Source organism: Streptomyces sp. WG5 (assembly GCF_049974565.1).
Taxonomy (GTDB): Bacteria; Actinomycetota; Actinomycetes; order Streptomycetales; family Streptomycetaceae; genus Streptomyces.
Window position 1 is genome coordinate 1 of sequence record NZ_JBNGGC010000049.1, and the last position, 40539, is coordinate 40539.

General features: G+C 69.0%; 39 protein-coding genes, 1 tRNA gene and 2 pseudogenes. 17 read left to right on the plus strand and 25 right to left on the minus strand.

The features are described 5' to 3' along the window. Nucleotides 1–136: 136 nt before the first annotated feature. From ACP4IX_RS33565 to ACP4IX_RS33580, 4 genes are all read right to left on the minus strand, one after another. Nucleotides 137–2287, minus strand: a complete 2151-nt coding sequence (locus ACP4IX_RS33565; protein ID WP_426558272.1) for a PTS fructose transporter subunit IIABC — start codon at nucleotides 2285–2287, stop codon at nucleotides 137–139. A gap of 250 nt (nucleotides 2288–2537) precedes the next feature. Further along, nucleotides 2538–3485, minus strand: a complete 948-nt coding sequence (gene pfkB, locus ACP4IX_RS33570; protein WP_426525756.1) for a 1-phosphofructokinase — start codon at nucleotides 3483–3485, stop codon at nucleotides 2538–2540. Next, complete coding sequence (locus tag ACP4IX_RS33575) at nucleotides 3482–4243, minus strand: DeoR/GlpR family DNA-binding transcription regulator (RefSeq protein ID WP_426558274.1); 762 nt, start codon at nucleotides 4241–4243, stop codon at nucleotides 3482–3484. Before ACP4IX_RS33575 ends, pfkB begins: the two co-directional genes overlap by 4 nt. A 348-nt stretch (nucleotides 4244–4591) precedes the next feature. Next, a complete protein-coding gene (locus ACP4IX_RS33580) occupies nucleotides 4592–6118 on the minus strand; it encodes an MFS transporter (protein ID WP_426558276.1) in 1527 nt (508 codons plus the stop codon). 62 nt (nucleotides 6119–6180) lie between these two features. On the opposite strand from ACP4IX_RS33580, the gene ACP4IX_RS33585 reads away from it, so the two are divergent. After that, nucleotides 6181–7149 (plus strand): helix-turn-helix transcriptional regulator, encoded by a 969-nt coding sequence (locus tag ACP4IX_RS33585; protein ID WP_426558278.1) that lies wholly within the window; start codon nucleotides 6181–6183, stop codon nucleotides 7147–7149. 232 nt (nucleotides 7150–7381) lie between these two features. Here ACP4IX_RS33585 and ACP4IX_RS33590 read toward each other — a convergent pair whose 3' ends face one another. Both ACP4IX_RS33590 and ACP4IX_RS33595 read right to left on the minus strand, forming a co-directional pair. Then, nucleotides 7382–8062, minus strand: coding sequence for a TetR/AcrR family transcriptional regulator (locus ACP4IX_RS33590; RefSeq protein ID WP_426558280.1), 681 nt, complete (start codon nucleotides 8060–8062; stop codon nucleotides 7382–7384). A gap of 502 nt (nucleotides 8063–8564) precedes the next feature. Further along, nucleotides 8565–9563 (minus strand): sigma-70 family RNA polymerase sigma factor, encoded by a 999-nt coding sequence (locus ACP4IX_RS33595; protein ID WP_426525766.1) that lies wholly within the window; start codon nucleotides 9561–9563, stop codon nucleotides 8565–8567. 235 nt (nucleotides 9564–9798) lie between these two features. Between ACP4IX_RS33595 and ACP4IX_RS33600 the strand changes: the two genes are divergently transcribed. After that, nucleotides 9799–10317: an N-acetyltransferase family protein gene (locus ACP4IX_RS33600; RefSeq protein ID WP_426525768.1), complete on the plus strand. Its 519-nt coding sequence runs from the start codon at nucleotides 9799–9801 to the stop codon at nucleotides 10315–10317. Nucleotides 10318–10393: 76 nt separating this feature from the next. Here ACP4IX_RS33600 and ACP4IX_RS33605 read toward each other — a convergent pair whose 3' ends face one another. Beyond that, entirely contained in the window at nucleotides 10394–11179 is a 786-nt protein-coding gene (locus ACP4IX_RS33605; RefSeq protein WP_426525770.1) for a dioxygenase, read from the minus strand. A gap of 98 nt (nucleotides 11180–11277) precedes the next feature. Between ACP4IX_RS33605 and ACP4IX_RS33610 the strand changes: the two genes are divergently transcribed. Beyond that, nucleotides 11278–11793 (plus strand): MarR family winged helix-turn-helix transcriptional regulator, encoded by a 516-nt coding sequence (locus tag ACP4IX_RS33610; RefSeq protein ID WP_426558282.1) that lies wholly within the window; start codon nucleotides 11278–11280, stop codon nucleotides 11791–11793. A gap of 265 nt (nucleotides 11794–12058) precedes the next feature. On the opposite strand, the gene ACP4IX_RS33615 is transcribed toward ACP4IX_RS33610, so the two are convergent. Next, nucleotides 12059–13609 (minus strand): MFS transporter, encoded by a 1551-nt coding sequence (locus ACP4IX_RS33615; RefSeq protein ID WP_426525774.1) that lies wholly within the window; start codon nucleotides 13607–13609, stop codon nucleotides 12059–12061. Nucleotides 13610–13885: 276 nt separating this feature from the next. Further along, on the minus strand, nucleotides 13886–14539 hold the full coding sequence (locus ACP4IX_RS33620; protein WP_426525776.1) for a TetR/AcrR family transcriptional regulator: 654 nt from the start codon (nucleotides 14537–14539) through the stop codon (nucleotides 13886–13888). Nucleotides 14540–15054: 515 nt separating this feature from the next. Here ACP4IX_RS33620 and ACP4IX_RS33625 point away from each other — a divergent pair. From ACP4IX_RS33625 to ACP4IX_RS33635, 3 genes are all read left to right on the plus strand, one after another. After that, the gene (locus tag ACP4IX_RS33625; RefSeq protein ID WP_426525778.1) at nucleotides 15055–16347 is read left to right on the plus strand and encodes a M6 family metalloprotease domain-containing protein; all 1293 of its coding nucleotides are present in this window, start codon (nucleotides 15055–15057) and stop codon (nucleotides 16345–16347) included. Between the two features lie 60 nt (nucleotides 16348–16407). Further along, nucleotides 16408–18093 (plus strand): IclR family transcriptional regulator domain-containing protein, encoded by a 1686-nt coding sequence (locus ACP4IX_RS33630; protein WP_426558284.1) that lies wholly within the window; start codon nucleotides 16408–16410, stop codon nucleotides 18091–18093. Between the two features lie 63 nt (nucleotides 18094–18156). Beyond that, nucleotides 18157–18229 (plus strand) — tRNA-Arg (locus tag ACP4IX_RS33635). Between the two features lie 106 nt (nucleotides 18230–18335). Here the strand turns inward: ACP4IX_RS33635 and ACP4IX_RS33640 are convergent. The 14 genes from ACP4IX_RS33640 to ACP4IX_RS33705 form a co-directional block, all read right to left on the minus strand. Then, the gene (locus ACP4IX_RS33640; protein WP_426558286.1) at nucleotides 18336–19466 is read right to left on the minus strand and encodes a tyrosine-type recombinase/integrase; all 1131 of its coding nucleotides are present in this window, start codon (nucleotides 19464–19466) and stop codon (nucleotides 18336–18338) included. Next, nucleotides 19466–19678, minus strand: coding sequence for an excisionase family DNA-binding protein (locus ACP4IX_RS33645; RefSeq protein ID WP_426558288.1), 213 nt, complete (start codon nucleotides 19676–19678; stop codon nucleotides 19466–19468). Before ACP4IX_RS33645 ends, ACP4IX_RS33640 begins: the two co-directional genes overlap by 1 nt. After that, on the minus strand, nucleotides 19671–20969 hold the full coding sequence (locus ACP4IX_RS33650) for a replication initiator (protein WP_426558321.1): 1299 nt from the start codon (nucleotides 20967–20969) through the stop codon (nucleotides 19671–19673). The genes ACP4IX_RS33645 and ACP4IX_RS33650 overlap by 8 nt, the downstream gene beginning before the upstream one ends. Nucleotides 20970–21121: 152 nt before the next feature. After that, a complete protein-coding gene (locus ACP4IX_RS33655; RefSeq protein WP_426558290.1) occupies nucleotides 21122–21361 on the minus strand; it encodes a SpdD protein in 240 nt (79 codons plus the stop codon). A gap of 14 nt (nucleotides 21362–21375) precedes the next feature. After that, the gene (locus ACP4IX_RS33660; protein WP_164250345.1) at nucleotides 21376–21570 is read right to left on the minus strand and encodes a hypothetical protein; all 195 of its coding nucleotides are present in this window, start codon (nucleotides 21568–21570) and stop codon (nucleotides 21376–21378) included. A gap of 10 nt (nucleotides 21571–21580) precedes the next feature. Next, a complete protein-coding gene (locus ACP4IX_RS33665) occupies nucleotides 21581–21772 on the minus strand; it encodes a mobile element transfer protein (RefSeq protein ID WP_426558292.1) in 192 nt (63 codons plus the stop codon). After that, entirely contained in the window at nucleotides 21772–21972 is a 201-nt protein-coding gene (locus ACP4IX_RS33670) for a hypothetical protein (protein WP_426558294.1), read from the minus strand. Before ACP4IX_RS33670 ends, ACP4IX_RS33665 begins: the two co-directional genes overlap by 1 nt. Before the next feature lie 28 nt (nucleotides 21973–22000). Then, nucleotides 22001–22651: a DUF2637 domain-containing protein gene (locus ACP4IX_RS33675; protein WP_426558296.1), complete on the minus strand. Its 651-nt coding sequence runs from the start codon at nucleotides 22649–22651 to the stop codon at nucleotides 22001–22003. After that, entirely contained in the window at nucleotides 22651–22821 is a 171-nt protein-coding gene (locus ACP4IX_RS33680) for a hypothetical protein (protein ID WP_426558298.1), read from the minus strand. The genes ACP4IX_RS33675 and ACP4IX_RS33680 overlap by 1 nt, the downstream gene beginning before the upstream one ends. Nucleotides 22822–22905: 84 nt before the next feature. Next, the gene (locus ACP4IX_RS33685; RefSeq protein WP_426558300.1) at nucleotides 22906–24276 is read right to left on the minus strand and encodes an FtsK/SpoIIIE domain-containing protein; all 1371 of its coding nucleotides are present in this window, start codon (nucleotides 24274–24276) and stop codon (nucleotides 22906–22908) included. Nucleotides 24277–24281: 5 nt separating this feature from the next. Next, complete coding sequence (locus ACP4IX_RS33690; protein ID WP_426558302.1) at nucleotides 24282–24632, minus strand: hypothetical protein; 351 nt, start codon at nucleotides 24630–24632, stop codon at nucleotides 24282–24284. Nucleotides 24633–24752: 120 nt separating this feature from the next. Continuing rightward, on the minus strand, nucleotides 24753–25481 hold the full coding sequence (locus ACP4IX_RS33695; RefSeq protein ID WP_383523242.1) for a GntR family transcriptional regulator: 729 nt from the start codon (nucleotides 25479–25481) through the stop codon (nucleotides 24753–24755). Nucleotides 25482–25570: 89 nt separating this feature from the next. Then, a complete protein-coding gene (locus tag ACP4IX_RS33700; RefSeq protein WP_383523244.1) occupies nucleotides 25571–26008 on the minus strand; it encodes an ATP-binding protein in 438 nt (145 codons plus the stop codon). A gap of 280 nt (nucleotides 26009–26288) precedes the next feature. Next, nucleotides 26289–27029, minus strand: coding sequence for a GntR family transcriptional regulator (locus tag ACP4IX_RS33705; RefSeq protein ID WP_426558304.1), 741 nt, complete (start codon nucleotides 27027–27029; stop codon nucleotides 26289–26291). A gap of 135 nt (nucleotides 27030–27164) precedes the next feature. Between ACP4IX_RS33705 and ACP4IX_RS33710 the strand changes: the two genes are divergently transcribed. From ACP4IX_RS33710 to ACP4IX_RS33740, 7 genes are all read left to right on the plus strand, one after another. Beyond that, entirely contained in the window at nucleotides 27165–28205 is a 1041-nt protein-coding gene (locus ACP4IX_RS33710; protein WP_426558323.1) for a DUF1152 domain-containing protein, read from the plus strand. Between the two features lie 411 nt (nucleotides 28206–28616). Then, the gene (locus ACP4IX_RS33715; RefSeq protein ID WP_426558306.1) at nucleotides 28617–29714 is read left to right on the plus strand and encodes a DUF262 domain-containing protein; all 1098 of its coding nucleotides are present in this window, start codon (nucleotides 28617–28619) and stop codon (nucleotides 29712–29714) included. 2 nt (nucleotides 29715–29716) lie between these two features. After that, nucleotides 29717–30475, plus strand: coding sequence for a HEPN domain-containing protein (locus ACP4IX_RS33720; RefSeq protein ID WP_426558308.1), 759 nt, complete (start codon nucleotides 29717–29719; stop codon nucleotides 30473–30475). A 604-nt stretch (nucleotides 30476–31079) separates the two neighbouring features. After that, nucleotides 31080–32204 (plus strand): ATP-binding protein, encoded by a 1125-nt coding sequence (locus ACP4IX_RS33725; protein WP_426558310.1) that lies wholly within the window; start codon nucleotides 31080–31082, stop codon nucleotides 32202–32204. Nucleotides 32205–32652: 448 nt separating this feature from the next. Continuing rightward, complete coding sequence (locus ACP4IX_RS33730) at nucleotides 32653–34254, plus strand: restriction endonuclease (protein WP_426558312.1); 1602 nt, start codon at nucleotides 32653–32655, stop codon at nucleotides 34252–34254. A 621-nt stretch (nucleotides 34255–34875) separates the two neighbouring features. After that, on the plus strand, nucleotides 34876–35631 hold the full coding sequence (locus tag ACP4IX_RS33735; protein ID WP_426558314.1) for a sigma-70 family RNA polymerase sigma factor: 756 nt from the start codon (nucleotides 34876–34878) through the stop codon (nucleotides 35629–35631). Beyond that, nucleotides 35628–35897, plus strand: a complete 270-nt coding sequence (locus ACP4IX_RS33740) for a hypothetical protein (protein WP_426558316.1) — start codon at nucleotides 35628–35630, stop codon at nucleotides 35895–35897. Before ACP4IX_RS33735 ends, ACP4IX_RS33740 begins: the two co-directional genes overlap by 4 nt. 1087 nt (nucleotides 35898–36984) lie before the next feature. On the opposite strand, the gene ACP4IX_RS33745 is transcribed toward ACP4IX_RS33740, so the two are convergent. Continuing rightward, on the minus strand, nucleotides 36985–37395 hold the full coding sequence (locus ACP4IX_RS33745) for a hypothetical protein (RefSeq protein WP_426558317.1): 411 nt from the start codon (nucleotides 37393–37395) through the stop codon (nucleotides 36985–36987). A gap of 262 nt (nucleotides 37396–37657) precedes the next feature. Here ACP4IX_RS33745 and ACP4IX_RS33750 point away from each other — a divergent pair. Next, a pseudogene (locus ACP4IX_RS33750) lies at nucleotides 37658–37927 on the plus strand (transposase); the annotation flags it as partial. A gap of 341 nt (nucleotides 37928–38268) precedes the next feature. Here ACP4IX_RS33750 and ACP4IX_RS33755 read toward each other — a convergent pair. Further along, nucleotides 38269–38997, minus strand: coding sequence for an SDR family oxidoreductase (locus tag ACP4IX_RS33755; protein WP_426520343.1), 729 nt, complete (start codon nucleotides 38995–38997; stop codon nucleotides 38269–38271). Between the two features lie 74 nt (nucleotides 38998–39071). Here ACP4IX_RS33755 and ACP4IX_RS33760 point away from each other — a divergent pair, with 74 nt between their 5' ends. From ACP4IX_RS33760 to ACP4IX_RS33770, 3 genes and pseudogenes are all read left to right on the plus strand, one after another. Beyond that, entirely contained in the window at nucleotides 39072–39449 is a 378-nt protein-coding gene (locus ACP4IX_RS33760; protein ID WP_426520345.1) for a MerR family transcriptional regulator, read from the plus strand. 39 nt (nucleotides 39450–39488) lie between these two features. Further along, nucleotides 39489–39749: pseudogene (locus ACP4IX_RS33765) on the plus strand (UTRA domain-containing protein); the annotation flags it as partial. A gap of 27 nt (nucleotides 39750–39776) precedes the next feature. Then, nucleotides 39777–40037 carry a cold shock domain-containing protein gene (locus tag ACP4IX_RS33770; RefSeq protein WP_426558319.1) on the plus strand — a complete coding sequence of 87 codons (261 nt, stop codon included), beginning with the start codon at nucleotides 39777–39779 and terminating at the stop codon, nucleotides 40035–40037. The last annotated feature ends 502 nt before the right edge of the window (nucleotides 40038–40539 follow it).

The window sequence follows — 40539 nt, forward strand, 5'->3', positions numbered from 1 at the left end:
CCGCCGGGGGGGCCGCCCCCGGGCGCGGCCCCCCCCCCTGTTCTGTTTTGCCCCTCAAAACGTTCCCCCCGGGGGGGGGGGGGGGGGGGCCCGGGCCCCCCCCCCCCCGCCGCAGACCGTCGACGAAGGCGGTCCCTTACGCGGCCACCGGCTGCTTCGCCCCCGGTGCCGAGGCCGACGGGTCCGCGCCGCCGGGCCCCTGGGCCGCCTCTCCGGGCGCCGGCTTGCGCAGCCCCTTGAGGAGGATCACCAGAGCCGTGGTGACGCAGACGCCGGCCGCGATGGCGACCAGGTAGAGCAGCGGGTTGCCGATCAGCGGGACCACGAAGACGCCTCCGTGCGGGGCGCGCAGCGTGGCGCCGAAGGCCATCGACAGGGCGCCGGTGACCGCACCGCCCACCATCGAGGACGGGATGACCCGCAGCGGGTCGGCCGCGCCGAACGGGATCGCACCCTCGGAGATGAAGGAGGCGCCCAGTACCCAGGCCGCCTTGCCGTTCTCGCGCTCGGCGGCGTTGAAGAGCTTGCTCCGCACGGTCGTCGCCAGGGCCATCGCCAGCGGGGGGACCATGCCGGCGGCCATGACCGCAGCCATGATCTTCATCGCCGAGTCGCTGGGGTCGGAGACCGCGATGCCGGCGGTGGCGAAGGCGTACGCGACCTTGTTGACGGGGCCGCCCAGGTCGAAGCACATCATCAGGCCGAGCAGGGCGCCGAGCAGGACCGCGTTGGCACCGGACAGGTCGCTCAGCCAGTCGGTCATCGCCTTCTGCGCGGACGCGATGGGCTTGCCGATCACCACGAACATCAGGAACCCGACCACCGCCGAGGAGATCAGCGGGATCACCACCACGGGCATGATGCCGCGCAGCGCGGCCGGAATGCGTATCCGCTGGATCGCCATCACCACGGCACCGGAGATCAGACCGGCCGCCAGGCCGCCGAGGAACCCGGCGTTGATGGTGAGCGCGATCGAGCCGCCGACGAACCCGGGGACCAGGCCCGGCCGGTCGGCCATGCCGTAGGCGATGTAACCGGCCAGCACCGGGACCAGGAAGGCGAACGCCACGCCGCCGATCTGGAACAGCAGCGCCGCCCAGCTGTCCGCCTGGGACCACACGAAGTGGTCCATCACCGACGGCGCCTCGTTGATCTCATAGCCGCCGATGGCGAAGCCCAGGGCGATGAGCAGGCCGCCGGCGGCGACGAACGGGACCATGTAGCTGACGCCGGACATCAGCCAGACGCGCAGCTTCGTCCCGTACCCCTCGCCTGACGCACCGCCGCGCTCGACGGGCGTCCCACCGGCCGAACCGGCCGGACCGGCCGGACCGGCCGCTGTGACCTCGCCACGGGCCGCCTTCTCCCGGACCTCGCCGATCAGTTCGCCGGGCCGGTTGATGGCCGCCTTGACGCCGGTGTCAACGGTGGGCTTCCCGGCGAAGCGGTCCTTGTCGCGTACGGGCACGTCGTGGGCGAAGATCACGCCGTCCGCCGCCTCGATCACCGCCGGGTCCAGCCGGGTGAAACCGGCCGAGCCCTGCGTCTCGACGACCACCTCGACGCCCGACTCACGGCCCGCGTTCTCCAGTGACTCGGCCGCCATGTAGGTGTGCGCGATACCGGTGGGGCAGGAGGTGACGGCGACGATGCGGAAGGGACGCTCCGGCCGCTCGGGCGGTCCGGGCGGTCCGGACCGTACGGGCTCTTCCGTCTCGCCGGTGCTGACCGTGGCGGCCTCGGCGGAGGCCGCCGCCGAGACCGCCACGGAGTCCTCATCGGCTGCGGAGCCGTCTTCCGAGCCGCCGTCCGATGCGCCGTCCGACGCGCCTTCCGAGCCGCTCGGTTCCTCCCCGCGGATCAGCGCCGCGGCGGCCGTCGCCTCGCCCACCGACCGCAGCGCGGCGGTGAACTCGGCGTTCATCAGCTGCCGGGCCAGTGCGGACAGGATCGTGAGGTGGGCGTCGTCGGCGCCCGCCGGAGCGGCGATCAGGAAGATCAGGTCGGCCGGCCCGTCCGCCGCTCCGAAGTCGATGCCGTCCGCGCTGCGCCCGAAGGCGAGCGTCGGCTCGGTGACGTGCTCGCTGCGGCAGTGCGGGATGCCGATGCCGCCGTCGAGGCCGGTCGGCATCTGCGCCTCGCGGGCGGCCACGTCGGCGAGGAAGCCCTCCAGGTCGGTCACCCGGCCCTGGGCCACCATCCGCTCGGCGAGGGCGCGCGCCGCCGCTTCCTTGGTGTCGGCGGACAGGTCGAGGTCGACCAGACCCGCGGTGATCATGTCGCTCATCGCGGGCTCCTTAGCTCGCGTATCGCCCGGAACGCGGGGTCGTGGGCGGGGGCGGGGAGGGGGACGGGGGCACTGCGGTGGGGTCCGGGGACGGCTCCGGGCAGGGAGCCGGAGACCGGACCGGGCAAAGGGCCGGACAAAGGCCCGGGCATGGGACCGGGCAAGGGGCCGGGAAGGAAGCCGGAGACCGGGTCGGGAAGAAGTCCGGGCAACGGGCCGGGGAAAGGACCGGGAAGGGCGCGGTGGGTGATCACGACGCCGGCTCCTTCAGTACGCGGTCCGCGGGCACGTCCGCCGTGACCGTCACCGCGCCCGGGTCCAGGTCGGCCGGCGTCGGCATCACGCTGCCGGGCAGCTGGACGGCGGCGGCGCCGTGCGCGACGGCGGCGGCGAGGGCGCCCGGCCCCGCACCTCCGGCGACGAGGAACCCGGCGAGGGAGGAGTCACCGGCGCCGACGTTGCTGCGTACGGCGTCCACGTGGGCGCTGCCGAACCAGGTGCCCTCGTCGGCCACGAGCAGCTGCCCGTCGGCACCCAGGCTGGCGAGCACGGACCGGGCGCCCAGCTCCCGCAGTTCCTCGGCGGCCTTCACGGCGTCGCCGACGGTGGCCAGAGGACGTCCGACGGCCTCGGCGAGCTCCTCGGCGTTCGGCTTGACCACGTCGGGCCCCTCACGCAGCGCCTGGAGCAGCGCGGGTCCGGAGGTGTCCAGGGCGATGCGGACGCCGGCGGCGTGCGCCCGGGCGACCAGTGCCGCGTACCAGGAGGGGGCGAGTCCGCGGGGCAGACTGCCGCAGCAGGCGATCCAGTCCGCGCCGGGCGACTGGCGCCGTACGGTCTCCAGGAGCAGTTCCTGCTCGGCCGCCGACAGTTCGGGACCCGGCGCATTGATCTTCGTCAGGATGCCGTCGGCCTCGGCGAGCGCGATGTTGGAGCGGGTGGCCCCGGCGATCGGCACCGGTGCGACCTCGATGCCCTGTGCGTCGAGCAGGTCGGCGACGAGTGCGCCCGGCGCGCCGCCGAGCGGCAGCACGGCGACCGTGCGCCGGCCGGCCGCCGTCACCGCGCGCGAGACGTTCACGCCCTTGCCGCCCGGGTCCACGCGCTCGCCCGTGGCGCGGACGACCTCGCCGCGGTCGAGGGAGGGAACCTCGTAGGTCCGGTCCAGAGACGGGTTGGGGGTGACGGTGAGGATCATGCGCGTACTACTTCCGTGCCGGCGCGCTCGATGGCGGCGGCGTCTTCGGGGCTCATCCCGCTGTCGGTGATCAGCAGGTCCACGTCGCTCAGGGCGCCGAAGCGGGCGAAGTGCTCCTGGCCGTGCTTGGAGGAGTCGGCGAGCAGCACCACGCGGCGGGCGGCGGCGACGGCGGCCCGCTTGACGGCGGCCTCGGCGAGGTCGGGGGTGGTCAGACCGTGCTCCAAGGAGAAGCCGTTGGCCGCCACCAGCAGCACGTCGGCGCGGATCTCGCTGTACGCGCGCAGCGCCCAGGCGTCCACGGCGGCGCGCGTACGGTGCCGCACGCGCCCTCCGACCAGGTGGAGCTGGATGCCGGGGTGGTCGGCGAGGCGGGCCGCGACGGGCAGGCTGTGGGTGACGACGGTCAGCGAGGACTCCGGCGGGAGCGCGGCGGCCATGCGGGCCACCGTGGAACCGGCGTCGAGGATCATCGTGCCCTCGGCCGGCAGTTCCGCCAGGGCCGCCTTGGCGATCCGGTCCTTCTCGTCGGCCGCCGTGGACTCTCGCTCGGCCAGGTCGGGCTCGAAGCCGAGCCGGTCGGCGGGGATCGCGCCACCGTGCACCCGTCGGAGCAGGCCGGCTCGGTCGAGTGCCTTGAGGTCGCGGCGGATGGTCTCCGCCGTCACCTGGAACTCCTCCGCCAGCGACATCACGTCCACCCGGCCGCCGTCCCGGGCGAGCCGGAGGATCTCCTGCTGCCGCTCCGGTGCGTACATGCCCGTTCGCCTCCGACTGTGCCCGAACCTGTGGTTTCAGGCGGAGACTACGCCCGGATTTCCGGAATGTAAACAAGAAACCAGAAGCAGACGGACTCACTCAGACATGAACGGGCATCACGCTGAGGCTTGCCGGACAGAGGACTGGACCTGGGAGACCGGGGCGGGGGCCGGGGTCGGGGCCGGGGCGGGGGCCGGGGTCGGGGCCGGGGCTGGGTCCGGGCGTGGGCCTGAGCCTAGGTCTGGGCCTGGACCTGGACCTGGTTCTGGGCCTGCGCCTGCGCCTGCGCCTGGGGGGCGGGACTGAGTTCCCGCCCCCACCGAGCGCGCTCCCGGAGCGCGGCGGGATCAGACCAGCGCGGGCTCCTTCCCCTCCGCCCCGTCGACCTCCTCGGCGCCTTCCACGTGCTGTGCCGGCCGCTTGGGCAGCGCGAACATCAGCAGGAAGATGGCGGCCAGCACGGCTGCCACCCAGCCCAGCGCGTTCTGGAAGCCGTCCGCGTACTCCGGGCCGATGCGGGACGGGGCCGGATGGTCGCCCATCGTGCCGAAGAAGACCACGGAGACCAGGCCGAGCCCCAGCGCGTTGCCCATCTGCTGCACGGTGTTGATGAGCCCGGACGCCGCCCCGGCGTGCTCGCGCGGTACCTGGGACAGCACCGCGTCCGTCAGCGGGGCGACGATCAGCCCCATGCCGAGGCCCATCACGACGAGCGGCAGCACCATCTGCCAGGACGCGATGCCCAGTCCGTACCGTTCGGACTCCCAGATGTAGAGCAGCACTCCGGTCGCCATCACCAGCGCGCCCGCCTGGAGCACCTTGCGTCCGAAGCGCGGGACCAGCTTCTGCACCGACACCCCGGCCGCCACGGAGACGGCGATCGAGAACGGCACGCCGGTCAGCCCGGCCCGCAGCGGCGTCCAGCCGAGTCCGTCCTGCATGTACAGCGTCCACACCAGGAAGAAGATGCCGAGCGCCACCCCGAAGACGGTCTGCACGGCGATGCCCGCCGCGAAGCTCTTGACCCTGAACAGCGACAGCTCGACCAGCGGCGAGCCGTCCCGCACGCTCTTCCGCCTCTCGTACGCCACCAGCACCGCGAGGACCACGAATGCGCCGGCCATCGACAGGTACCCCCACAGCGGCCAGTCCAGCTCGCGGCCCCGGGTCAGCGGGTAGACGAGCATGAGCAGACCGAGGGTGACCAGGGCGACCCCGACCAGGTCGAGCTTGAGGGCGCGCGGCGCCTTGGACTCGGTGATGAAGCGGCTGCCGAGGACGAGTCCCGCGATGCCGACCGGCAGGTTGATGAGGAAGATGGGCCGCCACTCCAGCCCGAACAGGTTCCACTCGGTGAGCAGGGCGCCGAGCAGCGGACCGGAGACGGCCCCCAGTCCGACGATCGCACCGAACAGCCCGAACACCTTGCCGCGTTCGTGCGCCGGGAAGGTGGCGTGCACGATCGACAGCACCTGCGGCACCATCAGCGCCGCCGTGGCGCCCTGGAGGATGCGGGAGGCGACGAGCATCTCCGGGTTCACGGCGAGGCCGCACAGCGCGGACGCGACGGTGAAGCCGCCTATGCCGACGAGGAACACCCGCTTGCGGCCGTGGATGTCACCGAGCCGCCCGCCGGTGATCAGACCGGCGGCGAAGGCGAGCGCGTAACCGGCGGTGATCCACTGGATCTGGCTGAAGGAGGCGCCCTCGTCCTCCCGGATCGACGGGATCGCGATGTTGACGATGGTGACGTCGACCAGGTCCATGAAGGCCGCGGTCATCACGATCGCGAGGGCGAACCAGCGACGGCGGTCGCCCGCGGCGGGCTCGGCTGGCTCGGCGGGCGCGGGCCCCGAGGTGTGCGTTGAGGTCATGGGAGGAAGCTAAGACGCCAGTAGGACAGGTAGCGTCCTACATGTGCGGCATCCTCGGGTCCATGACGACGGACACTCCGGCCCGGCTGCTGACGCTCCTCTCCCTGCTCCAGACGCCCCGCGAGTGGCCCGGCGGCGAACTCGCCGACCGGCTCGGGGTCTCCCGCCGCACGGTCCGGCGGGACATCGACCGGCTGCGCGAGCTGGGCTACCCGGTGCAGGCGAGCATGGGAGCCGACGGCGGCTACCGGCTGGTGGCCGGCAAGGCCATGCCGCCGCTCGTTCTCGACGACGAGGAGGCGGTGGCCATCGCGGTGGGGCTGCGCGCCGGCGCCGGTCACGCCGTGGAGGGCGTGGACGAGGCGTCCGTACGGGCGCTGGCCAAGCTGGAGCAGGTACTGCCGGGCCGCCTCCGCCACCGCGTCGCCACCCTCCAGGCCGCGACGACACCGCTGACCAGCGGGGACGGGCCGAGCATCGCGCCCGAGACGCTGACCGTGATGGCCTCGACGGTGGCCGGACGGGAACGGCTGCGGTTCGCCTACCGCGCGGCGGACGGCACCGGGTCGCGGCGCGTGACCGAGCCGTACCGGCTGGTGTCGACGGGACGCCGTTGGTACCTGGTCGCCTACGACCTCGACCGGGACGACTGGCGGACCTTCCGGGTCGACCGGGTGAGCGAACCCTTGGCCACGGGCGCGCGGTTCACGCCGCGGGAGTTGCCGACCGGGAGCGCGGCGGAGTACCTGCGGCGCTCGATGCAGCGGCGCGGGGACTCGTACGAGATCGTGATCGCCTTCGACGCGCCGCCCGAGGCCGTCGCGGCACGGCTCCCGCCGTGGCTCGGGACGCCGGAGGCGGCGGACGGCGGTGCCTCGTGCGTCCTGCGGGCGACCGTGTCCGACTCGGTGGAGTGGATGGCGGTGCGGCTGGCGATGCTGGGGATGGACTTCCGGGTACGGGAGCCGGCGGAGCTGGTGGAGTGCGTACGGGCGTTGGGGACGCGGCTGGTGAGGGCGTCAGGGGGCTGAAGGCCGGCCGGACGCCGGAGCGGAAGGCACCACCGCCGCGCACCCCGCCGCTGCCCCACCCCGCGCCACCCCGCCGCTACCCACCCCACCGGCGCCACCCCGCCACGCCCGCGGCCCTGCCTTGCCCCGCCCTGCCCTGCCCTGCCCTGCCCCTGCTCCTGCCCCTGCCCCTGCCCCTGCCCCTGCCCCTGCCCCTGCCCCTGCCCAGCCTCACCGCGTGCCGTCCGCCCCCCTACCCCGTGGGGCCGCACTCCCAGGCGACCTTCCGGAGCACCGCGAGATTCCGCAGCGCCAACTCCACGGGACTCGGCGCGGCGTCGGAGGAGACCGCCCAGCGCTCCACGGCCACCCGCAACGCCGCCCCCGCAGCGGCAGCCCCGAAGTGCAGTTCGGGCGATGCCCGCAGGCGCGCGGCAACGTTGTCGTCCCCCTGGGCGATCCGCGCGGCCAGCACCTCGGCAAGCTCCCGTTCCGTCGCATGGCAGACCTCCACCCATACCTTGCGCAGCGCCGGACTGCTCTCGGCCAGGCGGATGAGGGTGCGGGCCCATTCCCAGGACGGCGCCGAGACCCCGGCGCCCGGTGTCAGCGTGTGCCGCACGGCGTGTTCCAGGGCCTCGGCCGGGGACAGCCCGGCCGGGGCATCGCGCACCGCCTGCGCCCAGCGCTCGGCACCGAGGGCGTAGAGCGGGGCGACGGCCTCCTCCTTCGTGGCGAAGTACCGGTAGAAGGTGCGCGGGGCGACGCCGGCGGCTCTGGCGATGTCCTCGGCCCGGGTGGCCCGCAGGCCCTGGCCGACGAAGAGGCGGGCCGCCGCACGGGCGATCTCCATCCGGGTCTCGGCCTTGCGCCGTTCGGTCAGGGAGACAGGCCCCGGGCCGGGGGCGGGGAATGCGGGGATGGTGCTGCTCACTTCGGCAGATTATGCCGCTGTGGCACAATCTGCCATTCGGCGGGTCACCCCGGGGTTCAGGTTCGGGGTGCCCCGCCTCCCCGGTCTGCCCCGGCCCGCGCTTCCCCGACAGAAGGAGCCGGGCCCGGCGCCCCGGGGGGAGAGGCGCCGAGCCCGGCTCGGGGAGGTCCCGGCGCCGGGGGGAGTGCGTCGGGACGTGGTCCACAGGGGCGGAGGGCTCGTTCGGGACCGGTGGTCCCGGGCCCGGACGGCTGGGGACAGGTGGGCCCGGAGTTCTTGTTCCCGGCCACGGCCGGTTGAAGCAGCGTTACACAGCCATGTTTGCGCGGGGTTCGGTCACCGGCGTACGCCCCACGGGGCGCTTCACGCCCCGCGCATCACGCTTCCACACATCACGCATCCGCGCATCGCGTCTCCGGGTCCCGCAGCCGGTTCCGGCGCCCTGCCGCGGCTCCGATGCCACTGCCGCCGGCGACCTGCTGCCTGCCGCCTCACGGCCGCCTTACGCCGCCGCCTCGAAACCGGTGTCACGGGCCAGCTTCTTCAGCTCCAGCAGCGCGTGCTTCTCGATCTGCCGGATGCGCTCACGCGTGAGGCCGTGTTCCTTGCCGACCTCGGTCAGCGTACGCTCGCGGCCGTCGTCGATGCCGTACCGCATCTTGATGATGGAGGCCGTACGCGGGTCGAGGCGGCCGATGAGGTCGTCGAGCTCCTCGCTGCGCAGCAGCGTCATCACCGACTGCTCGGGCGACACGGCGGACGTGTCCTCCAGCAGGTCGCCGAACTGGGTCTCGCCCTCGTCGTCCACCGACATGTTCAGCGAGACGGGGTCGCGGGCCCAGTCGAGTACGTCGGTGACACGCTCCGGCGTGGAACCGAGCTCGGCGGCGATCTCGGCGGGCTCCGGCTCACGGCCGTGCTCCCGGTTGAACTCACGCTGCACGCGCCGGATCCGGCCCAGCTCCTCCACCAGGTGGACGGGCAGCCGGATGGTGCGCGACTGGTCGGCGATGGAGCGGGTGATGGCCTGACGGATCCACCACGTTGCGTACGTCGAGAACTTGAAGCCCTTGCGGTAGTCGAACTTCTCGACAGCGCGGACCAGGCCGGCGTTGCCCTCCTGGATCAGGTCCAGGAGCGGCAGACCGCTGCGGGGGTAGCGACGGGCGACCGCGACGACCAGGCGGAGGTTGGAACGGATGAAGACGTCCTTCGCCCGCTCGCTCTCCTCGATCAGGGCCTGGAGCTCCTCCCGGGTGGCGTCCGCCCCGGTCTCCTCGTAGCCTTCGAGTACCTGCCGCGCGAACACACCCGCCTCGATGGTCTGGGACAGCTCGACCTCCTTGGCGGCGTCGAGCAGCGGGGTCCGTGCGATCTCGTCGAGGTACATGCCGACCAGATCGCGGTCGGCGAGCTCGCCGCCGGCTGCGCGGACGCTGGTTGCCGCGTCGGAGGTCCCGCCGGTGGCGGACTTACGACGGGCGACGGCACGGGTTGCCATGCGTGCTCCCTTGCGATGGTGGTTCAGCGGGTGGTCCGGGTGGTCCTGCGGGTGCTCGGCACCATGTGGGGGTCGTCTCCGGTCTCGGATCTCGTCGTGTCCGGTCCCTCTCGGGACTCTCCTCGGGTGCCCTGCATCCGATGGAAACAACGACTGGAATCCGGACAGAATTCCCAACCCGCCCCCCGATTTTTCTGATCATGCAGTACCCTGTGCCGCCACACGAGGAGGAGCGATGTCGCCGGCACGCACAGAGGTCCAGGTCAGACCGGGAGTCGAGGGCGACCTCAAGGCCCTCACCGGCCTCTACAACCACTACGTACGTGAGACGCCCATCACGTTCGACACCGTGCCCTTCACCCCGGAAGAGCGCCGCCCTTGGCTGCTCTCCCACCCTGAAGACGGCCCGCACCGGCTGAGGGTTGCCGCGGACGCGGACTCACAGGAGATTCTGGGCTACGCCACATCCAGCCCGTATCGCGCGAAACCCGCGTACGGAACCTCGGTGGAGACCACCGTCTACGTCGCCCCGCACGCCGGCGGCCGGGGCATCGGCACACTGCTCTACACGGCCCTCTTCGAGGCCCTGGCGGCCGAGGACCTGCACCGCGCGTACGCGGGCATCACCCAGCCGGGCGAGGCCTCCACCCGGCTGCACGACCGCTTCGGCTTCCGGTACGTCGGCACGTACCACGAGGTGGGCCGTAAATTCGGCCGGTACTGGGACGTGGCCTGGTACGAGAAGCCGCTCTAGGCGTGCTGTCCGGACAGCACACCCAGGCCCTCGCGTATTCCGTCTCCGGCGGCTCGCGCGCGCCTCACCCCGGCGGTCAGCCGAACTGCACCGACCGCTTGGCCAGCCCCATCCAGAAACCGTCGATCACGGACTTCCGCAGGTCCAGCTCGCCGGCCGCGTCCGCCGCCCCCATCGCCACGAACAGCGGGGCGAAGTGCTCCGTGCGCGGGTGGGCGAGCAGGCCCGCCGGGGACTTGCGGGCGAAGTCGAGCAGCGCGTCCACGTCACCGGCCTCCAGCGCGCGCCGCCCCCAGTCGTCGAACTCCGCGGACCAGGCGGGGACGCCGGCCTGGCGCAGCGCGGCGAGGTTGTGGGTGAAGAAGCCGGAGCCGATGATCAGCACGCCCTCGTCACGCAGCGGCGCGAGCCTGCGGCCGGTCTCCATGAGCCGCGCCGGGTCGAGGGTCGGCATGGAGACCTGGAGGACCGGAACGTCGGCACCGGGGTACATCTCGACGAGCGGCACGTACGCGCCGTGGTCGAGCCCGCGGTCGGGGACGTCCTGCACGGGCGTACCGGGGGCGCGCAGCAGCTTGCGTACGGACTCGGCGAGCGCGGGGGCGCCGGGGGCCTCGTAGCGCACCTGGTAGTAGTGCTCCGGGAAGCCCCAGAAGTCGTAGACCAGGGGAACGGTCCGGGTGGCGCCGAGGGCGAGCGGGGCCTCCTCCCAGTGGGCGGAGACGACGAGGATCGCCCTGGGGCGCGGGAGGGCGGCGGCCCACGCGGCGAGTTCGCCGGGCCAGACGGGGTCGTCGGCGAGCGGCGGGGCACCGTGGCTGAGATAGAGGGCGGGCATGCGCCCCCGAGTGGCTGCGGACATGAGGACGGCTCCCGGTACTTGAACTCTCAATCCCTCCCCTCCGCGAATCTACGCCCGCTTTGTTTAAAGTTCAAGAAGTGGTTCCGTACGATGGATACATGAATATGGCACCCACCCCGGCCCCCGCCGACGAGCCCCGCTGGCTCACCGCGGAGGAACAGCGCGTCTGGCGCTCCTACATCGTGGCCGCCACCCTCCTCGAGGACCACCTCGACCGGCAGCTCCAGCGCGACGCGGGCATGCCGCACGTCTACTACGGCCTGCTGGTCAAGCTCGCCGAGTCACCGCGGCGAAGGCTGCGGATGACCGAGCTGGCCCGGTACGCGAAGATCACGCGTTCCCGGCTCTCGCACGCGATCGCCCGCCTGGAGAAGAACGGCTGGGTGCGCCGGGAGGACTGCCCCTCCGACAAGCGGGGTCAGTTCGCCATCCTCACGGACGAGGGGTACGAGGTGCTGAGCCGTACCGCGCCGGGCCATGTGAACGCCGTGCGCCAGGCCGTCTTCGACCGGCTCAGCCCCGAACAGCAGGAGTCCCTCGGCGAGATCATGCGGATCGTCGCCGAGGGACTTCAGCCGAGCGAAGCGGGTGCGGACCTGCCCTGGCGGCGCTGAGCACGCGGCCGGGGCCGCCGGGGCAGGTCCTTGGGAGCCGTGCGCGAGGGGCGTCCCCTCCCCCCGGCACGGATGGAACAGAGAAACCCGAGGAGGCAGAACCCGCGGAGGCAACCCGAGGAGGCAGAACCCGCGGGTGCAGTACCCGAGGAGGTGGAACCCGCGGGTGCAGAACCCGAGGAGGTGGAACCCGCGGGTGCAGAACCCGAGGAGGTGGAACCCGCGGGTGCAGAACCCGCGGGGGTCAAAGCGTCCGGTGGCGTCGTCAGTGGGCGATGACCGGCACCGGCAGCTCGTCCTCGACCGCGTCACCCGAACCGGAACCCGGACCCGTGACGGAGGTGCCGCCCGGACGGCCCGCGTTGACGAAGGTCAGGGCGATCACGGCCGCCGCGACCAGGATGCCGACGGCGAACCAGATGGCGCTGGCGTAGCCCTCCACCTGCCCCTCCAGCTGGACCAGCTGCTGCTGGGAGCGGGAGGCCGCGCCGCCGATGTGGTCGGCGATGTAGGACGTGGTGGCCGAGGCGGCGATGGTGTTCAGCAGCGCCGTACCGATCGCGCCGCCCACCTGCTGCGAGGTGTTGACCATCGCGGAGGCGACACCGGAGTCCCGGGGCTCCACGCCCATCGTGGCCAGGGACATGGCCGGCATGAACGCCGTACCCATGCCGAGGCCGAGCAGGAGCATGCCGGGCAGCAGCACGGCGGTGTAGGAGGTGTCGATGGACAGCTGGGTCAGCAGCAGCATGCCGAGGGCGGCGACCAGGAAGCCGGGGCCCATCAGCAGCCGGGGCGCGACCCGGGTCATCAGACGGGTGCCGATCTGCGTGGAGCCCGTGATCATGCCCGCGATCATCGGCAGGAAGGCGAAGCCGGTCTTCACCGGCGAGTAGCCCTTCACGATCTGCAGGTAGTAGGTCAGGAAGAGGAACAGGCCGAACATCGCGATGATCGCCAGGCCCAGCGAGAGGTAGATCCCGCCCCGGTTGCGCTCGGTGATCACGCGCAGCGGCAGCAGCGGGGCCTTGACCTTCGACTCGACGACCACGAAGGCGAGGAGCAGCACGGCGGAACCGACGAACATGCCGACCGTCACCGCGTCGCTCCAGCCTTCGGACTCGGCACGGGTGAAGCCGTAGACGAGTGCGACGAGGCCGAGGGTGGACAGGACGACGCCGGGGATGTCGAGCGGCGAGCGGTTGCGGCCGCCCTGCGGCTCACGGATGACGAGGTACGCACCGGCCGCGGCGACGATCGCGAACGGGATGTTGACGAAGAACGTCCAGCGCCAGTTCAGGTACTCGGTGAGGAAACCGCCGAGGATCAGACCCACGGCGCCGCCGCCACCGGCGATCGCCCCGTAGATACCGAAGGCCTTGGCGCGCTCCTTGGCGTCCGTGAACATCACGGCGAGCAGGGAGAGCGCGGCGGGCGCGAGCAACGCGCCGAAGACGCCCTGGAGGGCGCGGGAGCCGAACATCATCGCCTCGTTGGTGGCCGCGCCACCGAGCGCCGAGGCGACGGCGAAACCGGCCAGGCCCACGACGAAGGTGCGCTTGCGGCCCCACAGGTCGGCTATCCGGCCACCGAACAGCAGCAGACCGCCGAAGGCGAGGGCGTAGGCCGTGACGACCCACTGCCGGTTGCCGTCGGAGATGCCGAGGTCCTGCTGGGCGGAGGGCAGGGCGATGTTCACGATGGTGGCGTCGAGGACGACCATCAGCTGGGCGAGCGCGATGAAGACGAGCGCTTTCCAGCGTCCGGCGTCAGGGGCGCCGGGGACGCCGGGAGCCTTGACGGCTGCTTCAGACATGGGGGTACCCACTTCGGGACTTCGTGACGGAAAAAGGTGAGTAAAGGGACGACTCGCCTACGGGCGACGACCACCGGGCCACGGGCCACCGGAGCCGCCGTCCGCGGTTCAGACGGTCAGGCGTCGTGTCGGACGGTCGGGATCACAGATCTACTGGTCACTACTGACCACTACTTGGTCGCAGAACCACTGGTTGCGGAACTGCTGGTCACAGAACCACTGATCGCGGAACTGCTGGTCGCGGAACTGCTGGTCGCGGAACTACTGGTCGCGGAACTACTGGTCGCAGGGTCGGCGCAGGTCCTCCAGGGTCACGGCCGCACCCGGCAGGGGCGAGCGGGCGGGAGCCCGCAGCCCGTCCAGGAACAGCTGCAGATGGCGGTGGACGAACCGGTCGGCGCTCAGACACCCCGTACCGGCCGGGGGCCGGCTCAGCTGGGCCGCGGCGATCATCAGGTCGCCCACATCCACGTCGGTACGGAGCTGACCGGCCGCCTTCGCCCGGTCCATGACCTCGGCGACGAGCCGCTCGACCCGTTCGCGCGCCGCTTCCAGGTCGGGGTGATGCTGGTCGAACGTGCTGGAGACCATGGGGCACAGGGCACTGATCCGCTCGTCGGCGGAGACGTGCACGAAGCGCTCCAGCGCCTCGAAGGCGTCACCGGTCTCCGCGAGAGCGAGCTCGGCCGCCCGTGCCGTACGGCCCATGACCGAGCAGACGACCTCGCGGACGAGGGCGTCGCGGTCGGGGAAGTTGCGGTACACCGTGGCATTGCCGACCCCGGCCCGGCGGGCGACGTCGTCGAGCGGCACATCAGGGCCGTGCTCGACGAACATCTCCCGGGCGGCGGTGACGATCCGCTCCCGATTGCGCAGGGCGTCGGCGCGGGGCCGGGCCGCCTTGTGCTGTTCGGAGGTCGCGGTCTGCACGGCATACTCCTCGGACGAATGGGGTTGGCGATCCGGGGAGGAAGTCCCCGCTTCGCTCGGACACAGGGCTAAACGGGGAGACGGTCCCCGGTTATTTCCCGCACCCGAAGAGATTCCCCGTGACCTGCGTCACAGCTACTCCTCCGCCCTCCTCCGCCCTCCTCCCCGCCACCTCTCCGTCTCCTCGCCCCCCCTCCCCTCCGTCTCCTCGCCCCCTCCCCTCCGCTTCCTCTCCCCCCTCTGCTCCGCCTCCTCTCCCCCCTCTCCTCCGCCTCCTCTGCACTCTCCTTTCCGCCCTCCTTCCGCCCTCCTTTCCGCCCACGGGTCCTCCGGGCGGCACCGCCGGACGCGCCCTCCCATCCGGCCGCATCCCCCGGGACTCGTCCCCCGGTCGGCGGCTACCGACGGGAAACCCACGATCGGCCTTTCCAGCGCGCGCCCGCCCACCCCTCGGCACAGGGTGATCGCAAGGGTGCAGCCGGTGTCCGGTGGCTGCCGTGGTCCGGGAGGTCTGCATGCAGCCGCAGGCGCAGCCGCCGAGCCGCCGGATACGCCCGCGCCGGCTGGCCGCGATCGCGACCGTCACCGTCGTGACCTTCGCCGTCAGCACCTCGGCGGGCACCGGCCGGCTCACGCCGAGCACCACGGCGTCGGGCCCCGGCCCGGCCGTCCTCTCCCGCTCCTCCGCGCACGGCCCCTGCCTGATCAGCGGCGGCCCCGAGATCCAGATGTCCGAGGGCGTCCCGACCTCCGCCGGTTACACCCGCTCCACCGGCACCGTCCGCGCCCTGACCCTGATGATCGACTTCTCGGACGCGCCCGGCGAGGGCAAGGCGCTCGACCGCTACGCCGAGTTCTTCCCGAAGACCGAGGAGTGGTTCCGCACCAGCTCCTACGGCCGCCTCGACTACCGCCCCGAAACCCCGATCCGCGACTGGCTGCGCATGCCGAAGCCGTTCGCCGAGTACGGCATAGAGCGCGGCGCCCCCTTCGACCCCGGCTACCGGAGCCTGGTCCAGGACCTGGTGGCGGCGGCCGACGCGAAGGTGGACTTCCGGTCGTACGACCTCATGAACGTGCTGGTGACACCGAACGCGGGCCCCTCCGCCCTGGACACGGTCCTGTCCGTCACCTTCGCCGGCAACACCGAGGCCCCGGTCGCCGACGGCGTTCCGGTGGCCAACGCGTCCTTCGTCTACTCCCGCCAGGACGACGGCTCCGGCTCCTACGACGAGACCGGCTACCGCGTCCTCCCCCACGAGAACGGCCACGTCTTCGGCCTGCCGGACCTCTACACCCAGGAGGGCGGAGGGGCCGTCGGCCACTGGGACATCATGAGCGAGGACTGGGGCGCCAACAACGACCTCATCGGCTGGCACAAGTGGAAGCTGGGCTGGCTGGACCACTCCCAGGTGCACTGCGCGTCGGCGCCGGGGACGACGGAGTACACACTCACACCACTGGCCCGCAAGGGCGGCGACAAACTGGTGGTCGTCCCCCTGGACGGCACGTCCGGCTACGCGGTCGAACTGCGCACGCGCGAGGGGAACGACGAGGTGGTGTGCCGGCCGGGCGTACTGGTCTACCGGGTCGACGCGGACGTGGACACGGGAATGGGCCCGGTGACCGTGTTCGACGCCCGCCGGGACAGCGGCGGCTGCACCCGCAGCCCGAACATCCACGCCGAACTCTCGGACGCCGCCTTCACACCCGGCGAGACCTTCAAGGACCCGCGCCGGGGCATCACGATCGCGGTGTCGGGCGCGGACCTGAAGGGGGACCACCAGGTGCGGGTCACCCGCAGGTGACCAGGTGGCGGCCGGCCGGGATTACGGTAGGCCTGCCGCGACCGCCGCACCGGAGAGCCGATGCCCGCCAACACCACGAACGACGCCGCCCCCGCAAGGGCTGCCGCCACACCGGGCACCGGCACGCCCCGCACCCCCGGTACACGAGAGGCGATCACACCGGCCGAGGCAGTGGCACCGGCCGAAACGGTGGCACCGGCCGAGGCCGTGGCCCCGCTGCTGCGCGGAATCGCCGTACTGCGGCGGCTGACCGAGGCGGACGACGGCACCCTCAGCCTCAGCGGCCTGGAGAAGGCCACCGGACTGGCCCGCTCCACCGTCGACCGCATCACAGCGACCCTCGCCCGCATGGGATACGTCCGCCTGGACGGCCGCGACGTGACCCTCGCCCCCCGCCTGACGGAACTGGGCAACGCCTACCTCGCCGCCCTCCGCCTCCCCGCCCTCCTCGCCTCCCGTGCCGACGCCCTGGCCGACGAGCTGGACGAGTCGGTCTCCCTGGCGGTCGGCGACCGCGACGGCATCCGCTTCATCCACCAGGCCACCCGCCGCCGCGCCATGTCCCTGAGCTTCCGCATCGGCGACCTCCTCCCCGCCGAACGCACCGCGCCGGGCCCGCTGTTCGCCACGGAGTGGACACGGGCCGACTGGCACCGCTGGCGCGACCGCCGGGCGGCGGACCCGGAGGACCGCACCTTCCCCGCCGTACCCCCACGCGACCACACCACCCCGGCCCGGGACGAGGACTTCGAAGACCGCACGGCCGCCGCGGCGACCGACGGCTACTCCCTCGACGACCAGCTGATCGAACCGGGACTGGTCGCGGTCTCGGCCCCCGTACGGGACCCGGGCACCGGCCGGATCGCGTGCGTGGCGAGCGTGGTGAGCCACACCAGCCGCCACACGGCCGAGGACCTGCGGACGGCCCTGCTCCCCCGCCTCCGCTCGACGGTACGGTCGATGGAGAACGACCTGCTCACCGCCCCGCCACCGGAGCCGGGCACCCCCCGCTCCGGCCTCGCCACCTGGACGGCCGCGTCGAAGCAGGAACTGGGCCGGGACTTCGTCGAATCCCTGGCCCGCGGCCTGACGGTACTGACCGCCTTCGGCGAGGACCGACCGGCACTGACCCTCACGGACGTAGCGAAGGCGACGGGCCTCGCCCGGGCAACGGCACGCCGGGCCCTGATCACCCACGAGCACGCGGGCCTGGTGGCGGCCACCCCCGACCGGACCTTCATCCTCACCCCCCGAGTCCTCTCCCTCGGCTTCCCGCCCCTCTCCCGCACCTCCCTCCCCCAGATCGCCCAGCCCCACCTGACCGCCCTCGCCGACCGCGTCCACGAGTCGGCCTCGCTGGCCGTCCTGTCCGACTCGGGCGAGGAGATCCAGTACACGGCCCGGGCGTCCACGAGCCGCGTGATGAGCGCCCGCATCAGCGTCGGCACCCGCCTCCCGGCCCACGCGACCGCACTGGGCCACGTCCTGCTCTCCCTCCCGGAGTCCCGCTCACAGGGCTACGCCCTGGTCGACGAGGAACTGGAGGCCGGCCTGCGCTCCATCGCGGTCCCGGTACGCGACCGCACGGGCCGCGTGGTGGCCGCGGTGAACGTCGCGATGCACGCCGCCCGCCGCACCGCAGCAGCCTGCGTGACGGACGTCCTGCCGCTCCTGGCAGAGACGGCAAGCCACATCGAGGCGGACCTACGAGTGACGGGCCGCTTCCGCCGGATCCCCCTCACCTGACCACCCAACGTCCTCCACCCCACCCGCTACACTGTCGGCGGTGGCAGAACCACACCACCACCGGCCTTCGTAGCTCAGGGGATAGAGCACCGCTCTCCTAAAGCGGGTGTCGCAGGTTCGAATCCTGCCGGGGGCACAGGTAAAGGGCCAGCTCAGGAGGGTTTCCTCCCACGCTGGCCCTTCGTCGTGTCCGGGGTCGTGCCACACGCGTGCCACTAGAGTCCACGCGGAGTCCACATCCCCTAGCCGGAGGCCCCTCCCCCGCCGTCGCGGATCATGGCCCCAAGTCGGTCCGCAATGGCCCGGTCCCGGTCGCTGGTCATGTGCTGATAGATCAGCGCGGCCCGGGAGCTGCTGTGCCCCATCCGCGTCATCAGCTCCCGCGTGCTGGCGCCGGCCGTCGAGGCCAGCGTGTTGCCCGTGTGCCGCAGATCGTGGAAGTGCAGCTCGGCCGTGACGCCCGCAGCCTCCCGGGCCTTGCCCCAGTCGTCCCGGAAGTTGCTGCGCCGCAGTTGCCCGCCCTGCGGTCCGACGAAGACGTGTCCGTCACGGCCCGGAGCGGCAAAGTGCTCCACGTGGTGCGTGACCGCGTCGAGCAGTTCGGCCGGGAAGGAGACGGAGCGCACCCCGGCCGCAGACTTCGGCGCCTTGTCGAAGAGCCGGCCGTCCTGCAGTTCGGCTTGCGCGCGGCGCACGGTGACGGTCAGCCCTTCCAGGCCGATGTCATTGCGCCGCAGGGCCGCCAGCTCTCCGAACCGCAGGGTGGTGAAGGCCGCAAGGAGGACGAGCAGCCGGTAGCGCGGCGCGATGGAGTCCGCGACGGCGAAGACCTCCGCCACCGTGAGGACCGGCCGCTCGGGCACGTCGTAGCGGTCCGCGCCCTTGATGCGGCACGGGTTGCGCCGGATCAGCTCGTCGTCCACGGCCGTGCTCATCAGGGCGCGCAGCAACTGGTACGCCTTGACCACCGTCGGTTCTCCGACGCCGGCCGCCAGGAGCTTGCCGCGCCAGCTTCGCACCCGGGCCGTCGTCACGTCGGCCACGCTCCCGGCCCCGAAGGTGGGCAGGATGTGCAGCCGCATCACCGACTCGTTCCGCTCTCGGGTGCGGTCGGCGAGCTTCCGGTCTCGCAGCCAAGCGGTGGCGTACTCCTTGAAGTTCACCGCCCCGGCGTCCGGGTCCGACCACTGCCCGCGCACAATGTCCGACTCGATGTGCGTCAGGGCTACTTGGGCATCGGTCTTGGTCGCGTACGTCTTCTCCGCCGGGCGCAGTTGCCCCGTCTCCGGGTCCCGGTAGCGGACCTGCCACCGGCCGGACGGAAGCTGCCGGACCGAACCGAAGTCCCGGCGCCTCCCCTTCTTGTTCGCCATCAGGCAGCCCTCCACAGGGAGCTGCGGCGGTCACCGATCGGTCGCACCGTGTTGGCGTCGATGAAGGCGTTCAACGCGCTCTCCGCGATGCGGACGTGCCGACCGACCTTGACGAACACGATGCGCCGCTCGGCGATCAGGCGGCGCGGAAAGCGTTCCGTGGTGCCGAGGAGTTCGGCCACCTGCGCCACGGTGAGGTAGCGGTCAGCCACGGGTGGGTTCTCCTTCCGTTCCCGGGGCGGGGGCGAGTGACTCGGTGAGCCAGGCTTCGGCGTCGGTGAGGCCGGTGCCGGCGTAAACCCAGTGGGCGAGGACGAGGGTGGTCGTGTCCGGGCCGTCCTCGTTCGCGGCTGCTGCTTGGGCGCGGCGGTATTCGGCGCGGGCGGTGCGGAGGGCGCCGAGGGTGGTGGAGTAGCGGCGGGACTTGGTGGAGAAGTGGCCGCGGAAGCCGAGCATGTGCGCCCAGGCGCGAAGCCGGAGGTGTTCGAGGTCCTTGCGGGCACCGAGGGCCCAGGCGGCGCGGATCAGGCGTCGGGCGTGGTCGGTGATGTCGAGCTGGGCGAGTTCGGCGACGAACTTCAGCGGCCGGTCCAGAGCTCCCGTAGCGGTTTCGGCGCCCTTGGTGGCGTACTTGGCGATGTACGCGGCCACGGCGCGTTCGGTCAGTTCCTGGCCGTCGTTGAAGTCGGCGGATCGGATGGTGCGGACGTCGAGCTGACGGCCGAAGGCGAAGGTGTGGGCCCGGCCGTCGATGGTCGGGCCGTCGACCCGAGCGGCGGTGACGGCGGCGCGGATGGCGTCGGTGAGCAGTTCGGCGGTGGCCCAGGCCGGGGGTGGGGTGTCGCCGCCTTCCGGGCCGTCGATACGGATCACCGCATGGAAGTGGACGGCTCCGCGCTTCTGGTACTCGGCGACCTTGGCGAAGGACACCCGCGCATGCTCGCGGAAGTCGCGTTGGGTCAGGCCGGCGCGCTTGGCGACCTCCCGGCGGAGGTAGATCGAGAAGCGCCGCCACAGGAAGCCGGCGTGCGCGTTCCACAGGACGGCCGTCTCGTAGTCGTAGGTGTCCGGGTCGAGGGCGGTGCCGAGGGCGGGGTCGTCGGGGTGGTGGAGGGTGCCGCAGCGGCAGGGGCGGACGGTTCGGGCCGGGCCGGTGGGGCGGTTGTGGACCGGGCCGAAGCCGGGGGCGGTGAAGGTGGCGAAGACGCAGGGGTGGGCGGAGACGTGTTCGGGGACGCCCTTGCCGCCGCGCAGGCCTGAGGTGATCAGGTGGAAGGTGTCGCGGCGGTACACCTCGGCGCAGGCGGTGCAGCGGGTGGTGCGGCGGTTGTTGCAGCGGACCAGGAGGTGACCGGCCGGGAGGTCGGTGGAGTCGAGGTGGTGGAGGGCGGCGCCGATCTCTCCGGTGCGGGTGTCGACGGCGTACTCGGTGCGGTGGCCGTCGAGGCGGATCGGGTGCGTGCAGCCGCCCAGGCTGGAGAGTTGGCGGGCCAGCTCGGGCAGGTTGCCGAGGGAGGCCAGGGTGGAGAGTTCCGCCAGCGGGGGCGGAGTCTGCCGGGTGATGATGGGAGTTCCTTTCGGCTGTTACGGCGGTTGGGAGGGACGGCCCCGGGGCGGCGGGATGCTTGGCGGCTTGTTGCCGCCCCGGCGGCCGGTCAGCGCTTGTTGGCGTTGCTGACGAGGGAGCGCAGGACGACGGCGGCGATGGTCACGGACACGGCCGTGACGGCGACCGCCGCCAGGAGCGCGGTGAGGACGACGCCCACGACGACCACCGCGGCGACCGGGCCGACGTAGGGGGCGAGGGTGCGGCAGGCAGAGGGCACCGCAGTGTGGGCGTGGTGGTGGCTGAGGGCGGTCGGGGTCGGGACGTCAGGCAGCTTGGGACGGAGCACGGCGTATCTCCTTGTCAGTCGCGGGTGCCGTTGACGACGTCGACGCCGGAGCGGGTGCCGGAGTCGATGGCCGGGGCGAGGAAGGTCCGGGAGAGCAGGAAGCCGAAGAGCGCGATCACGACGACGATCCAGACGCGGACGCCGAGGAACCGGACCGCGCCCCAGGCGATGAGGCCCAGGACCAGGACGAGCGGCAGCGAGACGGTCACGGGGGCTCCCTCAGCGGACGCGGCAGCGGTGGGTGCGGGCGGCGAGTTCGGCGGCGGCGCGGCTGTCGTAGTCGGCGGCGAAGCCGCAGCGCGGGGCGGTGCAGGCGGCGGTGTGCTGCTCGCGGCCCCGGCTGTCGTAGTAGGTGGCGACCTGTACGGGGCCGATGCGGACGACGTGGCGGAAGCGCGGGGTGCGGGGCATCAGGGCAGGTCCTTCCAGCTCTCGTCGTTCTCGCCGGTGAAGTCGGTGACGTGGTCGAGGAGCCAGCGCCGGATCTCGTCGCCCTCGTACTCGTCGGCGGTGAGGATCACGGGTTCGGCGATGAGCATCGCTTCGGTGAGGCGGTTCTGGCGGGTCAGCTCGGCAGCGCGGTTGAGCACGCGGAGCGTGGACGGGCGCACGGTCGGAGTACCTCCGGTGATCAGGTGATCAGGTGAGTTGTGCGGCGATGGCTTCGGCGAGCGGCATCGGGACGCCGAGCCGGGCGCGAAGGGTCGAGGTGTCGATGGCTGTGCCGGTCCGGGTCCTGTGTTCGTCAGCGACCTTGTGGGCCAGGGCGACGAGGGCGGGTGGGACGGGCACGGGGGTGGGTGTGGGTGTGGCTGGTTGGGCGGGGTCCGGCACGGGCGCGGTGGACGAATCGGGGGTTGTCGACGTGGTCGCCAGCTCTGTCTTCGCGGTCGGCGCCGCCGCTTCGGGTCCTGCCGGAGGCGTTCGCGTTCCGTGGGCGAGAAGGGTTCCGCCGAGGAAGGCGACCGCGGGCCAGCCGGCGACGAGGATGCGCAGCCAGTCGGGTACGTCGTTCAGGTCGAGGAGGCCGGCGGTCGCGACGTTGGCGCCGAGCGAGGCGACCAGGGCGACGAGGAACCAGCACCAGGCGGGCGCTTTCGCGGCGCCGGAACGGAGTCGGTGCCAGGCGGCGACGAGGAGCAGGTCGACGGAGATCGGATACGCCCACGCCTTCCATCCGGTCTGTCCGGCAGCGGCGGCGAGGTCGTGGAGGTGGGCGAAGGACAGGGCCCCGGCGATGACCGCCTGGATCAGGACCGCGTCCGCGCGCACGGCCGTGGAGCGGGGCATCAGGCCTGCTCGCCGGGGAGGAGTCCCGGCGGGGGCTCCGGCAGCGACGCGGCCAGGGCGGATCCCGTGACCTCCACGAAGGTCGCGTCGGCGCCGGGTGTTTCGGCGTACATGGCGAGGTCGCCCAGCAGAAGGACGGTACGGGCGAGGTCCTCGCAGTCGCGGCACATGGTGGTTGCTCTCCTTTCTTCAGGCATGGCGGGGTAGGGACTCGGCGCGAGACGGCCGCGCCGGCCGTGGGAGGGGCGAGGGGGTTACGGGGCCGGGTGCGGTGCGGTCACGGGCTGAGGTGACTGCGCGGGCACGGGCGGGGTCGACGGCCGGAAGGGTGCGAGTGCCGGTACGTCGGGGGCGAGGTGCGCTGCGGCGCGGCAGGTGGCCGCCGCGTCGGCGAGGGTCAGGTGCGGCGTGCGGATGCGGGACCAGCCGCCGGAGGTGTCGCCCACGGCGGCGAGGCCGGGCCGTTCGGCGGGGATGGAGCAGGCCGCGTAGACGGCTTCCGGGGCGATGTCGCCGAGGGCCATCTTGGCGGAGGCTTCGTCGTTGACGCGGTGGCAGACACGGCCGGTGAGCTGGGCCCGCAGCATGGTCGCGCCCTTGCCCAGTTCAGCGCCGAAGCGCTGTCCGCACACCTCCAGATAGATGCCGGCGGCGCGGCCGAGCTGGGCGAGGCGGATGAGCTGGGTGACCATCTCGTCCCGCCGGTCTTCGTCCTTCCTGCTCGCGACGAGGAAGAGTTCCGCCACTTCGTCGATGAACAGCACGAGGGGCGGCGGGCGGTCCTCGTCGGGCAGTCCCCAGATGTCGGAGGTGATCAGTTCGTCGGGGGTGCCGGGGGCGATGCCCTGCCGCGACTTGATCAGGTCGTAGCGGTCCTCCATCTCGCTCACGAGGACGGGCAGCAGCTCGGCCGCCTGTCGCTGGTCGGTGGCTAGCGCGGAAAAACGGGCGGCGAAGGGCGACAGTTCGACCCCGCGCTTGCAGTCGATGCCGACCAGGACCACGGGCTGAGCCGCCAGTCCGGCGATCAGGTTGCGCAGGTACATGGACTTGCCGGACAGCGTGGCACCGAGCACGAGTTCGTGGGGGACGGCGCGGTAGTCGCGGACGAACGCGGTCGCGTCCTCCCGCAGAGCCACCGGCACCCGCAGTAACCCGCCGCCGGAGCGGCGAGGCATCCGTACCTTGCGCAGCACATCGAAGCCGACGAGTCGCAGTTCGACGATCCCGGGTTTGATGTCGCGCACGTATACGGCGTGGACGCCCCAGGCGTGCCGCAGCCGTTCGGCCGAGGCGGCGATGTCGGCGGGTTCCTGCCCGGGAGCGAGCCGGAGCCGCATCCGCAGCCCGGTCGCGGTGGGCCGGATGAGTCCCCGACGAGGCGGGACCGGCCGGATCTCCCGGCGGGTGGTGGCCTTGACCGCCAGGGCCCGCCAGCGAGGCGGTTCGACGGTCAGGCCGCAGGCGTCCATGGTCGAGGAGTACGAGGCGAGCAGTCGGACCACTGAGGCCGGGATCCCGACCGTGGACCAGTACGCGGCGGGGTGGGCGTGCCGGGCGTAGGCCGCGCCGCCTATCGCGGCGAGCGACCCGCCCACCTCGGCCACCGTCATCAGGTCGGTCACCTCGGTCAGCCCACCTGAGCCATCGGGAAGGCGCCCGCGGCGACGGCGGTGGCGCGGTAGGCGATGCCGTGCCGCTGCTGGCCGTTGAAGACACTTTCCCAGGGACGTGCCACCAGACCGGGGAGGGAAACGGGAGCTCCGACGGCCAGACCGTCCGTGACTCCGCTCTCCGGGATGGTGACCTGGATCAGCGACGACTCGCCCTCGTCGATGTAGACGACGCCGACCGTCATCAGGGCCTCACCGCTCACGGCGTCCTTGGCGATCTCTCCGGTCTTCCGGTCCCGCACCTTCGGGGCCGGCGGCTCGGTGAGCAGGACCGTGGCGGACGAGGCGTCAATGCGGATCACACGCACAGAGTTCTCCTTCAGAGTCGGCAACCCGTCACCTGACAGGTTGACTTAGCAAGTTCGAAGCTAGGGATGACAGGTTGACTTGTCAAGTGACATGAGGAGTGAACACGCCCGCGAGTCGGGTCAGTTCAGGCGGTAGGTGTCTTCCAGTTCTTGCCTGTCGGCAGGCAGCAGCACGTCAGACACCTGGAGTGCTCGCCCGGAGGCGTCGCAGGCGATCACGAGGACGCTCAGGACGGGTACGCCGTCCGGCAGGTCCAACAGCTCGCGTTCGGCAGCGTCGGGCAGCCGAGCCGAGACCCGCTCCGTCACGTGGTCGAAGCGGACCTTCTTGCGTGCTTCCAGGTGCGCCCGTGTCCCGGACTTCAGCGCGTCGGCGCTAGCCAGGTCGGTGCCCTCGGCCAGGCCGGCAGGGAAGTAGGAGGAGAGCAGCTCCACAGCTTCGCCGTCCTCCTCGACCAGGAGGCGACGCATCAGAACCTTGGCACGCTTGGGCAGACCAAGAGCCGAGGCCACACGAGTCGGCACCGGCACTTCCGCCACCTCGACGAGTCGTCCGGGAGTCTGCGACTCGTCCCGGGTCAGCACACCCCGCCCGCGGCGCTCCCTCGCCTCGACGTCCGCAGGGCGCCCGCGCACGATGGTTCCGTACCCCTGCCGGGACTCCAGCCAGCCGTCACGCTTCAGAAGCTCCAGAGCCCGCACGACCGTGGGCCGTGACATCCCGAACGCCTGCACAAGCTGGTTCTCGCTGGGGACGCGGGTGCCGGGCGGGTACGTGCCGTCCTCGATGCGGCCCTGAATGGTCTGTGCGAGGCGCACGTACTTGGGGGCCTCCACCTCATATCCCATGCACGCCGCCCGTCGAGATTGGCCAAGTCAACTGGTCAACCAGACTAGCGACAATCCCCGGGCAGGTGTAGGAGCGGGGGACGCCTGCCTCAGGCAGGCCACGCATCGGCCATCAGGAAGGCGACCACCGTCCCGCCGAAGCGGCTGGGCCCGGAGTGCCAGGACTCCGCGATGGAGTCGACCAGGAGCAGTCCGCGCCCGTGGGCGTCGTCGGCGTCCGGCCGGCGAAGACGCACGTTCACCGGAAAGCCGGGGTTGTGCACCTCGACACGCAGCGAGGCTCCCTCCCGGAACCACTCCACGCGTACGCACCACTCCTCATCAGCCCGCCCGTACAGGATTGCGTTGGTCACCAGCTCGGAGATCAGCAGCGCGCAGTCGTCGACCGAGCAGGCCGGGTTGTACGGGGCGATGAACTTTCGGAACCAGCGCCGAGCCCGGGGGACGGACTCCGGAATCGGGTGCAGGGTCAACGCCCCGAGCCACGGTGATTCCTCGCTGGGACAGCGGTTGAACCGGTAGGTCATCCGCGCTCACTCCTTGCCGCTGCCGTCGCAGTCGAGGCAGCGCCGCTTCGATGAGACACGGGTGCGGTCGTTGGCGGCGGCGAGCGCCACCGACGTACGCGAACCGACGCGCTTCCAACCGCGTCCCCGGCATCCTCGGCATGCTGAACGCGTGCCCTGATCCGGTCGCCGACCTGCCACGCCGTGCCCCCTTCCAGTAAGTGGCCTTAGCCACTTACTGGATAGTGGCATTGGCCACTTGTGGCGCGCAAGCGGTTCGCGCAACTGTCTGTCTGTCAGGTCACGTCAGCGGATACCCCTGCTCGAACGCCCAACGGTGCGGCGGGTACGTCGCCTCGGCGAACTCCAACGGCCGGTCCTGCATGTCGTAGACGACGTGGTGAACGACCAGCACGGCGGAGCCCGGCTCGAGATTCAGGTCGGCGGCCTCTTCGTCGGTGGCGCCTCGAGCGCACATCCGGTCCTCGGCGTAACTCCCCTGCCGCCCTGTCGTGTTCTCGACGTACATCAGGGTCCCCTCCTGAATCCGCCCGGGATCCGTGAGCTTGGGCGCGCGCTGACCGACATCGGGCGCGAACCAGGAGGTCGACAACGTGATGGGCCCGTCCTGGTTGTTGGTCACGCGCCGGCGATGGACGGCCCGGCGGTCCTTCACCAACCCGAGAGCCTCAGCAACGTGATCCGGGGCGTCCATCCAGCCGGCCGAGGTGATCACCGCGTACTCACCGGGCGTGTAGATCTTCCCGGTCTGACGAGCCCGGCCGTACAACTCCCGCGCACGCCTGTTGACTTCCAGACTCCGCACGTACGTACCCGACCCTTGCCGCTTCTCGACGAGCCCCTGATGACTCAGCGCCTCCAGGGCGCGGGCCGCGGTCGGGCGGGACACCTTCCAGTCAGCGGCCAACTGCCGTTCCGACGGCACCTCGTCACCCGCTCGCAGGTCGCCCCGAAGGATCTGATCGCGGATGTGGTGAGCGATCTGGAGATACTTCGGTTGCGCCTCCTCGATCTGCGGCACGACTCCTCCTCGTCCAAGTGGCTATGGCCTCTAGCCACTATAGAGTGAGTGGCTAATACCAGAACCCGTAATGTTGACCACATGACGCGGTTGATCGTCGCAGCAGGAGGAGGGGGCGACGCAGTCGCCGCCGCAATGCTTCACGCCGCCCTCTACGGCGACGAGGACCAGGCGGTGATCCTCACGTATGCGTGGGACCGCCTACTGATCGACCCCGTACCGGGCCCGCGCGGCCCGCAGGACTTCACCGGTCTGGAGGCCGTCACTCCGTCCGTGCGGTCAGTGCCGGCGACCGCCCGCCCAGTCGCTCCGGCAGGGTCGACGCTCCCTCGCCTCGCGGCCGAACTTCCACAGGCACTTACCCTGCTGGACCCCTCCCACGGAGTCGAGGGCGTGACGCGCCAACTGGAAGAGCTGCTGACCCACCTGACGCCGGAGTCGATCGACCTCCTGGACGTCGGCGGAGACATCCTCGCCCGCGGCGACGAACCGACGCTGAAAAGTCCTCTTGCCGACGCGGTAACGCTTGCAGCGTGCTGCCAGGTGAACGCACCGGTCCGACTCCTGGTCGTCGGCCCCGGTCTCGACGGCGAGCTGTCGGCAGAGAATCTCCGTCCGCTGCTGGGCCCTGTCGTTCACACCCTCACGGCGGAGGACGTGGCCCCGGTCGGCAGCGTCCTGGAGTGGCACCCGTCCGAGGCCACGGGGATGCTCGCGGCGACGGCCCGGGGAACGCGCGGCATCTGCGAGGTTCGCGACGCCGGCCTACCGGTACCACTCACGGACGAAAGCCCACGCGTTCACGAAGTCGACCTGGACGAGGCCCTGAGCCACAACACCCTTGCCCGAGCCATCACGGCGACGACGACCCTGGACGAGGTCGAGACCCTCAGCCGCGAGATCTGCGGCTTCTCGGAAATCGACTACGAGCGCAACAAGGCCGTGTGGCTGAAGGACCAGCCTCCAGCCTCGCTCGACGAGGGGGCGGTACTGCGCCAGGTCGACGAGTTCGAGTCGGAAGCCCGCACCCGCGGAGTCACGCACACGACGTTCCGCCACCTCACCGAGGTCTTGAACCTCAACGGCTCCCAGCGCAGCGACCTGCGCCAACTCCTGCTGACCAGACGCCCTGAGCAGTACGCAGCTCCACTCTGGCGCATCCCGGACGCCACCTGAGTTACAACCTTCTTTACTGGTTCAAGGCGGCTCGCTTCGCTCACCGCGCGCGGCCCGGCCCCCGGCCGGGCCTGCGCTCCTGTCTCCGCCCCGCTCCAGCCCGGCCGACGCCCGTGCCGCGCGGGGGAAGCCAGGCCGTCGAGGTAGAACCGAGAGACAAAGGATCGCTCCAACTGACCCGCCGTCCGCAAGCCGAGGTGAGGCGTGGGCCGTTGCTACTTTGCCTTCGGAAGCCGGGGAGGAGTCGAGGACCATCCGGTGGCGAGCCCGCAAGAAAGATCCCGTCGCATCACTCAATCTGATCCACCGAACAGCCCGGCACAGCTTCCAGATGACATGTACTCTCAACCTATGGCGTCGATAGCCGTCCGTCGCCCTGGCAAAATCGACTTAAAGAGGAAAAGCTAAAGAATGCATAGAGAAAATAATACCGAAGGAGACGATGCGACACCTCTCGGAGGCGCGGAAGCAGGCCTAAGGGAACGTTGGTTTAAGAAAAAGTCTAATCTTTTTTCTCACGCACTAGATTTTAGCCTCTCTAGTCTTGTTTCTCTCGTACAAGGGCACGAGCTAGACCTGGATCCGGAGTATGCGCGTCGATACCGGTGGGACGTCACTCGTAAATCACGTCTGATTGAGTCCTTCCTACTGGAAGTCCCCGTTCCTCCCATCTTCCTTGCCGAGAATGACGACGGTCGATATTCCATCATCGACGGAAAACAGCGGGTTTCTAGCATTGTTGACTTCGTTACAAACGGTTTCCCGCTGACCGACCTTGAGGTTCTGCCTGAGGCTAACGGATTGACTTTTGAGGAACTCGATCCCGCAATGGCGCGTTCACTACTTTCCAGGTCAACCCTTCGGGCCGTCATTATCGCCCAATCCTCAGATCCAGACATGAAGTACGCAGTCTTCGCCAGACTGAACACGGGAGGCGTTCATCTAACAGCACAGGAAGTTCGTAATGCCCTATACCCGGGCCCATTTAATCGAATGCTCGTTGCACTCTCAGCAGAGCCAGCATTTCAGTCCGCGCTCCAGATCAGCTCTGCATCCCAAAGAGAAATGCGCGATGTTGAGCTAGTTCTAAGGTATTTCGCGTTGCGAGACTTCGGGGGTGACCGCACTGTTCTCACTGCAGAGGCATTGACGCGGTCACTAATGCGAGGTAACACGCTAAGCGAAGTGCAGATTCAAGCGGACCGCGACGAGTTCCTTTCCTCTCTCTCAAAGTGTTCTACGGCATTCGGCCCACTGGCGTTCCGGCGATGGGATCCGCGTCGAGGTGAGGCAACATCCCGCACGATCACCTCTCTATATGACGCAGAAATGGCCGCCGTTCGCGGTTTCCAAGAGGATGCCCTTGCTCGTCGAGCTGTACAGATTCAGGCGGGCTTGAAAGATCTTTTGAGCCGTCGCGAATACCAGCGCTTGCAGCAATCCCAGGGGGGCAACTTCGGGGAACTAGCCAACGGAATCATCAATCTGTTGCACAGAGTTCTGGGTTAGCCATGCCCAGAGACAAGTTTAAGGCGCAGCTTGCAGAAGTACACACGCTGCTCAATCTTGCCGATTCGATCGACTTCCGTGATCCTGCTCTAACGTATCTCTCAGGTCCACGCCCAAACTCTGGACCTTTGTTGGCAGGTGCGGTTGTGCTACTGTGCGCCCGTTTTGAGGAGTTCATTAAAGATGTGGTTACATACGCATTAGAGCGCCACAATTATGCGGATCCGCCCGTTCTCCTTTGGGATCTGCCTGAAGACGTGCAGGTTCGCCTCATCTCCCGAAACCTGAACTCAGCACTTGAAGCCAACCGCCACGGCAGATCGAGGGAACATGCAGATCGCATCAGTGACGGAGTAGCTGCGGCTCATGCATTGACGGCCGGGAAGATCGAAGCTCAGTTCGCCATTAACACATCAGGCAATCCGGGCCCTGAAACCGTGAAGGATTTGATGCGACTCGCCGGGGTGGAAAGTCCCTGGAGAGCTATTTCCCGCCATTTTGATTCAACGTATGTCATGCCGATGATCTCCGGTTTGCCAAATCCCGTCATCGGCGGCCTTGAGGAGCGGCTGCGGCAGATCCTCAGGGTCAGAAACATAATTGCCCATAGCGGCGCGACAATTCCGTCATCATCGGCGGAAATTCGATTCAACGTCGACTTCTTGAGTCAGCTATCAAACTCTATCTACGACGTACTGAAGGAAACTATCGAGAACATTGCTCGCTCCACCGGAAGGCAGCCCGCCTCTTGGAACCCCTAATTGCGGCACGCGCACGTGATCGAATCAACAGTCAGCATGCCACGCACCGAATCCCGGGCCAGCGGATGCACCAGCCTCTCTCTCCTGAAGCGGGACTCTGCGCTGTGCCACGACCGGGCCGGTGAGTGCTGCTGCCATCGACGGCACTGCACCGTTGCTGAGGCTAGTGGGGGTGCAGCGAGACATACGCGCGCCTGGCCGGTCGGCGCACCCGCCTTCGTGGCTGACTGTCGTCGGCTGAGGTTCAGACAGGGCGCATCGAAGGCGCCGGCCGTCAGCCAGGTACGGCCAACCTGGGCCGTCTCTGGGCCATCCGAGGTCGCTCGACAGCAGCCAATGACGACCAACGGCGACCATCACACGAACCGACCGCCCTTGACCAGCAAAGACCCAGCTCACCAAGATCCCGGCAAGACCCAGGGCAAGAAGACACCTCAGGTTGCGTCCCTTGGCGGGGCCACAGGTCGCCGCGATGGACCTGCGGTAGAGACCGAGCTCCAGGCATCATCTGAGATCCGCAGTGGCGAACTGACCACAAGCAGCGAACTGCGTGTGTGACCCCCACACCGAACGATCACGCCCGCCCACCTCTGGGAGGCCCCCGTTGCCACGAACCATCCGCTTCGACAGAACCCGTGAGGAGCTTCAGTTCGAGGGCACCTGCCGCCAGTATCGCGACGTTGAAGGGTACGTCTTCCACGAGTCCGAACTTGCACAGTTCAAAGCCGTTGACCTTAAGCATGCTCTGCAAAGCGCAGCTCGCCTCTACGAGGCAGACGAAATGGATGTATTCGTCGTCGAGGGCGACGAAGACGAGTTTGATGATGAGTGGTCACCGCCGGGCCCCGTACAGATCGCACTCCAAAAAGGAACCCTGGTCGTACAGATTCACGTTGTTACGAAGGTGGAAGAGTTTAACGAAGAAACTCTACCCGACGTCTATCGGGCCATCCTCGCACCGTATCTAGCTAGACGTAGAGCAGCACTTCGCGACATCGAAATGACCGTCGACTACCATACATCCCCTTTCGTGTGGCGCATCGATATCGAGTGCAACCTACGCAATCGACTAGTCCGCGAATTGTACGAAATCGGCAGTGGCGCGATTGCACTCCTAGAGGCTGCCGAGAGCGGAGAGCTCACCCGCGAGACGACCATCGAACTTCTCCGCGCGGGGCGAGCCGACGTTCTAATTGGCCAGCCAGAAGGTCCGTGGCTCGATGTAAAGAGTGCACATTACGACCTCGATACACAACACGGAAAGATTTCCATAGCCCAGGCGGTAGCAAGGTTTGCAAACGCCGAGCACGGAGGAATCGTCGTGGTGGGCATGCGAGGAAAGAAGGTTCCTACGGGGGAGATGATTCACAGTGTTTGCCCAGTACCCCTCGACGGACGCACGCTGCGTCGCTATCAGAGCGCTCTGGAACATCATCTGTACCCACCCCCCGACCTCCTTGACATCGAGGAGATCTCCGATGGCTCAGGGCTGGGCATTGTCTTTCTCCACATTCCACCTCAGCCCGAGGAGCTCAAGCCCTTCCTTGTCCATGGGGCGGTAGTGGACGGCCGCATCGAGGGGGCCTTCATTAGCATCGTCCGCCGCAGAGGCGAAGGGTCGATCCCTATCACCGCTCCTGCGATTCATTCCACGCTGGCTGCTGGCCGCGCCTTGCTGAGACGCGGCCAGCTACCCGATGCTCCACAGAACTTGGAAGGTTCACCCTAGCGCCGGTCCTGGTGCTGCCGGGAGGTCCGTGCCAGACGCGTGCCAGATCCTGGGGGAGCCACGGGGAACAACGGGCAACCAAGCCGACGGCCACCAAGCGCCAAGACCGCTTCGCCGCAGGCTAGCGTCACAGCGAGCCCCAGATCACATTAGCTTCCCAAGCTGATGGCTCAGGCAGTGTGCTCACGGGCCGGCCGTCCTGGCTTCCTCTGGTCGACGACGCCGCGACAGCGTGACTGAGGTCTGTGGGGGCGCGGCGAGGCACACGCGCGCCTGGTCGGTCGGCAGACCCGCCATCGTGGCTGACTGTCGTCGGTTAAGGTGTCGACGACTTGAGTGCACGCACCGTGCGGGCCAGCTGAGGTGACGCCCCTGCCCTGGGTGATTCTGCGATGTGGAAGGGGAATGCAGCCCTGTGGCGAAGTAGGGCCAGGGGAGGGGTAGACAGGTGGCGCAACGGGGTAGCGGCCGAGGCAACGACTATCAGCGGCAGCAGCAGGCGTTACGACGTGCCCAGGAGCAACGGGCACGGCAAGCGGAGCGGGAACGCAAGGCCGCTGAGACGGCCAGCAAGCGGCAGGAGCGCGAGCGGAAGGCTGCGTATCAGGAGCAGCAGGCCGAGCAGGCGCGGGTGCGCACGATCGGGGTCGAGCACGAGGTCGAGCAGCTCGGGCAGTTACTCCGTGACGCGTTGGTGGGTGATCCGCCGACGACCTTTGAGCGCCGGCGGCGGATTCACATGCCAACAAAGTTGGACGAGCGTCCCTGGTCTCGTCCGGAGCCTTTACCGCGCTGGGAGGAGTTCGCACCGCCGGAACCCGGTGGTCTGGCTGCTGTCCTGGGTCTTGGCAGGAAGCGCTATGAGGCTGAGGTTGCCGAGGCGCGTGTGCGGTTCGGCGAGGCACAGGATCGCCACAGGAGGGCAGAAGAGAAGCGGCTGGCAACGCTGGAGCGGAAGCGTTTCGAGCACCGCCAAACCGAAGCGCAAGCCCTTGACGAGGTGGCGACCTTCAATGCGAAGTTGGATGAGGAGCGCGAGGCGTATAGGGCCGGGGAGCCCGCGGCGGTCGAGGCTCATCTAGGGGCTGTCCTGGATGCGTCGGTGTACCCAGTGGGTTTCCCGCACGAGCATCGAATCGCCTTTCGCCCTACCACCGGTGACGTACTCGTTGAGATCCATTTGCCTCATGAGGCGATCGTTCCTACCGCGCGGGGCTACCGGTACGTAAAGAACCGAGACGAGACGACCGTGCTGCCTCGTCCGGAGAAGGAACGCAAGGAAATCTACGCCTCAGTCCTGGCGCAAGTCGCCCTGAGGACTGTCCACGAGGTCCTGACGAGCGATCCGGACCGGATCGTCAATGGCGTGATCCTGAATGGCCATGTGAGAACCGTCGACCGGGCCACCGGTCAGGAGGTCTCACCTTGTCTGGTGACGCTCAGCGCCAGCAGGAAGCAGTTCGGGAAGCTCCGTCTCAGCCAGGTTGATCCAGCGCAGTGCCTCAGGGGACTCAACGCTCTGGTATCGCCCAACCCCTACGATCTCGAACCGATCCGCCCCATCGTCGAGTTCGACCTATCCAAGTACCGGCTCATGGACAGCATGGATGTAGTCGCCGGCCTGGACAGCAGGCCCGTGCTGGTGAAGCTGACGCCCACCGAGTTCGAGCACCTGATTCGCCAACTGTTTGAGGCGATCGGCATGGAGGCCTGGAACACCCAGGCCTCCAAAGACGAGGGTGTTGATGCGGTGGCCGTCAGCAAGGACCCCGTCTTCAACGGTGAGTGCATCATTCAGGCGAAGCGCTACAGCAAGCTCGTGGGTGTTGAGTCCGTTCAGGCGCTCGCCGGAGTGGTCGAGCACAAGCGTGCTGCCAAGGGGATCCTGATCACCACATCGTGGTTCGGCAGGGCCAGCCACGACTTTGCCCGCCAACATGGTCGGCTCCAGCTCATCGAAGGGCCGGAACTCAAGTACCTGATCAAGGAACACCTTGGCAAGGATGTGATCCCGGGTCCGGTTCCCCCGAAGAGGCGCCCCTCGCGCTGAGGCTGGCGGGCGGCCCACTCAGACCGAGGAGCTGGGTCGTCTCTGGGCCGTCCGAGGCCGCTCGACAGTGGCCGATGACGACCAACGACGACCATCAGGCGCGCGGGCCTACCGTGTCTGGGCAGCGAAAACCCAGCTCGCCAAGATCCCCGGCAAGACCTAGGGCAAGAAGAAGTAGTGCGCCAAGCGGTTAGCGGCTGTCGTCTCTGGGCTGGGTGGGGACAAGCGACGCCAGCGAACAACGTGAGAAGCCACTGCATCTGCACTGGTCGGAGCCATGCGCCGGTGCCCCTTCGCTGCATGGCCAAAAAAGTTTTCAGCGAGAGGTCACGCCAGGGCGTGTTGCGTCCCACTACCCCGTAACGAAGCTACTGGAGCGGGAGCGTGGGACTTGTCAGAGATCGAGATCACAGCCATCGTCGTTGTTGTGGGGTACGTCCTGACGCTTCTCCGTGCCTGGGTGCGTGAACGTGGACGTGTCCAGACGGAGCAGTGTCGCGGCACAGTGAGGCGGGACATCGTTCGTTCACTACCGCCTGGTAGCCGGGTCAGCGAGAACGCTGAAGGCACCATGATTGAGGTCGGCCTGTTCGAGAAGAAGGCGGACCGGGGGGAGGGGTCATGTGGGTAGAAGATTGGTCGACCTTGGCCGCGTGTCGAACTACCGACCCTGACGAGCTGTTCGTTCAAGAAACTGCCCAGTTGCGCGCGAAGGCGGTATGCAACGGGTGCCAAGTCCGCACAGAGTGCCTGGCTGACGCGCTCGACAATCGGGTTGAGTTCGGTATCTGGGGTGGCATGACGGAAGCGGAGCGTCGGGCACTTTTGGACCGCCGCCCAACAGTCACCTCTTGGCGCCGACTCCTAAAGACGGCACGGACCGAATACTCCATCTCTACTCGACGGTTCGAGGAGGATTTTGGACAGCTTTTCAAAGATTCCTTGCACCGTTTGATTGGTTTCCTGATCACCGCAGGGGCGCGACGAGTCGACGCTGAAGACGCTGTGCAGATGGCCTTCATTGAACTTGCTAAGGCCTGGGACTCCGTAGAGCATCCCCTAGCATGGGTACGCAAGGTCGCATTTCGCATATGGACAAAAATTCTCGGCAAAAGTCGCATAGATGAGCTGGTGTCTAATTTCCCTGATCACATCGAGCGTGACGATAACGACGAAATAGTCGGCCAATCTCAGGTCATCCATATCCTGAGACAGCTTCCGCCACTGCAGCAAGCGGTTATGGCATTCGAATACGATGGTTGCTCGCCAACTGAGGCGGCTGAGGCAATGGGGATGCCTGCCGTGAACGTCCGCCAAAACCTACATCGCGCACGCGCCAATCTTGCGAAGATCCTGAACAAGGAAGGGTTTCAGTGAATATTCCGGTCGAAATCACATACACCCGCGCCATGGATAATTTCATGCGAACAGGAATCGCTCAGCTGCGTACCGCATTGTCCGAGGTGATTGACCCGAGCAAGCACCTGAAGGATGTGCTTAATCGGGCTGAAACGGTCACTGAAATCCACGTTGGCAGTGTTATGGAACAGCAGTCATCGGAGTGCGAAATCACCCCTCTGATCGTGCCGCCAGAGTGGACAGCAGAGAGATCGATGAAATCGTCCAGCAAATTGTCGGGCTAAGAATGCTCGACAGGTAGCCATCGAGAGGTCGTCAGCTTGCTGGCGACCTTTTGGTCATGCTGTCGATTAACGGCCGCGGCCAGCCATGAGGTTGCAGAGCGCCAGGACCGCAGCCGACGGGCCGACACCCCGACCATCGTGGCTGACTGTCATCGGCTGAGGTTCGTGCCACAACCGTGCCAGATGCAGGGGTTAGCCACGGTCAACGCCGGTGCTTTGCGGTCGAGTAGCCACTCGCTACCTCGGCTGGCAAAGCCGCAGGTCAGCCCGCAGGTCACCCCGCCTCTCTCCTAAAGCGGGTGTCGCAGGTTCGAATCCTGCCGGGGGCACAGCGAGAAGGGCCAGCTCGGGAAGGGTTTCCTCCCGAGCTGGCCCTTTGCCGTTTCGGATGGCATAGCAGCGTGGCCCAGGCCGGTGGGGGTCCAGCAGGCATACGCGTGCGCGTTCGGTCGGCGCGCCCGCCGTCGTGACTGACTGTCGTCGGCTGAGGTTCAGACGGCGCATCGGGGGTGCCGGCCGTCAGGCGACTGCGGCAAAGCGGGGCCGTCGCTGGGCCGTCCGAGGTGGCTCACCAAGGTCTCCGGCAAGACCCGGGGTGAAAAGAAGTGACCCGAGTGCACCAGATTCCGCTATCTACCGGCATCCCTGCAGACGAGGGACCTGATGTGTGCCCGGTTCCCTATGCTCGCGATGCTCGCTTGCGGGGGCGTGACCACCTGTGCCAGCGGCCTGTGAAGAGCCGCTCAACGATCATCATCAGTACCAAGCTCGCGCCCACGATGCCGCAACCCTGAAAGAACAAGGTGCTGAATAGCGCCTTCCGGAGGGTCATAGCAACTATGAGGCAGCCCACTACACACGCGAGTGTGCCCACGAGCTGCAGCAGAACGTAGAGCGATGCAAGCGCGTCGCGGACACCCGCATACGGCTGAGGCTGTGGTTGCTCCCCATGCACGTGTACCGTCAGATGCTGATCACGTCCGGCCTGGTACACACGCCCGTCGCCCTCGGCATGGCCATACATCTGCCGCCGAAAGCCTTCCTCGTCACGCTGGCCCGGGGCCGTCATCGTCGTCCCGCCTGGCGTTCATCGCTCGCTGATGAACTGGTTCCCGCCTGCCTGGTACACCCGGCCGTGATCACGGGACTCGGCGTTGAGAGTGATGTTCGTCCTGTGTGAGCCGGCTTCCGCGAGCCTGGACAGCAAGCCTTCGAACTCTGCCGCAGCGGCCCGGTCCTCCAGGAAGAGCGTCAGCATGCGCCCCTGCCAGGCTGACTGAAGAGCCTGACGTACGGGTTGGATCTCCGTGTCGGAAGCGGCGAGCAGGGCAGAACGCGACGTCTCAAGGTCTCGTTCCAGCTCGGCAGCGGAATCTGGGCGGAATCGGCGCCACAGATCAACCACGCCTGATCGAAGTGTCTGCCAGCCATCTGTTGCCATGGCCGATACGACGGCCGTACCGCCGGCGCCGGCCAAGGCGATGAGCGTCGGGTCCACGATCTTCCCTCCCCGTTTGGTCCCAGTGGACCGATCCTAGCCAGCAACTCCTGCATGCTGCTTGGAACTTGCCCTGTCTCGCTGGCCGTTACTGACAACCGCACACCCTAGTACTCCAGCCGTAGTGGTGGATCTTGGAAGGTGAGGCGGTGCCGACGGGTACCGCCACCGGTGATCATCGGGTGAGAGGACAGAAGATCAGACGGTGGCCGTAGGCCACAGCGGAGGCCCTGCCCGTTGGGACGAGGAGTTCGAGGGGCTGATGGAGCGCATGTCCGGGCGGTTCGCCCGTTCTGAACCCCGGCGTCGGGTGGGGAAGTTCGTTCGCGGACTGCTGGCTGATCTGCCTCGCAAGAACTGCTGGACGATCGCGGAGTGGGCCGGTGAGGCCACACCGGATGGCATGCAGCATCTGTGGGAACGGGCCGAGTGGGACGCGGACGCGGTCCGCGGTGATCTGCGCGAGTACGTTGTCGATCGCCTCGGCACTGAGCAGGCCGTCCTCGTCGTCGACGAGACCGGCGACGTGAAGGCTCCCTGGCTGCGCTGGGTGACCCTCGCGATGCTCGCCCACGCCTTCCTGGCCGTCATCCGTGCCGACGAGCACCGCGAACACCCCGCCCCCGCCGGACTCATCCCCCTCACCTGCAACGAAATACAGCGACTGTTAGCCCTGCCCGCCGCATACCCGAACGACCAACGCGACCATCGCCTGCGCTGGTCCTTATGGCGTCGCCGAGGCCAGGCCCGCGCCCGCGACTGCCGCTACCGCCGACGCGAGGCCACCACATGAGGATCCACGACTGCGGACGGAGTATTGATTGACCGACCGTAAGAAGCAATACACCGAAGTCAGCGCGGCCCGAGGGCCCCTCAGGCCGCCATCAGCGCCGCCAGGGCGCGGTCCATCGCGGCGTTGAACTCTTCCGGCGCCAGCGGCAGGCGGGACTTGACGTCCCGACTCCATTGGTCGGCAAGGACCTCGGCGGATCCCGCCTCGACACCGTCGAGCGCCGCGTCGGCCAGGTCCGACGGAGCGATCTTGTCCACGGGCCAGCCCGCCGCCATGTCGGTGTCGGCCAGGCCGAGGTGTACCGCTGTGACGAGCGTGCCCTGCTCGGCGAGCTCCAGGCGAACGCCGTTGGTCATGGCCCAGGCGGCGGCCTTGGTCAGGTGGTAGGCATTGGCGCCCGCGCCCCCGAACCACGACATGGCGGAAAGGACATTGACGATCGCACCCCCGCCGTTCCCGGCGAGCGCCGGCGCGAACTCCCGGATCATTCCCAGGTGGCCGAACATGTTGGTCTCCAGCTCGTGCCGCACCGCGTCCAGCGATCCGGTCACCAGATCGGTCCTCGTATTGATTCCCGCGTTGTTGATGAGTAGCGAGACGTCCGGGGCGGCCTCGGCGGCGGCCCTCACGGATGCCGGATCGGCGATGTCGAGGGGCAGCACCTCGACCCCGGGCAGGTCCACGGTCTCCGGTCGGCGGGCCGTCGCGTAGACCTTGTGGGCGCCCCGTTCGAGCAGGCGCTGGGCGAAGGCGCGGCCCAGGCCGCGGTTGGCTCCGGTGACAAGGGCGACGGAGTTGTTGATATCCATGCCCGGTACGCTAAAACCTGACGCTAACGTCAGAGGCAAGTGCTGGCCGTCAGGACGGGACGAGAGGAATCACCATGACCGTCACGGAGGCTGCGGCCGAGCGGCTGATCCGCATCGGCGAGGTGGCACGGGGCGCCGGTGTCTCGGTACGCGCCGTGCGCTACTACGAGCAGCAGGGGCTGCTCATCGCGGAGCGCAGCCCGTCCGGCCAGCGCCTCTACCGGCAGGACACCGTCCCCCTGGTGCGCTTCTTCCAGCAGATGTTCGCCGCCGGTCTGACCAGTCGAAGGATCGCGGAGCTCCTTCCATGCTGGGACACCGGGCACACCGACGCCGAGCAACGAGCCATGCTGCGCGCCGAGCGCGACCGCATCCAGGCCAAGGTCGACGACCTGCAGGCCGCCCTGGACCGCCTCGACGAGGTCATCGCGATCACGGACACGCACCCGTAGGCGCGGTCGGTCGGACGTCGCACCAGCGATCTACGGCTGGAGAAGGGCCCGCACGCGGGAGCGGGCGTCGTGCATCGCATGGCCGCGATCGGCATCACGACCCGCCACGCCGTGGAGCAGCCGGAGCCGAGGCAGCCGACCGCCGAGGAGGCGTCGTTGCTCGGCGTCCAGAAGGCCACACTGGTCACGCACACCCGACGGACGTACTACAGCGATGAGGGACGGCCCGTGGAGACGGCGGACATCGTGGTGCCCGCGGCTCACTGCGAGGTCGTCCACGAGATCCCGATCATCCGGTGACAGCGCCACACGCGAAGGGAGCGGCAGATGGGCCGCCGCAGAGAGCCCCGTAAGAACACCGCGGTCGTGACGGCGACGGTGCGTGAGTGGAGCGACGAGGAGGGCTGGGGTGTCCTCGACTCGCCCGAGACTCCCGGAGGGTGCTTCGGCCACTTCTCCGACATTCAGGCGCCCGGCTTCCGCACGCTGTCGCCAGGGCAGCAGGTCGATCTCACCTGGGAGGCGCCCGGTTTCAAGCAGGACGGGTACGACTACCGGGCGGTGAGCATCGTTCCCCGCGCTGTATGACATGCACGGCTGAGGTGGTTTTCAGGCGGCGCTGATCGGTGCCGGGTGCTCGGGGAGCCGCCGATTGCCGCCGCGGCCCCCTTCGAGAGGCGCGCGCCGAGGTCGGGGACGTGCAGGAAGCATGCCGGCGCGGTGGCGGCCTGGACGGTCCGCGGAGTTCACCGGTCCAGAAAACTGCGGGAGGACACTCGGCGGCGCCCAGCAGGCGTACAGTCCCGTGCTCCTCGGCAGCGCGGCCGCCGCCTCGGACAGCGACCGCGGTGAGGTGAACAGGGCTTCGATGGGCCGTCGCACGGCCGTCCGCTCCGACATGACCGCAGGACAGAGGCACCGGCGGAGGCGCTGCCCGCCCGAGTCCTCCCAGTCCGTTCCGCCGCGGTGATGCGTTCTCGTCCGCGCAGGTCGAGCGGTGCTCACGGCTGCGCGGGGGGGGGGGGGGGGGGGGGGGGGGAACCCCCCCCCCCCCCCCCCCCCCCCCCCCCCCCCCCCACCCCACCACCCC

Excerpts from the sequence above, each read along its gene's own strand:
- ACP4IX_RS33565 (WP_426558272.1), bottom strand. The coding sequence starts at position 2,287 with ATGAGCGACATGATCACCGCGGGTCTGGTCGACCTCGACCTGTCCGCC.
- pfkB (WP_426525756.1), bottom strand. The coding sequence starts at position 3,485 with ATGATCCTCACCGTCACCCCCAACCCGTCTCTGGACCGGACCTACGAG.
- ACP4IX_RS33575 (WP_426558274.1), bottom strand. The coding sequence starts at position 4,243 with ATGTACGCACCGGAGCGGCAGCAGGAGATCCTCCGGCTCGCCCGGGAC.
- ACP4IX_RS33580 (WP_426558276.1), bottom strand. The coding sequence starts at position 6,118 with ATGACCTCAACGCACACCTCGGGGCCCGCGCCCGCCGAGCCAGCCGAG.
- ACP4IX_RS33585 (WP_426558278.1), top strand. The coding sequence starts at position 6,181 with ATGACGACGGACACTCCGGCCCGGCTGCTGACGCTCCTCTCCCTGCTC.
- ACP4IX_RS33595 (WP_426525766.1), bottom strand. The coding sequence starts at position 9,563 with ATGGCAACCCGTGCCGTCGCCCGTCGTAAGTCCGCCACCGGCGGGACC.
- ACP4IX_RS33600 (WP_426525768.1), top strand. The coding sequence starts at position 9,799 with ATGTCGCCGGCACGCACAGAGGTCCAGGTCAGACCGGGAGTCGAGGGC.
- ACP4IX_RS33605 (WP_426525770.1), bottom strand. The coding sequence starts at position 11,179 with ATGTCCGCAGCCACTCGGGGGCGCATGCCCGCCCTCTATCTCAGCCAC.
- ACP4IX_RS33610 (WP_426558282.1), top strand. The coding sequence starts at position 11,278 with ATGAATATGGCACCCACCCCGGCCCCCGCCGACGAGCCCCGCTGGCTC.
- ACP4IX_RS33615 (WP_426525774.1), bottom strand. The coding sequence starts at position 13,609 with ATGTCTGAAGCAGCCGTCAAGGCTCCCGGCGTCCCCGGCGCCCCTGAC.
- ACP4IX_RS33625 (WP_426525778.1), top strand. The coding sequence starts at position 15,055 with ATGCAGCCGCAGGCGCAGCCGCCGAGCCGCCGGATACGCCCGCGCCGG.
- ACP4IX_RS33630 (WP_426558284.1), top strand. The coding sequence starts at position 16,408 with ATGCCCGCCAACACCACGAACGACGCCGCCCCCGCAAGGGCTGCCGCC.
- ACP4IX_RS33640 (WP_426558286.1), bottom strand. The coding sequence starts at position 19,466 with ATGGCGAACAAGAAGGGGAGGCGCCGGGACTTCGGTTCGGTCCGGCAG.
- ACP4IX_RS33665 (WP_426558292.1), bottom strand. The coding sequence starts at position 21,772 with ATGCCCCGCACCCCGCGCTTCCGCCACGTCGTCCGCATCGGCCCCGTA.
- ACP4IX_RS33675 (WP_426558296.1), bottom strand. The coding sequence starts at position 22,651 with ATGCCCCGCTCCACGGCCGTGCGCGCGGACGCGGTCCTGATCCAGGCG.
- ACP4IX_RS33680 (WP_426558298.1), bottom strand. The coding sequence starts at position 22,821 with ATGTGCCGCGACTGCGAGGACCTCGCCCGTACCGTCCTTCTGCTGGGC.
- ACP4IX_RS33695 (WP_383523242.1), bottom strand. The coding sequence starts at position 25,481 with ATGGGATATGAGGTGGAGGCCCCCAAGTACGTGCGCCTCGCACAGACC.
- ACP4IX_RS33700 (WP_383523244.1), bottom strand. The coding sequence starts at position 26,008 with ATGACCTACCGGTTCAACCGCTGTCCCAGCGAGGAATCACCGTGGCTC.
- ACP4IX_RS33710 (WP_426558323.1), top strand. The coding sequence starts at position 27,165 with ATGCTTCACGCCGCCCTCTACGGCGACGAGGACCAGGCGGTGATCCTC.
- ACP4IX_RS33715 (WP_426558306.1), top strand. The coding sequence starts at position 28,617 with ATGCATAGAGAAAATAATACCGAAGGAGACGATGCGACACCTCTCGGA.
- ACP4IX_RS33720 (WP_426558308.1), top strand. The coding sequence starts at position 29,717 with ATGCCCAGAGACAAGTTTAAGGCGCAGCTTGCAGAAGTACACACGCTG.
- ACP4IX_RS33735 (WP_426558314.1), top strand. The coding sequence starts at position 34,876 with ATGTGGGTAGAAGATTGGTCGACCTTGGCCGCGTGTCGAACTACCGAC.
- ACP4IX_RS33755 (WP_426520343.1), bottom strand. The coding sequence starts at position 38,997 with ATGGATATCAACAACTCCGTCGCCCTTGTCACCGGAGCCAACCGCGGC.
- ACP4IX_RS33760 (WP_426520345.1), top strand. The coding sequence starts at position 39,072 with ATGACCGTCACGGAGGCTGCGGCCGAGCGGCTGATCCGCATCGGCGAG.
- ACP4IX_RS33770 (WP_426558319.1), top strand. The coding sequence starts at position 39,777 with ATGGGCCGCCGCAGAGAGCCCCGTAAGAACACCGCGGTCGTGACGGCG.